Raw genomic sequence first — 57,671 nt, 5'->3', positions numbered from 1 at the left:
GTCGACGAGGGGGAAATCGGAGTAGCCGTGGATGTTGATCCGATACCCGCCCGTGATGTCCCCGAGCAGGAGGTGGCTGTTGCCGAAGAAGCCGACCTGGTTGATCCCGTCGATGAGCAGCTTCGTCGTGACGAACCCCTGGTAGTCGGCGAGGTGCGGCTGCGTGGCGCTCTGGAACTGCTTCAGGTTGAGCGCGGTCCAGTAGGGGTTCGACGTGTAGAGCCCGACCATGAGCTGCGCGAGCTGCTGGGCCATTCGAACGGCGTTCGCGGGCGTCGCGCCGGGCTGCTTGTGCAGGATCCCCATTCCGTAGAGGATGTCGACGCAGCTCGACAGCCAGCGGCTCGCGCTGTTCACCACGTTCTGCGCCGCGGCCCAGGGGTAAAACGCCTGGTTGAGGTCCGGGGGGCACTCGAACGGCGTGAGCGACGGCGACTGCAGGAACTCGACGATCGCGCGCTCTTCGAGCTTCTTGCCCGCGTACGTCTGCGGAAAGAGCTGCGTGCTCACCTTGCCGAGCAGGCGCGGGGCCATGGGATCGTCGACCCACCCCGGCACGGTCGGCACGAGATACCCGGGAGATTTCGGCCACCCGTAGACCTCGCGCCCCGTCGTCATCGAGAGCGGGTTGTCGACGAAGACGTACGGCGTGAGGTAGATCCAGTCCTTGAAGACGAGCTTCGCCCCCTGCTCCTCGTACCACGCGAGCGGGATCGTGAAATTGACCTCGTGCTGCGCGATCCAGCCGAGGTTCGCCGCGTCGATCGACATCTTGCCGTAATGCACGAGCTGCAAGTACACGTACGGCAGGAACACCCGGAACTTGCCGACCTCGGCCGGGGCGATGTTGTTGATGTACTGGTCGACGAACCGCTGCACCCGCTCCATGTCGGCGAGGAGCGGGAAGACCCGCATCGTCACCCCCTTGAAATAAAAGGGCGGGATGAGCTGCATCGCGGGGTACAGGCCCCGCGCCATGTTGAAGGGCGGTTTTTGCATGGTCCGTCTCCGAGATGTTGTCGTATTGCCCGGGCCGCCCGTCAAGCCCGCTCGATGACCCAGCGGGGCAGCGCCTCGATGAACCGCTTGTCCTTGGAGTCCGGCAGCGCGCCGAACAGCAGGGAAAACTCGTGCGAGGCTGCGCCCGCGAGCCCCTGCGCGACCTCGCGCGCGTACTCGATGCACCCGTAGTGATCCATCCGCTCGCGCACCCAGGTGATCTCCTCGCGGGTCCGCTCGGCCCGCGGCAGCGCGAGCAGACGGCCGAGGCGCTCCCGCTCCTCCGCCGTCCCCGCCTCGAAGAGGCGAATCAGCATCATCGTCCGTTTGCCCTCGTGGATGTCGCCCCCGAGCTCCTTGCCGTAATCATTCTCGTCGCCGGTCAAATTCAGGAGGTCGTCCTGGATCTGGAAGGCCGCGCCGAGGAAGAAGCCGAACCGGATGAACGAGTCGGGATCGACCGAGTCGAACGTGGCGATCATCGCGCCGACCCGGATCGGGTGGATCATCCCGAGCCAGCACGTCTTCTTGAGGACCATTTCGAGATAATCGGCCTCGCGCACCAGCGTCGAGTTCTCATGGCGCCAGCCGAGCTCCATGGCCTGCCCCTCGGCCGTCTCCGAGGCCATCCGCTCGGTCTCTTCGAGGATGCGCAGCGCGAGGCGCGGGCCGAGGGTCCGAAAATTCACGAGCAGCGGGCGGAGGCCGAGGAGCCCGAGCATGTCGCCGACGTTGATGGCGATCGGGACGCCGTGCGTCGCGTGCAGCGTGGGTTTGCCGCGGCGGCGCTCGCTCTCGTCCTCGATGTCGTCGTGGACGAGCATCGCATTGTGCAAGAGCTCGATGGACGCGGCCGTGTCGAGCGCGTCCTCGGGCGGGCAGCCGAAGGCGCGGGCGGTGGCGATGCAGAGGCTCGGCCGGAAGCCACGGCCGCCGCGCTGCGGATAATCCGCCACGAGGTCGTAAAGCCAGCGCCGCGGCTCGCGCGCCGGGATGTATTGAAAGAGCCGCGAGCGCGCGGCCGCACCGTATTCTTGCAAGACGGCGGGGACGATCTCGGCGAGCATGGCGTCCTCGGCCCTCGTCAGGCCTTCAAGGTGACGGTCACGCGACCGACGGGCGAGCGGCTCGCCTCGTCGATCACCACGCCGCTGTAGGTGCCGGCGGGCTGATCGGGCGGGATTTGCAGCGTGATCCCGATGGCGCCGTCGTTCGAGAAGCGGACGCCTTCGAGCGGGGGCGCGCCCTGCGCGTCGAGCGCGCTGAGCGCCGGCGCGACGAGCTTTTTTCCGGCCGTGCCGGGCCCGAGGTGCAGGCGGACCTCCGCGGCGCGGCCGAGGTGCACGTCGAAGCGCAATGCAATGCCCGCCTCCCGCTCGGGAGCCTCCAGCGACGGACGCGCGGCGGGTGTCGGGGCGGCGGGGCCCGGACCGCGATTCGCCCACGGCGGGGCGGGGGGAGGCTCGTAGCGCTCGCGCGGCGGCGGCGGCGCATACGCGCCCTGCGGAGGCGGCTCGTAGCGCTCGCGCGGCGGCGGCTCGTATCGGCCAAACGGGGCAGGGGGCTCGGGCCTCCCGTACGGCGGCGGCGGTTCGTATCGGCCCTGCGGTGCATAGGCGCGTGGATCGTAGCCGCCGTAGGGGTGCGCATACGGCGATTGCGGCGCGCGTCCCTGGGGGGAAAAGCCCATCGGCCCGGCGAAATCGAACATCATGCCGATGGCGTCCGACCAGTACCGCATCGCCCTGCGCGCCATGTCGCCATAGGAAACCGGCCCGGCCTCGGTCCACGCGCCGCCGAACCCCCGCGCCGCGTCCCTGCCGCGGCGCATGTATTCATCGTACACGCGATACGCCGTGGACACGCCCGTTTCGAGCGAGGGGTGGCCATTCGGCGCCGCCGCCGGGCCATTCGGCATCGGAGCGGGCTCCGGGCGGCGCTCCGGCGGGGAGCGGAAAATCAACGGCACGTCCCGGATGGGCTGCGTGCGCGCGGGTGGCTCGCGCCGCAGCCGGTCTTGTACGGGCGCGTCATGGGGCGGAGGGCGATCATGCGGATTCCATTGGCTCATGGGTGATCGTATCCGATGATTTCGTCGAGGGGAGGGGAATGGCTGATGGCGTGCGCGGCGAGCAGCCCCGACATCACGGCCGACTCGACGCAGCCCGTATCGAGCCCGGAGCGCGTCCAGTCGCCGGCGATGGTCAGGTTGTCGAAGGTCATGTCGAGCGGCGAGATGCGGTACTTGATGCTGCCCGGCAGCGAGAGGACGTACCGATCCGACGGGTTCACGTTCGCCGTCCAGTACTGCGAGTCGAACCGCGCGGCCCCCGCGCTCCGCGGCGCGCCGCCGCGGGCCTCCGCGGGGTCGACGAGCAGATCCCAGCGAAATTCGCCCGGCCTGCGGACGGCCGCGGGCCAGAGCCAGCCCACGTCCCAATCGAGGAACCGCACCACGTTGTCGCGCACATAGGCGCGCGCAATGCCCGGCAGATCCGGGCCCTCGGGCGCGACGTCCGGCAGGACGCTGCAAAAATACGCAATCGACCGGACCGGCTCCTCGAAGTTCTCCACGCGCTCGAGGTGCGTCATGTCCGCCCACGTGTCGAACGGCTCGACGAACCCCGACACGTTCACCGGCCCGGGCCGACCCCAGCCGAGCTCCCGCGCGTCCGCCCGGAGCCACACCTGGAACGCCTGCGTCGCGACGCTCTTCACGTTCTGCACCATCGCCCGCCACGACGGCGCCCGCTCGACGAGCTCCGGGGCGACGTGCGGAATGGCGCCGACGCTCACGCCGAGCACGACGAAATCGAAATCCTCGCCCACGCGTACTGTCTTTTCCTTCGCGCGGCGCGTCTCCCAGTGCGATTCGAACGCCCAGCCCTCGCGCTCCAGGCGCTCGCCGTCCACGAGCTGCCGGTGGTCGGCCGTCGAGGGCCAGCAGGGCAGCCCCTTCACGTCGACGAGCGGTGCGTACTCGCCGCCGCCCACGATCTCGGCCTGTACGTCGAATTCGAGCGCCGTGACGTGCGCCGGCCCCGCCTCGGGCGGCGAAAGTTTCACATTGCGCAGGCGGTGGAAAAACTCGAAATGTGCGCCCCGCTGCTTCAGGACCTCGTAGATCGGGGCGAACACGATGTCGCCCATGCCGGCCTGCATGCGGAAAAACAAGGAGCCGCGGTACGTGAAGAACATCCGCAGCGCGCCGCGGAGCGCGACGCCCGCCGCGAGGGCCGGACGCCGCACGTCGCCGTCCTCGTACGCGAACGCAAGATCGTAAAGCGCGCGGACGAACCCGGAGTCGAGCGAGCGCTCGGACGCGCCATTGCGGCGAAGCCAATCCGACCATTCGTACTCGTTGATCGCGTCGAACCCGTCCGGGTGAAACGCGAGCCCATAACGAAGCGATCCGCGCACGATGCAGAGGATGAGCTCGACGACCTCCCACACACGCCGAAGGCCCATGTCCCCGCCGACGAGCGCGTCGAGCTCCCGCCGCACGACCGCCCCGATCGCGTCGAGGAGCCGGAGCAGCGTCGCCTGCACGCTGTCCCGCGGCGAGAGCGCGAACAGCGATTGCAGCGCCGTGCGCAGGAGGTCCACGGCCTCGAACACGGCCGCCGTCGTGGCGAGCTGCCCGTACCGCAGGATCCGCTCGATCATCCCGAGCACGTCGCCCGGCGACGCCCCGGCGCGGCGCGCCCCGTCCGGGCCCGACCACGCGGCCGCGGCGCGCCCCGCGTTCGCCGAACGCAAGAGCTCGGGGACGAGCGCGAGCGCCTTCTCGAGGTATCCCGCGACGCTGAATGGATTGCGCTCCTCCAGCGGACCGCCGGGCATGCCCTTGCCGGGCGGGAAATGGGCGACCCACGGCTCCCAGGCGCCGCTCGGCAGGCGATCCGTCACGCCGACGACGGGCGCGGGCGCGAACGCGTCCTCGAACGTCGCGATGGGGCAGGCGCGGGTATCCCGCCGGAGCTCGCCATAACACGAGCGCATCAGGCGGAACGCATTCTCGTAAAACCCCATCCAGAGGTGCAGCCCGTGCTCCTCGATGCGGCCCGACGGCCCGCGGCCCGAGGCGCCTTTGCCGCCGAGCCGGAAGCCCATCTGATAGACCGTGACGTCGTAGAGCCCGCGATGCTCGGGCCGCGTCAGCTCGAAGGCCGCCGCCATCGACGCACAGCCGCCTCCAATGATTGCCACCCGAATGGGGCGTCCGGGAACGTGCATGTCCGTTCTGGAACATGCAGCAGTTCCGTCCGCCCTTCAAGGACGAACGGCATCAGAGCGGTGATCCAGCTACGTTTTTGGGCTTCCCGAGGATCTCCGCGCCGAACCTCACCTACCGTCACGTTATGAGTTTTCGTGCGTCTACGGCGGACGAGGCGCCCGGCTGCTTCTGGCGCCTGGGCAGCGTTATGACGAACTCGGTGTACTCTCCCTGCGCGGTGTGCACCTGCATCGAACCGCGGTGCCCCTGGACCACGGTGTCGAAGCAGATCGACAGCCCGAGCCCCGTGCCCTCGCCGGGCGGTTTCGTCGTGAAGAACGGATGGAAGACCTTTCCGAGGATCTCGTCCTGGATACCCGTCCCGTTGTCGCGGATACGCACCTCGACGTGGTTCGCGTCGCCGCGCGTGCGGATCCCGAGCGTCGGCGCGAAGCCGGGGCCGGCCGTCCGTTGCTTCTCCTGCATTGCATAGCAGGCGTTGTTGATCACGTTGATGAATACGCGGACCATGTCCTGGACCGCCATCTCCACCGGGCCGACCGAGGCGTCGCAGTCGTTCTCGATCTTCAGGTGGAACCCGGGCAGCTTGCCGCGATAGCCGTGGTAGGCGAGATCGAGCCCCTCGGCGAGGGCGGCGTTCAGATCGGCCGGCTCGTGTTTTCCGCCCCCGGCGCGTGAATGCAGGAGCATCCCGTTCACGATGTGGTTCGCCCGCACGCCGTGCTCGCCGATCTTCGCGACGTTCTGGCCCAAGAGGGAGAGCGTCTCCTGGATCTCCTCGATCGTGTCCGGCGGCGCCCCGCCGTCGAGCTGCGCGAGCCCCTCGTCGAGCTCCGTGACGAGCCCCGAGGAGAGCTCGGCGAAGTTGATGATGAAGTTCAGCGGGTTCTTCATCTCGTGCGCGATGCCGGCCGTCAGCGCGCCGAGGCTCGCGAGCTTCTCCTGCATCACGAGCTGCTGCTGCGTGTCGCGGAGCTGCTCGAGCGTGAGGCCGAGCTCGGCGTTTTTCGCCGAGAGCTCCCGCGTCCGCTCGTCGACCTTCTGCTCCAGCGTGCGGCTGTACTCTTCGAGCAGATCATTCGAAGCCCGCAGGCGCGTGGAGGTCTTTTCGAGGTCGGCGAAGAGCCGCGCGTTGTGGAGCGAGAGCGCGGCTTGCGAGAGCAAGAGGCGCAGGACGTCGAGCCTCGACGCGGTGAACGCGCCCGCGATGAGGTTGTTCTCGAGGTAGATGATGGCCGTCACGGCGCCGCGATCGATGAGCGGCGCGCAGAGCACGGACTTCGGCCGCGCCGACGCGATGTACGGATCGGCCGTGAAGCGGCCTTCCCGCGCCGCATCCCGGAGGACGACGCTCTCCCGCGTGCGGCTGACGTACTTTACTATGGCGGCCGCGATGCGCTTTTCTTGATCGAGCGGCGTCGCGTCGTGGCTGATGACGTCGGCTTGATCGATCGTGTGCTCGACCGCGACGACGAGCTGCCCCTCGCGCTCCAGGATCAAGAAGCCGCGCTGCGCGCCCGCGTTCTCCAGGAGGATCCGCATGAGCGTGGAGCTCAGCCGTTCGAGGACGATTTCGCCGGAGATCGCGCGGGCGGCCTTCATCACGGTCGCGAGATCGATCGATTCGCCGCCGCTGCCCGTCGTCGACTCCACGCCGAGGTTCACGGTCGAGGGGACCTGCGCCGTGCTCGGCGGCGGCGGCGCGGCCGATCCGAGCAGCTCTGCGTGCTCCTTGTTCAACGCCGCGACCTTGGCCGACGCGCCCCAGCGCACGTAGCCGTAGCGCGCCTCGCCCATGTACGTCGCGGCGATCTTCGTGCGCCCGAGCTCCAGGTAATGCTCGGCCGCGAGCTCGTAGGCGAGCGCCTCTTCCTGCACGAACCCGTTCTTCGTGGCGCCCTTGATGGCCCGCTCGAAGAGGTCCATCGCCTCGGCCGCGTGCCCGAGGAGCCGCGCGCGCTCCGCCTCGACGAGCTCGTACTTGTGCAGGTAGTTCGCGGGCGCCTGCTCGGCCCAGCGCTTCGCGAGCGCCTGGTTCTCGTCGACGCGAGCGAGCAGCGCGGCGCGTTTCTCCGGCGTCGCCACGCGCGCCGCGCGAAGCAGCGCGAGCGAGTGGTAGAGCGGGAGCTGCCCCGCCGTCATGTGCCCCGTGAGCGCGTTCAGGTAGGGCCTGGCGGCCTCGGCCTCCTCGATCGCGAGCGCCGTCTCGCCGAACAGATACGCGAGCATGCACTTCGAGATGTGCAAGAGGCCGAGCGCGTTCTCGCTCTTCACCTCGAGGAAGTGCTGGATCGCCGTCCGCTCGTCGAGGCTGTCGCCCACGAGCAGGACCGGATCCTTCGACTTGCCCATCAGGTTCAGCACGGTTTGCCGCACGATCCGCGCGAACGAGAGCCCATGCTCTTGCTTGACGCGCGACAGCACGTCGATGTGCTGGGCCACGTCGGCGACCACGACGTCGAGCGGCTCGCCGGCGTAGAAGATCGCCGAGGCGTAGATGGCCGCGGAGTAGCCGACGAACTCGTGATCGCCCACGTCGAGGCCGGTCGTGACCGCCTCGCGGAGGTAGTCGAAGGAGACACGCAGGTGCTCCTTCCAGATCTTGATGAAGCTGCCGACGAGCGTGTAGATCTTCGCGCGGTGTGCCCGGGCGTCGAAGCGATCGACGAGCCGGAGCGCGAGATCGCCGTAGAGGTTGCCGGCGTCCGGATCGCCGAACGCGCTGAGGACCACGCCGTACTCGGCGAAGGCGAACGGCGAGAGCGTCGAGTGCCCGTGCTCGACGCAGAGCTTCACCATCTCGCAGATGACCGGCACGAAGAGCATGGGCTTGCCGATGTAGACCGGCGCCGTGAGCGTCACGAGCAGCCGGAGCCGCGCGAGCTGGGCTTTGTCGACCATCTCCGGCAGATCCGCGAGCGACTCCACGGGCCTGTTGCCGATGAGCGCGGCCGTCTCGGCGTACCGCGCGAGCATGCCGTTCGTGTCGATGTCCTCGGGCAGCGGCGCGCCGAGCAGCGCGAGCGCCTGGAGGCCCACGCGGATCGTCGCGTCGAACTCGATGCGCGCCGTGTGGAAGAGCATCCGGAGCTCGTGGATGCGCACCTTGTCGAGCGCCGTCCGCGCGTGCTCCAGCGCGATCTGCGAGAGCTTCTGCGCGCGCTCGAAGTCGCCGGCCAGGTACGCGGCGCCCGTCGCCTCGATGTAGAGCTCGAACGCGAGCTCGTACCGATCCGAAAAACTCCCCGGCGGCAGGAGGCGGATGCCGGCGTCGAGGTAATGCAGCGCGGGCTCGTACGCGGCCGAGGCCTTCGCTTTTTTTCCTGCGAGCAGGTTCAGCCGCGCGACCTCGGCGCGCTCCTCCAGGCTCTCGATGCGCTCGCTGCCTTGATCGAGCTGGCTGATGACGTCGAAGAGGCGCTCTTCGAGCTGACCGGGCGGGGTGCGCTCGAGCAGGAGCCGGCCGATTTGCAGGTGGATCTCGGCGCGCCGGTGCTCCGCGATGAGCGAGTAGGCGGCCTGCTGCACGCGGTCGTGCAGGAACTTGTAATGCGCGTCGGGGATCCCGTCCGTGCCCTCGAGCACCGCGGGCTCGGCGAGCTGGTAGGCGTCGCCGATCGGCACCACGAGCCCCTCGCGCAGCGCGTCCCAGAGCCCCGTCGCCGTCTCGATCAGCGGGTGATCGTGCACCTTCGCGAGCGTCGCGAGCTCGAAGCGCGCGCCGATGCACGCGGCGAGCTCGATCACGCGCTGCGCCCGCTCGGGGAGCCGCTGGATCTTCGCGGCCATGAGCTCGACCACGTTGTCGGTCATGTCGCGGCGCCGGATCTCCTGGAGATCCCACCGCCACTGCGAGGCCTGCGGATCGAAGCGGAGCAGCCGCTCGTCGGCGAGCGAGCGCAGGAACTGGCCGAGGAAGAAGGGGTTTCCGCCCGTCTTTTCGAGCGCGATCTCCGCGAGCGCGAGCGTGCCCTCGCCGCTGCGCACGGCGTCGTCGACGAGGTTCTGCACGTGCTCGATCGAGAGCGGCGAGAGCGAGAGCTCGGTCACGGGGGCGCCGGCTTTCTCCAGCGCCTCCAGCGTCATGCGCAGCGGATGCCCCGAGCCGACCTCGTTGTCGCGATACGCGCCGATCACGAGCAGGTGCTTCATGTCGGGATCGGTCATGAGCAGGTGCAGGAGCTTCAGCGACGGCGAGTCGGCCCACTGCAGGTCGTCGAGGAAGATCACGAGCGGATGGCCGCCGACAGTCAGCGCGCGGACGAAGCTCTGGAACACGAAATGGAAGCGGTTCTGCGCTTCGTTCGCGGGCAGCGGCGAGATCGGCGGCTGGGCGCCGACGATGAGCTCGACCTCGGGCAGGACGTCGAGGATCACCTGACCGTTCGAGCCGAGCGCGGCCGAGAGCCGCTTCTGCCAGACCGCGAGTTGACCCTCGCTCTCGGTGAGGAATTGCCGCACGAGGTCGCGGAAGGCCTGGATCAGCGAGCTGTACGGGACGTCGCGGTTCAGCTGATCGAACTTGCCGGAGACGAAGTAGCCGCGCTTGGCGAGGATGGGCTCGTGGACCTCGTTGACGAGCGCGCTCTTGCCGACGCCCGAGTAGCCGGCGACGAGGACCATCTCGGCCTTGCCCTCGCTCACGCGGTCGAACGTGGAGAGGAGCTGTCCGATCTCCGCCTCGCGTCCGTAGAGCTTCTGCGGGATCTGGAGTTTGTCGGGTACGTCGCGCCGGCCGAGGGGGAAGCGCTCGATCGGGCGGCCCTCGTCGAGCGCCGCGACGCACGCTTCGAGGTCGGCCGCGAGCCCAAAGGCCGTCTGGTATCGATCCTCCGGGGACTTCGCGAGGAGCTTGCGCGTGATGTCGGAGACGGCCGCGGGGATGCCCGGCGCGCGCTCGTGGGGAGGCAAAGGCTCGCGCGCGATGTGCTGGTGCACGAGCTCCACCACGTCGGAGGACTCGAAGGGCACGTGGCCCGTCAAGAGCTCGTAGAACGTGACGCCGAGCGAATAGAGATCCGCGCGGTGATCGACGGCCCGGTTCGTCCGGCCCGTCTGCTCCGGCGACACGTAGCGCAGCGTGCCTTCGAGCACGTTGAGATCCCGCATCGGCGCGCTCTCGCGCGAGAGGGCCGTCGCGATGCCGAAGTCGATGAGCTTGATCTCGCGGGTCGCGGGGTGGATGACGATGTTGGACGGGTTCACGTCCTTGTGAATGATGTTGCGCCCGTGGACCTCGCCGAGGATGCGCGCGAGCTCGACCATGATCGGCAAGAGCTCCGCGATCGGCAGCCGCGCGCGGGCCCGGAACGCGCCGAGCGGCTCGGCCCCGAAATCCTCGAGCACGATCGTGAGGCGGCCGTCGTGGCGCAGAAGCTCGTGCGTGCGAATGACGCCGTCGAGCCGGAGGCCGCTCGTGATCTCGTATTCGCGGCGGAATCGCGCGAGCTCCTCGGGCCTCGGCCGATCCAGGCGCAGCATCTTGAGCACCACGGGGAGCCCGTCGTGCGTGCGGCGGCCCCGGTAGACGAGTGTCCGCGTGGTCTCGTGCAGCTTCGCCGTGATCTCGTAGCCGGGAAAGAGACTCATGGATCCCCAACGTAGGGGAGACGAGGCGCCGCCCCTTGTCAAGGAACCAGCAGCTTCACGCGGCTTCGGCGATCACCTCTTCCGGCGGCCCGAAGGCCGCCACGCGCCCCTTGTCGAGCACGAAGACGAGATCCGAAGCCTCGCGCGCCACGGGCAGATCGTGCGTCACGACGATCTGCGTGACGCCCGTCCCGGACACGCGCCGAAGCGTCCTGCCGACCTCGTGCTTCAGCGCCGGATCGAGCGCACTGGTGGGCTCGTCGTAGAGCAGGACCGAGGGCTCCATGGCGAGGGCGCGGGCGATCGCCACGCGTTGCTTCTGCCCGCCGGAGAGCGCCTCCGGGTACGCCCTCGCCTTGTCTTCGATGCCGAGCTCCGCGAGCAGATCCATGGCCCGCGCCTCCGCGCGCGCGCGCGCCTCGCCCCGCACGACGCGCGGCGCGAGCGTGCAGTTGTCGAGCACCGAGAGATGCGGGAAGAGCTCGAACGTCTGGAAGACGAGCCCGATTCTCCCGCCGAACGAGCCGTGCTTCGCGCCCGCGCCGAACGTCACGCCTCCGACGTCGATCGTCCCGCCGTCGAAGGGATCGAGCCCGGACAAACAGCGCAGGAGCGTCGTTTTCCCGGCGCCGCTGCGGCCGAGGACGCTGGCGATCTTGCCCGTCGGCACCTTCATGCAGAGCCCCGCGAGCGCGGGCGCGGCGGCGCCCGGGTGTCGCTTGACCAGATCGGTGACGCAGATCGACATCGTTCCCTCCTTCGATTTCAAGCGGATGCCGGCCTTCGGACCTTCGATCCGAGCCGCTCCTCCACGCTGCGCGACAGGCGCGCGAACGGGAGGCTCAAGCCGAGGTAAAAGAGCGCCACCACGAGGCCGAGGCCCAGGTGATCGCGCATCGCGCTGGCGAGGCTCGTGTACGTCTTCGTGAGCTCGGTCAACGTGACGACCGAGATGAGCGAGCTGTCCTTGAGCAGCGCGATGAAATCGTTCGTCGTCGGCGGCAAGGCCACGCGGATCGCCTGCGGCAGCGCCACGTGGCGCAGCGCCGCGAGCTTCGAAAGGCCGAGCGTCCGCGCCGCGTCCATCTGCCCCGCCGGCACGCTCCCGAGCCCCGCGCGGTAGTTCTCCGCCTCGGCCGCGGCATAGTTCAGCCCGAGCGCGATCACGCCCGCGACGAACGGCGAGAGCGTCAGGCCGAGCTCGGGCAGGCCGAAATACACCATCGTGAGCTGCACGAGCAGCGGCGTGCCGCGGAAGAGCTCGATGTAGCCCACCGCGAGCCACTGGAGCGGCTTCGGCCCGTAGACGCGCGCGAGCGCGAGCGCCATGCCGAGCGTGACGGCCACGGCCATCGCGAGCACCGAGACCACGAGCGAGAGCAGCGCGCCGCGCGCGAACAGGCCGATCGTGGCCGGATACCGCTCCGTCACGCGTGACCAGAAGGGCAGGGGTTTGCCGACGGCGGCGCGCCACGCGTCGTGCGCCTCGGCGACGGCCGTGGACGGGGGCTTCGGCCCGCCGAGCAGTTTCTCCGTCGGCTCGTTCCAGAGGCCCCAGCGCGCGTACAACGCGGCGAGCGTCCCGTCCTTCGCGAGCGCGTCGATCGCGCCGTTCACCGCGGCGAGCGTTTCCGTATCCCCCTTCGGCACGCCCACCGCATACGACGCCTCGCCGAACGATCCGTCGACGACCTCCAGCGCGGGATCGATCGCCCCGTAATAAAGCGTGATCGGATCGTCGAGCAGCACCGCGTCGGTCCGGCCGATCCGCAGATCGTCGTAGATGTCGTTTTGCCCGCCGTCGTACGTCTTCACCTCGGCGCCTTCGCGCTCCGAGAGTCGCGCGGCGAGCGATCCGGGCAAGGTGCCGACCTTGCGCCCGCGGAGCGCTACGAGCGTGCGCGGCGCGCCGACGTCGCCCTTGCGCACCGTGAGACGCATGGCGGCGACGTAATAGGGGCGCGACAGATCGGCGACGCGCTTCTTCTCCTCGGCGACCTCGATGCCGTTGATGACCACGTCGAAATCGCCGCGCGCGAGCAGCTCGAGCAGCCCGTCCCACGGCCCTTGCACGGGCCTCGCGCGCACGCCGAGCTTGTTCGCGAGCGCGGCGGCGAAGTCCACCTCGAAGCCGATGAGGTGGTTTGGATCCATCGGATCCTGGAAGACGTACGGCGCGCCTCCTTGCGAATCGTTCCCCCAGCGGATCTCCCCGCGCGCGCGTGCGTCGGCGACGGCGTTCCTCGCCGTCGCGGGCGTCGTCGCGGACTCCTCGGCGAGCGCCCTTGCGGGGGCTCCGAGCACGAGGAGCGGGAGCAGAAGAAGAAGCGTGACCGCGAGGCGACGCTTGCTCATCTTTTTCTTCGAGCACCTCCTACCGGGAAGGATCCCGAACGAGCGCGAAGGATGCGGGACGGGCGGGACGAACGCAAGACCTTCTGCCGGGATCATTGAGCAACGGACGGCACGACGAGTCGCTCGAGCGCCGCGCGGATCCCATCGGGGATCGGCGTGGGTTTTCGGTTCACGCGATCCACGAAGACGTGGACGAAATATCCCTCCGCGGCCACGAGCGCCTCGCCGCGCGGGAAGAGCCCGATCTCGTAGCGCACGCTGGAGCGGCCGAGCTTGCCCACGCGCAGCCCTGCGTCGATGTCCGTCGGGAACGACACGCCGCGCAGGTACCGGCAATGCGACTCCGCGGCCACGCCGATCACGTCGCCCCGCTCGATGTCGAGCCCGCCTTCGCCGATGAGCCAGCGATTGATGACGGTGTCGAAATACGAGTAATAAACGACGTTGTTGACGTGGCCGTAGATGTCGTTGTCCATCCACCGCGTCGGAATGACCAGGAAGTGAGGGTAGGCGTCGCGCGAGGCCGTTTCGCTCATGGCAAACCCATACACGAAACGGGAGCGGGGGCGGGCGCGCAGATCCATCGCGCGGAGACCTCGACCGCCATCGTGGTGATCCCGCGGAAAAACCTCGGCTTCGCGCGCTTTGTCCTTGAGCTCGAGCGGCCCCCGCCGTTAGTGTGACGTCAAAATGATCGGCGCCCTTGCACCTTCCTCCGGCATCGTCGATGCCGGCCGCGCGAGGCGGCGGGGAGGGGCACATGCGGGCATCGTGGTCATCGTGATCTCGGTCCTCGCGTTCGTCGGCGTCTTCCTCGGTGTCGAGGGAGGCTGCATTGCTGCGGTCCTCGCGCGCGGGCCGAACGGCGGGGGCAGGGCCGTGCCGCAGGCGTCGCGGTCCGCGTCGTCGGGCGGGCGTCGTTTCGAGGTCGCGCCGCTGGCCTCGCGCAAGCCGCATCGTCCTCGGCGCCCGCATGCGGTGCAGGAGCGGGGGGATCTCCCTTCGCAATCGTCGCTGTCGTCGACCCGCGCTCGGGCCTCGGACGCGAGTGGCCCGGCGCTCGACCCTCCGGCCGGCGCGCTTCCCTGGGCGCCTGCACGCATCGAAGGAGAGCGCCTCCGCGCCGAGGAGCGCCCCCAGGAGCTCCCGCGTCGACGCGAAGAAGCGGCCTGTTTTCTCGAGCGCCGCACACCACACCCCGCCCGCGCCCCGCCGCGCCGTCGCGGGGCTCGACCTGAGCCCTGAAGCGCCCGGTTTCCACCGTTGCATGACGCGCGACGAGCGCGGCGTGCGTCCCCCGGCCAGGTGCCGCGAGGGGCCATCGCCTCGTCGTGCACCGCTTTCATGGGCTCGGAGTGAACATTGCACGTGCTCGTCCAGATCGATGGTTTGACCGTCCGTTGTCCGGAGGACGAGGTGGAGCGGGTGCGCTCGCTCCTCCGCGCGGCCGGGGCGACCGGCGAGGTCCCCGGCAAGGTCCTCGTCCTCTTGTTTTCGTGGCATCGGGAGCGCCACCGGACGACGCCCCTCGCCACCGCGCTCGGGTGGCTCGGGGCCGAGATCGTCGAGACGACCTGAGGCTACCGCTTCGATTGTTGCCCCGGGGAGAACAGTGTGTCTCTCCCGCGTGCCCTGGTGCGAGCGAGGGCGGGGATGCATCCTTCCTCGGTCCCACGCTGAGGAGAAAAGTCGATGAACCACGAACGAGAAGAAGGCCTCACGCGTCGCCAGGCGATCGTCGCGGGTATCGCCGGAGCGGCGACGATCGCGGCGCTCCCGGGCGCCCTCGGCGGCGCGGCCGAGCCTTCGGCGGACGAGCCCCGAGCGCCGTCGGTCCCGGGGCGTTTGCCCGTGGTGTTTCTGCCGCACGGCGGGGGCCCGTGGCCGTTCGTTGACGTTGGGATGGGCAAGGCGGAGCACGACGAGCTCGCGGGGTACCTGCGCTCGATCCGCGCGCTGCCGAAGGCGCCGCCGAAGGCGCTCCTCGTGGTCTCGGCGCACTGGGAGGAGCCGGTGCCGACCGTGATGACGGCCGAAAGGCCGCCCATGTTTTACGATTACTACGGCTTCCCCCCGGCGTCGTACACGCTTCAATGGCCGGCGCCCGGCGCCCCGGCGCTCGCTTCGCGCGTGCGTGAGCTGCTCGGCGCGGCGGGCTTCGAGACGGCGGAGAACGCGAAGCGCGGCTTCGATCACGGCACGTTCGTGCCGCTCATGCTCACGTATCCGGACGCGGACGTGCCGACGATCCAGCTCTCGCTCAAGCTCGGCCTCGATCCGGCAACGCACCTCGCGATGGGCCGCGCGCTCGCGCCGCTGCGGGACGAGGGCGTGTTCCTCCTCGGCAGCGGCATGACGTATCACAACATGCGCGGCTTCCGGGATCCGGGCGCCGGCGCCGTTTCGGAGGCGTTCGACGCCTGGCTGCGCGAGACGATGGCGATGGACGCGAAGGAGCGGGATGCGCGGCTCGCCGCATGGCCGAGCGCGCCGTCCGCGCGCCTCGCGCACCCGCGGGAGGAGCACCTCTTGCCGCTGATGGTCGTCGCCGGGGCGGCGGGCGCCGATCGGGGAACGACGGCCTACAATGGATCGGTATGGGGGAAACGATTGTCCGCATACCACTTCGGCTGAGGTGACGCGGGCAGCTGCGGCGCATTTTTTCCAGCCTCGTGGTGAGGTGTGCGCGTAGGATGCGCGCCCATGAAGCGTCTCTTCGTCGGCATTTCTCTCGGTGGTCTCCTCCTCGTCGCGTGCAGCGACGGCTCCGAAAACACGAGCACGAACTCCACCTCCAGCTCGAGCTCCGGCTCCGGCGGCATCGGCGGCACGGGCGGCGCCGGTGGCGGTGACGGTGGCATGGGCGGCGTCGGCGGCGCCGGTGGCGTCGGAGGCATGGGCGGCGTTGGAGGAATGGGCGGCGTTGGAGGAATGGGCGGCGCGGGCGGCGCTGGAGGAATGGGCGGCGTCGGCGGCGCGGGTGGGGCCGGTGGCATGGGCGGCGCGGGCGGCGGCGCTCCCGCTTGCGTCATCGACGGCATGGTCAAACCCCCGGAGCAATGCGACGACGGCAACCTGATCGACGGCGACGGCTGCGATCAGGATTGCACGTTCTCATGCGTCGATCCCGCGCTCGATTGCCCCGCGGCTCCGCCCTGCCAGCAAAACGCGTGCATCGCGAACCATACCTGCGTCACCCTGCCCGACCCCGCGCAGAACGGCACCACGTGTGGCCCGAACGCGACCTGCAAGGCCGGCGTCTGCGCGGGCGCCGTCTGCGGCGACGGCATTCTCCAGGGCGGCGAGCAATGCGATTTCGGCGCGGCGAACGGCCCCAATGCGGGGTGCGAGGCGAACTGCACGTTCTCGTGCACCAAGGGGCCGGACTCCTGCCCCGACGCCGAGACCTGCAACGGCGTCGAGACGTGCACGACCGTGATGAACGGCGCGAACGTCGGGCAGAAGTGCATGCCCGGCGTGCAGGCCCTCGACTGCTCCGCGTGCGCCGCCGGCGTCTGCGCCTCCGGCATGTGCAAGGCGTCCACGTGCGGCGACGGCTGCGTCGATCCCACGAAGGGCGAACAATGCGAGCCGCCGGGCACCGTCCTCTGCGACGCGAACTGCAAGACCGCCCCCACGGCCATGTGCGGCAATGGCATCCGGGAGGCCGGCGAGGATTGCGACGACGGCAACCAGGTGAACCTCGACGGCTGCGACGGCGTCTGCAAGTTCGAGCAAGACCTGCGGTCGAACTATCTGAAGATCCAGTTCGGCACCGACGCCTTCTGCGGGCCGAATCGGTTTGGCCAGGCGATTGACGCGGGCGTGACCGGCTCCCAGGTCCAGACCTACATCGATCAGGGCGTCACGGCCGGGACGACGGGCTTCCTCGTCAAGATGTTCGGCCTCGGGAGCCTCGTCGGCGTCGACGATCCGTCGGTCGAGGTCGGCGTGGTGCGTGGGACGCCCGTGGCGGGCGCGAGCTACAGCGGAACGAACGATCTCGATTGGTGGTACAACACGAACACGGCGACGCTCGACGCGTCCCGCAACCCGCTCGACAAGCTCATCGGCAGCATCACCGGCGGCGTCCTGAATGCGGGGCCGGGCTCGATGAGCCTCCCCATCAACTTCTTCCCGAGCGGCACGACGCTCCTCCGCATGTCGAGCGCGAAGTTCCGCGCCACCCTCAACGCGGCCACGACGCCGCTCCTGTCGAATGGAACGCCCCCTGGCCACCTCGCCTCGGAGCACCTGAACCCCTCCTTGCAGAGCTTCGCGACCCTCGGGCAGAAGGACGCCACGTTCTCTGGCCTGCTCTGCGGCAACATCGGCACGCGGTCGCTCGCGCAGACGCCCGTTCCGCCCGAGCTCCTGCCCGGCGGCGTGTTCGCGTGCACGGAGGGCTACAGCGCCGCGAACACGTTCCTCGACATCCTCGTCTCCGGCTGCTCGATCAACGTGGGGTTCGTCGTTCCGGCCGTCTACCCGACGCAGCCCGACCAGGCCGATCCGGCCGCGCCCGTCGGCGGGGCCGGCGCGCCCTACAAGCTCACCGTGAATGCGCAGAAGGTCGTGACGGGTTGCACCGACAAGAACAATGCGACGGTGAACCTCTCCACCTGCATCGACGCGGCCGCGTATTCGAGTTTCTTCCGGTTCGCGATGGGCCGCGTCATCCTCAAGTGAGTCGACCTCCGCCGCGAGAGCGGGCGCGGCGGCGGCTGGCCCTCAGCCGCCGCTGCCGTACGGACGGGTGATGATCTCCAGATAGTGCCCGGCGGGATCGGGAAAATACACGCCGCGCCCGCCGTCATTGTGATTGATCTCCCCGGGACGTTGCTGAAAGGGATCGGCCCAGTACGGCAGCCCGCGTTCGCGGATTCGACCGAAAATCTCGTCGAACTCGGCCTCGCTGACGAGGAAGGCGTAGTGCTGGGGGCGGATCTCCTCGCGGCCATCCATGAAATCGAGCGTGACGTCGTTGTCGACGCGCACGGCGAGGAAATGCCCGAACGGCACCGGGGCGGACAGGCCCAGGATCTCCGCGAGGAACGTGGCGGAGACCTTCTTGTCCCGCGCTGCGACGATTGTGTGGTTGAGCTGTACGGCCATGCCGGCGTCCCCTTGTTTCGGTGGGTCCTAACGAGGTCTCCGAGCGCATCCCCGCCGAGCGATCCCATCGCAGGAGCCCGCTCGGCGGGAGCGTCGGATACGAGCAGCGTGCCATCATGGGCGCACGGGAGCAACGCCGCGGCCCCTCGCGCGGCTCACTTCTCGTTGAACACGTACTCGTGCTGGGCGTCGCGGATCGTCAAGGTCCGCTTCGCGCCGCCGCCGACCACGAATTCCATACCGATCATGCCCGGTACCGTCGTGACGAACGAGATCGTCCCGTCCGGATTCTTTTTCGACGCGACCTCGCTCTTCCACTCCCCGAAATCGAAGGTCGTCGCGGCGCCCGCGCGCGACACCTTGATGTCGCCGAGCGCCGCGCTCGTGTAATGGGCCGCGAGCTTCGCGGACTCCGCGGCGTCGGCCGGAGACGTGAGCAGCTTGCGCTCGGCGGCCATTTGATCGAAGAACATCTTGCCCATCGTCGCGATCTCCGTGTCCGCCTCGGGGCGACCGTCGAAGAGCACCTCGAGCAGCTTGCGCTGGAAGATCGAACGGATGAGCCAGCCCGGGTCGCCGTTCGTCAGCACCACGGCCCCGACGCCGTGCTCGGGCAGCCACATCATGTCGCTGTGGAACCCGATCATGTCGCCGCCGTGATGCACCACGGTCACGCCCCATTTCTTGTCGACCATCAGGCCCATGCCGTACGTCGCGTCCGGGCTGATGGAGACCTGGGGCGCGCGGCGCGCGAGGAGGATGTCTTTTTCGATGTACTGTTTCCCGTCCGGCAGCTTGCCCTCGGCGAGCTCCATCTGGACGTACTTGAGCACGTCGTTCACCGTGCTCCAGGCGCCGCCCGCGGGGCGCACCGGGATGACGGCGTCGTTCACCGTCCCGATCGCCTTCGCCGACTTGCCGTCGATGTCCTGGGCGTGCGCCACCGCGTAATTGCCCGTCTGCGCGCGCTTGAAATCGAACGTGGCCGCCTTCATGCCGAGCGGATCGAAGACGCGCGTGCGCATCGCCTCGTCGTAGGCCTTGCCGAGGTCGAGCTTCGGGAACGCCACGTGCCCGCCGAGGAAACCCGCCGCCGCCGCGAGCGGATTCGAATACTGGAAGAGCTCGCCGAATTTGCTCGTCGGCTGCATCGTCGCGAGCGTGGCGAGCGCGCCGTCGGGCGTCACGCCCTGGTACTGGAAGAGCCACTCGAGATCCTGCCGCGGCATCCCCGTGCAAGCGCAGATCAGGTGCTTCACGAGCACGCGGCTCGTCGTGTCCTGGTCGCCGAGCTTGAACGAAGGCAAGAGCGTCGTCGCCGGCGTCTCCCACGTGAGCTTCTTTTCCTCGACGAGCTTCGCGAGCATCAGCGTCGTCAGCGCTTTCGTATTCGACGCGATGATGTACCGCGTGTCCGCGTCGACCGCCGTCTTCTTGCCGAGCTCGCGCACGCCGAACCCGCCGGCGAACACCACCTTGCCGCCCTGCACGAGGCCGATCGAGACGCCCGGCACGCCGAGCTTTTGTTGCGCGGTCTCGACGAACTTCCCGAGCGCGGCGATACGCGCCGGATCGAGCGAATTCGCCTTCTTCCCCGCGAACGACTCGCGCGCTCGCCCCTTGGGGAGAAGGCGGCCATAAATCTGCGAGACCTGCGCGCCGCGCTTCTCGCCGACGGCGTCCGCCATGTCGTAGATCACGACGGTCCACGTGTCGTTCGCGAACCGCGCCATGGCGCCGACGCCGCGCTTCTCGTTGGGCGAGGTCTGGTAGTCGTAGATGCGAACGTGGGTCCAGCCGTCCTTGTCGGGGGCGTCGACCGTCGTCTTGAGCGGCCATTTCTTCTCGGCGCCATACGCGGCCCACGCGAGCGCGACGGCCGCGTCCGCGTCCTTCGCCTGCACGTCGATGAGCGCGATCCGGGAGCCCGCCTCGGGGGCTTCGAGGATCGTCGCCGGGCCCTTCACGGTCATCGTCCAGCCGTTCGGCGCGATGAACGTATTTCCTGCGACGGTGGTCTTCGGTGTATCCGCGGCGAGCCGTTCGCCCGCGACGGCCGGGGCCGCCGGGGCCTCGGGCGCGGCCGAGGCGGCGGGTGCGGCAGACGGAGCCTGCTCCACGGGCGGCGTCGGGGCCGCGGGCTCGGGCGCGGGCGAACATGCGGCGAGGAGGACGAGCGCGAAAGCGGGGAGGAACGAACGCATGGCGCGCAACCTACACGCGCGTCCCGGGCAGGGAAAGTTCTACTCCCCGCGCGCCCCGGGCAACGCGTATTCGAGCAAGATTGCGCCGCCGGCCTCCGTGAAGAACAGCGTCTTCAGATCGATCAGGTTTCGCGTGGGCTGTACTCCGCCCTCCGTCGTGACCCCGTAGGCGCGCACGAGCTCGACGCCGAGCCCCTCGACGAACGCGCCGACGGTGAAATCGTAGGCCACGGGCATCACGAGATAGTCGAACGCCTTGAAATACCGGAGCATGTCCTCCCCCGATTGCACGAACAGGTAATTGCCGCCCCGGCTGTTCGTGATCGCGTGGATCACCGACTGGTGGAAGTTCTCTCCGACTCCGAGCGCGGTCAAACCGATGCGCCGGCTCGCCTGTTCGTTCACGAGCCGCTCGAGCGAGGCGGTATCCGTCACGCCCGTGTTGAGCCCCGCGTCCGAGATGAGGATCACCCGGTGCTCGTAGCCCGGCAGGCGATCGACGTTTTCACGGACGAGCGTGAATCCATCCCGCAGGCCGGCTTCCAGGTTCGTCGATCCGCGCGTCTCGAGAGCTTTTACCTTTGTGATGAGCGCCTGCTTGTCGCGCACGTGCTCGGGCCGGACGAGGATCTCGCTGTTCGTGTCAAAGAGCACGATCGACAGGACATCCGCCTCGCCGAGCTCGTCGATCGTCCGGACGAGCGCGTCCTTGGCCCATTCGAGCCGCGATTTTTCGGTGCCGTCCGTGGCGCTCATCGAGCCGCTGACGTCGAGCACCACGGCGAGGTTCAGCGGATCGCGCCGGAACGCCGCCGCCGTCGTCGACGAGGTCATGCCGAGCTGCACGTAGAGCCGTCGCTTCTCGGCATCGACGGCCACGGCAGGATCGACGCAAACGAGGGTGCGGCACGGTTCGGCGGGGGTGAGGGGCAGGGAAAACTCGCGCAAGAACCCCTCGACCGTGAGCACGTCGGCCTTGGGCACGCTCGCACTCCGCACGAGCTTGCGAAAATACCCGAACCCCTGCGCCCCGCCGCCGGTGACGGCGAGCGCAGCCATGGGCGCCGCCGCCGCGCGGAAATTCCGTGACAGGGGCCAGGGGGAGGGGAGCGAATAGCCGCCGACGGGCGGGCGGGCTTGCTCCATGTTCGCCGAAAGGGCGCGCGTGAGATCCAGGACCTCCGCGACGTCCCGATCCGCGCGGAGACGCGGGTTCGCCAGGATCCGGGCATCCATGGTCTGGATTTCGGTGCGGAGCGCGGCAGCGACGGCCTTGCGAGGGGCGGCGCAATCGAGGACGATGCGAGCTTCCCAGGGGCGAACGGGCTCGCGGCAGGATCTCTCGTATCGGCCCAGGAAATCCACGAGGGTCTGCGCGGTCTGCGCCAGGAAAATCGTCTTTTCGATGCCGGGATCGGTCACGGTGAGGCCGGGGGCCCCGAGGGGCGGGACCTCGACGGAGCGGGTGCCGGATTCGGTGCGTGCATTGTCTGCACGTTCGTAACGAAACGAGACTTCGACGTGAGACGCGGCGAGCGCGGGGCGCGCAAAAAGGATCAGTGTCGCGAGGAACAAGAGGATTTGCATGGAGACCTCCTTCCCGGGCCAGGCCCGGGTGAGGGGAGGAGGCAAGATGGGCGCCCTCGCGAGACGCGCGTTCGAATCTTCCACCCTCCCATGGCAACATGCGGGCGCATGAGGTGTGTCATGACGCTTGACGGACGGGCGCGGAGGTTCAGACGTGCGGCGACGGAGGGAGCACGAAGCCGCGGCGCCCTCGCCGCGTTCGGCGCCTTTGCGGCGGCGCTGCTCCCCGCGTGCAGCAGCTCCGAGGTCGCCGTCGAGTGCAGCTCCGCCTCGCACGCGGACGGCCTGTTTCGTGGCCTCGTCGTCGGCGGGACGGTGCCGGAGGGGCCGTTCGTCGTGGCGGAGCACGAGCGCGAGCCGGGGAATCACGAGGTGGTCCTGGTCTCGCTCGCCGAGGACGAACCACGCACGTGCTCGCTGGGAAAGGCATTCTGGTACGACACGATCCGGCAAGGGAGCGTCTTCGGGGCCGGACCAAACGCGCCGCCTCTCGACGCGCGCCCGGCCCGCATCCTGACGCTCGAGGGAGAGATCGGGGCCAAGAGCGGGGATCTGCGTGTCTTCGACGCGTCTTGCACGGAGCGCGCGCGTGTCCCTTCCGTCGATGCGCCGGTGCGGTCGATCGTCGACGCCGATGGAAGGATCGAGGCCCATGTCGCGCGGACGACCGCGGGCCGGGTCGTGCGGATCGACCCCTGGGCCGGCGCCGTGCGTACGATCGCCGAGGGCGCGGGCTTCTGGACGTACACGAGGGACCGATTCTGGCTCGTCGAGGGCGGGCGCCTGGTCGTGCGGGATCGCGACGGAAACCGCCTGCAAACCGCGGGAATGGGCGTGACCGAGGTGGCCATCGCGCCGCTCGGCGACGAAGCGGCTTATGTCGATGAAAAAGGCCTCTGGGTGCTGAAAGCGGGCGACGACGAGCCCGCGGCCATCCACACGCCGGCCGTGCCGTGCAAACCCGAATATCCCTGGTCGCAGCGCTTGATGCTCGCGTATCGCGAGGACTGCGCGGCCGGCGTGCTCGCGGTGCAGGATCGGATGACGGGGCAAACACGCGTCTTTTCCTCCGGCGTGACGTCCGTGCGTGCCTATAGCGGCTTCGAGACCGCGTGGATTTTCTTCGAACGCGAGGCGCCGGGCCAGGCGCGCGAGTTATGGGCCGTGGAGGGATCCGGCGAGCCCGTGCTCGTGGGGACGAACCCGAGGCTCGATCTGCTCGTCTGGCCGCACAAGGCCGGTTTTTTCTTCGACCTGGATCACGACGGCGCGAAGGGCACGCTGGGTACATGGTCGCTCGAAGCCGGTTTTTCGCCGCACTTCGAAGGGTTTGTCGGGCTATGGCGTTCGGGGCAGGACGAGCTCGCGGCCCTCGCGGACGCGGACGCGGCAGGGAACGTCGGGACGCTCGTCCTGTTCGATTCCGGGACGCTCGCCGAGTCGCTCCGCGTCCCGCGTGTCCACCGCTCGACCCCGCGTCTTGCCCGTCAGGCCTCTGCCCTCGGGTATGTTCGCGACTGGGACGACGCGCTCGGGGCCGGCACGCTGGAGGCCTGGATTTCCGACAGGGACCAGCAGATCGAGGTCGATACGGGCGTCGCCGAATTCGGCGAGGTCTTCTGGCCCAAGCCCGGCATGGTCTACGCCGTGCACGCCCCCGAGCGCGCAGGCCTTTGGTCGGCCCATCTCGAGCTTTAGCAGGCGAGCAGAGGCGGAGGCGAGCTCCACCGGGTAAACCAGCGTCCGTCGTGGCGAGCGCCCTGTGCTCCCTGTAGCATCCCCCCGCGTGCCCCGTCACCTCGTCGCCGTCCTCGCCGTCGCGCTCGTGGCCACCTCCGCGCGCACGTCCACCGCAGCCACCGACATCCGGACCCGCGGCGTGCCTTGGATCCGCACGTTCGGCCTGGATGACGGTGTCCCGCAGAGCACCGTCAATGCCATCGCCTTCGATACCGCGGGCCGGCTGTGGATCGGCACGCAAGGCGGGGCCGCCTCCTACGACGGGCGCCGCTTCACGTCCCTGTCGCTGCCGCCCGAACAAGCGTCGAGCTGGGTGCAGGCGATCGCCGGAACGCGCGACGGGGCCGTCTGGCTCGGGATGTACACCGGCCACATCCTCCGTTATGCGGAGGGCAGCTTCACCCGCTTCGGGCCCGGGGAAGGCCTCACGACCGAGCGGGAGGTCGGCGCGCTCGTCGAAGCGCCTTCCGCGAATGGATTCGCGCTCTGGGCGGGGACGCTCAACGGGCTCTACCGGTTCGAGGGCGCGCGCTTTTCGCGGGTCGATTTCGGGCCGGGGATCGGGCATATCGACGTGCGCGCCCTTCATCCGGGGACGCTCCCGAGCGGCGAGCCGACGCTCTGGGTCGGCACGGGTCGGGGGCTCTTTCATTGCGAGGATCACCGCTGCGCGCCCTTCGAATCCTCCGGGGAAGGACCGCCGGACACGGTCATCAACGCGCTTTGGGAGACGAGCGACGAGGCGCGCCGTCGCGTGCTCTGGGCCGGCACGCGCAAGGGGCTCGTCCGGTATGCGGAAGGGCGCTGGCAGTTCGTCGCGCCTTCGGGCGTGGCGAGCCCGGCCCAGGGCATTCGCGCGCTCGCCGAAACCGTGAGCGGCTCCGGGAAACGGACGCTCTGGATCGGCACCGGCGGCGGGGGCCTCGCCCGCCTGGAGGACGGGGTGTGGACGACGCTGACCACGAAAAACACGAGCCTGCCGGACGATTACGTCGTTACGCTCCTGGCGAGCGGGGGAGCGAATGGCGGCCGCACGTTGTGGATCGGCACCGAGAGCGGGGGCCTGGGTCGCTTGCGGCACGACGGCTGGGTCGGCTTCACCGAGCGGAGCGCAGGCGTGCCCGGTGCCGTGCGCGGCGTCGCGGAGGTCACCACGCCGGGCGGCGCGCCCGAGATCTGGCTCGCCGTGCGAAACCAGCTCCTCCGGTCCTCGGAGCAGGGTTTTGCACCGGTCCTCTCCCCCGAGGAAGCCGCCGAGATGAGCCAGCGGCTCGCTTTCCTCCTGCCTTCGCGGCATCAACCGGGCGTGGTCTGGATAGGCGGCGCCGGCAAGGGGCTGCACCGCTGGGCCCATGGAAAGCTCTCCACCCTCACCCGGAAGAACTCCTCGCTCCCGTACGAGGTCGTTTACGCCGCCAGCGAGTCTGTGGACGGGCGTGCGCTCTGGGTCGGCACGACGGCCGGCGCCGCGCGCCTCGACGAACAGGGCAGGGGGCCGGTCTACAAGGAGGGCAAAAGCGGCCTCATCCACGACAATCTGCTCGCCGTTCTCGAGACCACGCGCCCCGGCGGGAAGACGACGGCCTGGTTCGGGACGACCAAAGGGTTGTCTCGGCTCGATGACGACGGCGTTTGGCGGACGTATACGACCACGAATTCGCCCCTCGGCACGGACCTCATCGTGACGCTCACCGAGCTCCGCGACGTGCGCGGGGCGCGGGTCCTCTGGGTGGGCACCGCGGGCGGCGGCGCCGCGCGATACGATCTCGACGCGGAGGCCTGGCTCCCGTCGCTGAACGAGAGGTCGAACCCGGCCCTGCCGGACAGCACCGTGCTTTTCGCGCGCGCGGACGCGCTCTGCCGCGTGTATCTCGGCACCAACCGGGGCATCGCGCGCCTCACCCCTCGCACGCCGACGCCCGAGGACCCCGCGGAGTTTTCCGTGTACGTGTTCACGCGCGAGGACGGGTTGCCGGGCGACGAGTGCAATGCGGGGACCGCCTCGGTCGACAGCCGCGGGCGCATCTGGGTGGGCATGAACGAGGGCGCGGCGGTCTTCGATCCGGCGGAAGAGGTCCCGGATCACGCGGGCGGGCCCCTCGTGTTCTCCTCCGCGCGGGCCGCGGACGGCGCGCTCGCGCTTTCGCCCGGCGCGGCGCTCGCCTGGGACCAGAATACGGTGTCGTTCGATTACGCGCTGCTCAGCTTCCTCCACGAGCGCAGCACGCAGTATCGCACCCAGATGGTCGGTTTCGACGCGGCGCCGAGCGCGTGGACCGCGGACGCGAAGGTGCGGTACACGAACCTCCCGGAAGGCGCGTACACGTTCCAGGTCTGGGGCCGTGATCACGCCGGCGTCGTCGCGGGGCCGGCGGCGATTGCATTCCAGGTGAGAGCCGCGCCCTGGCGGACGTGGTGGGCCTACCTCGGGTATGCCGTCGCGGCTTTGGGGCTCGTCTACGGCGGCGTGCGGCTCCGGGTCCGGGCGTTCGCGCGGCGGAACCGCGAGCTCCAGCGACAGGTGGAAGAGCGGACCGCGGAGCTTTCGGCGGCCAAAGAGGCGGCGGACGCGGCGAATCAGGCAAAATCGAGCTTCCTCACCAGCATGAGCCACGAGCTGCGCACGCCCCTCAATGGAATCCTCGGGTACGCGCAGCTGCTCGCCCAGTCGCCCGACCTCTCGCGGAAGGATCGCGCCGGGCTCGATATCGTAAAGCGATCGGGCGAGCACCTGCTCGCGCTCATCGACGACGTCCTCGACCTCGCGCGGATCGAGGCGGGCAAGATGGCGCTCGTCCCGTCGGAGGTCCATCTGCCGGCGCTCTTGCAGAGCGTCGCGGATCTGTGCCGGGTCCGCGCGGAGCAGAAGCGGCTCGCTTTTCATTACGTGATCGCCGGGGCGCTGCCCGAATGGGTCGAGGTCGATCCGAAACGACTGACGCAGGTCCTCCTCAACCTGCTCGGCAACGCCATCAAGTTCACCCGCAAGGGAAGCGTCACGCTCCGGGTCGAAATCCAGGGCAGCGGTGAATTCGTTTTTCGGGTGGAGGACACGGGCCCGGGGATCGCGGCCGCCGATGTCGCGCGGATCTTCGAGCCCTTCGAGCAGGCGAGCGATCGGCGGGCGCGCGCCGAGGGCGCCGGGCTCGGGCTCTCCATCAGCCGGCGGATCGTGGAGCAAATGGGCGGCCTGCTCGACGTGAAGAGCGCGCCCGGCGAAGGCAGCACGTTCTGGGTCTCGCTTCGTCTGCCCGTCCTCGCGCGAGGCATGCCGGCGATGGAGGAGCACCCCGCCGAGGTCCTCACCGGCTACGAAGGGGAGCGGCGTGTCGTGGTCGTCGTCGACGACAACGAAGGCAATCGTGCGTTCGTGCGTGACGCGCTCGAGCCTCTCGGGTTCGAGGTCCTCGAAGCCGAGGACGGCACGCGAGCCCTCGCCTCGATCGAGGCCCGAAAGCCGGACCTCGTGATCCTCGATCTCGCGCTGCCGGACCTCGCGGGCGACGAGATCGCGCGGCGCCTGCGTCGTCTCCCCCTCCTCGCCGGGTTGCCCCTCGTCGCCTCCTCCGCGAGCGTCGACGAAGCGGAGCAACGGCGCGCCAAGGACGCCGGCTGCGACGAGTTCCTCCCCAAACCCGTGCGACTCCCGGCGCTCTTCGACGTGCTCGCGCGGCGCCTCGACCTCACCTGGATTCGCGCGCCGCGCGTCGCTCGAGGTGCCGAGGAGGAGGTCGCGCCGCGGAGCGAGCCGCCGGCGGAGGACATGGCGCGCTTGCTCGATCTCGCCGACCGGGGGCGGATCCCGGAGCTCTTGCAAAAACTCGACGCAATGGAAGCGGAAGACGCACGGCTCTCGGCATGGGTGGCCGAGGTGCGGGCGCTGGCAGAGTCGTTCCAGCTCCGCGAGCTTTGCGCCGCGCTCACGCGACCCGGCGTGTAGGGCCGCTCGAAGCACGAAGGCCGAGCGGTCGTTGACGAGCTGGGCGAGGACGTGGACGAAGGCCCGACGCTCGACGAGGAGCTGGGCGAGGACGTCGACGAAGCCCCCGGCCTCGACGACGAGCTGGGCGAGGACGTGGACGAAGGCCCGACGCTCGACGACGAGCTGGGCGAGGACGTGGACGAAGGCCCCGCGCTCGACGACGAGCTCGGCGAGGACGTGGACGAAGGCCCCGCGCTCGACGACGAGCACGGCGAGGACGTGGACGAAGGCCCCGGCCTCGACGACGAGCTCGGCGAGGACGTCGACGGGTGGTGGGCCCTTTCGGTCGATCCTGGGCCCATTTGAAGTACTCGCGTTGGGATTACGGTTTGAACTGCGACGATTTCTCGCAGCCCTTCTTGTCTCCGAGCTTGCAGGCTTCGTCGAAGCCGAGCTTGGCGAGACGGTGACCCTCGTCCTTGTTGCTGAGGCCACGTCTCAAGAGGTCCTCGGCGAGGATGCCGAGATCGTAGCAGCTCGCGACGACGTGCCCCTCGCAGGCAGTGGCAAGCAGAACCAGCGCGCGCGCTTCGTTTTTTGCGACGCCGTAACCGAGCTTGTACCCAAAGCCGAGGAGGTGGCAGCCGAAGGGATTGCCCGCATCGCAGGCCTTTTCATACAGAGCCATCGCGCGCACGACGTCCTTTGCGACGCCCCTCCCGTTGGAGACCATATTGCCCAAGTAGTTGCAGCCAAAAGAATCGCCCGCATCGCAGGCCTTTTCATACAGAGCCACCGCGCGCGCTTCGTCCTTTGCGACGCCACGACCGTCCGCGTAGAGATTGCCGAGGCTGGTGCAACCCCCGAGATTGCCCCCATCACAGGCCTTTTCATACAGAGCCGCCGCGCGCGCTTCATCCTTGGCGACGCCACGACCGTCCGCGTAGAGATTGCCGACGACGGTGCAACTCGCGAGACTGCCCCCATCGCAGGCCTTGCCATACAGAGCTGCCGCGCGTGCGTCGTTCTTTTCGACGCCAGCGCCGTCGATGAGCGTGAGGCCCTTGGTGCAACTGCTCAGATGGCCTCCGTCGCACGCCTTGATGTAGAGCTCCAGGGCGCGGTTCGGATCCTTGGACACGCCTTTGCCGCTCTCGGCCATCTCCGCGAGCGCCGCGCAGCCCAACGCTTCGCCGCGATCGCAGGCATCGGTGTGAAGCTTGATGCATCCCCGCAGATCGCCGCCGTCGCAAGCTTTCTTGTACAGCGCCCTCACGCGCGCCTCGTCCTTGGGTGCGCCGCTGTCTTCTTCCATGAGGACCGCGAGGTCGAAGCAGGCCCGGGCATCCTTCCGCTCGCAGGCCGTGTGAAGGTTCGAAGCCTTGTCCGGTGCCGCCGTCGCGGCTGTCGCGGGCGAACCCCGTGAAGCGTCCGGTTTGCTCGGCGATGGCGCGAGGGTCTGCTGCGAACCGCAAGCGGCAAGCAGGACGCTGAGCACGAGCCCAGAGGAGCGCAAAGGCATACGGGTCATTGGAAGGGGCATCTGTCGTCGAATCCGGCTGACAACCGCAGCGTGAAAAGGCGGATGCCTGGGATGCTTGATGCGATGGGACGGCGCGTCAAGGGATAAGAAGGATGGGGCGCCCCCAAGTGGGCCCAGTTCAGAACCCGAGTGACGTAATGACCCCACCACCCGTCGACGAAGCCCCCGAGCCCGTCAACGGACATCGACCGTACCTTCCTCGGTGATCACGCAACGGACGGGCCATCGTTCGCTCGCCCGTCCCGGCGAGGGCCCCCGGCGTAGGGGGAGGGCTGTCCGTCGAGGTCGCGGTCATGCTGGAGGCAGCAGGCAGAGGCAACGGGAGCGGCGGCGGAGGCGACCCGCAGGCCACGAGACGCGATCTGCCCATACGCCAAGAAGCTGCTCGCAGCGGATGATGAATACCCACCGTTCGTCGAACGCGCACACGGGACCCGCTCCCCTTTCCAAGGAGGATCACCATGTCGGAGAACGCGATCGGCAAGTACACGGGCCATGGAATCGTCGATGCGTCGGCGCTCAAAGAGAAGCTCGTCGACGTCAAGCATGGCGAGCTGCCCAAGCTCAAGCGCTCGAAGCCGGGCTGCGCGACCGTGCTCGCCGACCTCGCCGCGGCGATGCCCGTCCACGGCGACGAGGCGCGCATCCATCCGGACTTCTATGCCGAGATCGTGGACGCCACGCAGCTCCTCCAGGCCATCCGCGCCCAGCGCCCCGAGGCCGACAAGCTCGCCGAGGTCCTCCGGGAGAGCGAAGCCTTCTATGAGGACAAACTCGAAGGCATGCTGAGCCGGCTTGGCAAGATGGTCGCCGACACCGCGAAGGACGAGAAGAAGCCCGGCCTGCTCGCGACGTTCGAATCGACCCTCCAATATCGCGCGCAATACGCGGACAAGAGCGTCGCCACCCGGCGCAAGAACCAGGAAACCGCAGCCGCGTCGGCCGCAAAGACCTCGATCGAAGGGTAGTGCCCCCGCGCCGACCCCGCCTTCCTCCCGCCCCTCCCACAAGCCGCACCAACGACGCGCGCACGGACACCCGATCACGTCCGGCCCCCGCGAAGCCCCTTCGCGCCAAACCGTGCGGTGATACGCCATCCGTGGTATGGTCGCGACCATGAGCTTACTTCACCCATCGTCAACTTCACGCATCCGGCAGTTAGGACGCCTCGCCGTCCTGCCGCTCCTCATCCTCGCCGGCTCCTGCTACCAGGACTCGGACGGCTGCAACCTGAACTTCGACCAATGCCACAGCGACGGGGAGTGCGGGCCCGGGTTCATCTGCAGCTCGGGGGGCGCATTCTCGCTCGGCCTCGCGTGTGTCGCCACGATCGAGTGCCAAACGAGCGCGGACTGCCCCTCCGGCTCGACCTGCGACCAGCGCCCCGCAATGCCCGCCGACAACCCCTTCGGCGGCGATTTCCCGGGGAAGAAAGCCTGTAGCTGCGGCGCATTCTGCGGCGGCGTCGGAGGCTTCGGCGGCACCGGAGGAAGCGGCGGCACCGGAGGAAGCGGCGGCGCGGGCGGCAGCGGAGGCGAAGGCGGCATCGGCGGCGCCGGCGGCAGCGGAGGCGCAGGCGGAAGCGGCGGCGTGGGCGGCGTCGGCGGCGCAGGCGGCGTCGGTGGAATGGGAGGTGGGGCATGAAGCGCGTCCTCTTCGTGATGCTGGGGCTCGCAATGCTGAGCCTGGGCTGTCAGAACACGGTCGAGGACGTCTGCGAGGACATCCGCGAATGCAACGACGTGGTCGCAGACGCTTGCCTGACCGACGGCAGCAAGCTCCAATCCACCGCGGAGTCACGCGGCTGTGACGACGAATTCGAGACCTACATCGATTGCGTGGCAGACGCGAGGTGCTCCTGGAGAGACGTTTGCCAGGCGCCCCGCTCCGCCCTGGAGTCGTGCGCCGGCACGTTCCCGTAGCCAGCATCGCATCGGGGGCCGTCGCGCCGGGGCGCTGCCCCGGGCCCCGCGGGGGCTGTCCGCCCCTCGACCCGGACCAGGGCCAGCCCTGGACCATTTGGGGAAGAACTGCGCGATGCGCAGTTCTTCCCACAGGCCGGTGGTACCGCGGTGCCGGTTGAACCGTCAGCGCTGCTGTCTTGGCTGGCAGGATCGCTCGCGGTCTTGACCTGGCCCGTTCGATGAACTGCGCATTGCGCAGTTCATCGACCCCGAGTCCAGCGCTTGCGCTGGTCCGGGTCCAGGGGCGGATAGCCCCTGGTGGGGCCTGGGGCAACGCCCCAGCGAGGCGTCTCAGAACGCGGCGTCGAGCACGACCTCGCCGGAGACGCCGACTTGGTAGGCCGAGGCGCGCCGCTCGAAGAAGTTCGTGACCTCTTGGACGTCCTGGAGGTCCATGAAGGAGAATGGGTTCTGCGTCCTGAAGCGTTTTGGGAGATCGAGTGTCGCGAGGCGTTGATCGGCGCAGAATTCGAGGTAGCGGCGGACGTCGCGGGTCGACATGCCGGCGATGCCTTCGCCGAGCAGGTCCTCGGCGAATTGCATTTCGCATGCGATGGCCTCGTCGAGCATGTCGGCTACGGCGCTGGAGAGTGTGGCGTCGAAGAGCTCGGGCTCCTCGCGCCGCACGGTCTTCACGACTTCGAAGGCGAAGGCCATGTGTGCGCTCTCGTCGCGGAAGACCCAGTTGGTTCCCGCTGCGAGGCCGTGGAGCAGGCCGCGGGAGCGAAGGAAATACACGTAGGCGAATGCGCCGAAGAAGAAGAGGCCCTCGATGCAGGCGGCGAAGCAGATGAGGTTCAACAGGAAGGCGCGCCGCTCGGCGCGCGAATCGAGTTGGTCGAGTGACCGCGTGGTGTCGAGCCATTTCATGCAGAAGGCGGCCTTCTTCCGGATCGAGGGGATGTTCTCGACGGCGGCGAATGCGCGGTGGCGGTCTTCCGGGTCGGGGACGTACGTGTCGAGGAGCGTCAGATAGAATTGCACGTGGAGCGCTTCCTCGTAGAGCTGCCTCGACAAGTACATCCGGGCCTCGGGCGCGTTGATGTGCTTGTACAGGTTCAGGACCACGTTGTTTGCGACGATGGAGTCGCCGGTCGCGAAGAAGGCGACGAGGCGCTGCACGAGGTGTCGCTCGGCGTCGCTCATCTTCTTTTTGAGGTCGCCGACGTCGGTCGAAAAATCGACCTCCTCGACGGTCCATGTGTTCTTGATGGCCGCGCGGTACATCTCGAAGAATTTCGGGTATGTCATCGGCCGGAGCGTCAGGCAGAGGCCTGGATCGAGCAGGCGGGTGGGGCGGGTGGCGGCGCTCATTGGCATGCCTCGCAGCTCTCGGGGTTTTCGAGCGAGCACGCCACGGCTGCGTCGTCTGTCGTTGTGGCGCGGGGGGGCGGCGGCGTCCATCCCGGCGTGCGGCCGGGATCGCCTTCTCGGCTCGATGTCGATTGGGGCTCCTCGACCGTGGCCTTTGCGATGCGCGTCGCGGGGCGGGATCGCAGGTAATAGGTCGTCTTCAGGCCCTTCTTCCAGGCGTAGAAATACATCGACGAGAGCTGCCCGATGTTGGGGCTCTCCATGAAGAGGTTGAGGGACTGGCTCTGATCGAGGAAGGCTCCGCGATCGGCCGCCATGTCGATGAGCGAGCGCATCGGGATCTCCCACGCTGTGCGGTAGACGGCGCGCAGCTCCTCCGGCAGCTCGTCGATCCTCTGCACGGAGCCTTCCGAGAGCTTGAGGCGCGAACGCATCGACTCGGTCCACAGACCGAGGGTTTTGAGCTCGCGGGCGAGGTATCGGTTCACCTGGAGGAAGTCGCCGGAGAGCGTTTCTCGCTTGAAGAGGTTGCTCACCTGCGGCTCGATGCACTCGTAGCAGCCGGCGATGGAGGCGATCGTCGCGGTCGGCGCAATGGCGCAGAGCAGCGAGTTGCGCATTCCATGCGTGGCGATCCGGGCGCGAAGCAGCTCCCAGCGCGCAGCGTCGTCGGGCGTCACGCCCCACGCGTCGAACTGGAGCTCTCCACGCGCGGCGCGTGTCTCTTCGAATGCCGGGTGACGCCCTTTCTCCTCGGCGAGCTCGACGGACGCCGCGAGCGCATGGTAATAGACCTCCTCGGAGATTCGCTTCGAAAGCGCGCGGGCCTCGGGCGCGTCGAATGCGAGATGCATCTGAAAGAAGACATCCTGAAGCCCCATCAGACCGAGGCCGATCGGTCGCCAGCGCAGGTTCGACGCCCGCGTGGAGGCGATGGGGTAGTAGTTGAGGTCGATGACGCGGTCGAGCTGCCGGACCGCGGTCCTCACGGTATGCCCGAGCTTGTCGAAATCGAATGTGATGATGTGGTCGTCGGTGACCCGCGTGTGCCTGGCGAGGTTGATCGAGCCGAGGTTGCAAACGGCGGTCTCCTCCGTCGACGTCACCTCGAGGATCTCCGTGCAGAGGTTCGAGAGGTGCACGACGCGCCCGGGGAGGGCGGTCTGGTTGCAGGCGCGGTTCGACTTGTCCTTGAACGTCATCCAGCCGTTGCCGGTTTGCGCGAGTGTGCGCATCATCCGCGCATAAAGGTGACGCGCTTTGATGGTCCTGAGCGCCAGTCCTGCCCGTTCGGCTTCCTCGTATCGACGCTCGAAGGCTTCGCCGTAGAGATCGGGGAGATCCGGCACCCTCTTCGGGTCGAAGAGGCTCCAGGATGCGTCGGCCTCGACGCGCTTCATGAACAGGTCCGGGACCCAGTTGGCGATGTTCAAGTTGTGCGTGCGGCTCGCGTCGTCGCCGGTGTTGTCACGCAGCTCGAGGAACTCCTCGACGTCCGCGTGCCACGGTTCGAGATACACGCAGCACGCGCCCTTGCGCTTGCCGCCCTGGTTGACGGCTGCGACGGAGGCGTCGAGCGTCTTCAGCCAGGGCACGATCCCATTGGAATGGCCGTTCGTGCTCTCGATGAGCGAGCCGCGCGAGCGGACGCGGGTGTAGGCGAGCCCGATGCCGCCCGAGAACTTCGACAGCATCGCGACGTCCGTGTAGCTCCGATAGATGTTCTCGAGGTGATCCTCGGGGGAGTCGAGGAGGAAGCAGCTCGAGAGCTGCTCGTGGCGCGTCCCTGCATTGAAGAGCGTCGGCGAGCTCGGCAGGTATTCGAGCGACGAGAAGAGGTGATAGAGCCCGAGCGCGTCCTGCACCGTCTCCGACAGGGCGCACGCGATGCGCATGAAGAACTGCTGCGGCGTCTCGAGGACGAGGCGCGACGTCGGGTGCTTGAGCAGATACCGGTCGTACAGCGTCCGGAGGCCGAAGTATTCGAACTCGCGATCCCGCTCCGGGACGAGCGCGTCGTTGAGCTTGCGGGCGTTGCCGGCGACGAACGTTTGCAGGCGATCGTTGACGAGCCCGAGGCGATGCCCCGCGGCGACGGACTGCGAGAAGGCGTGGATCTCCTGATTGCGAACTTCCTTCTCGACGTACGTCGAGAGGAGCCGGGCCGCGAGACGCGCGTATTGGGGCTCTTCGACGATGAGGCCTGCCGCCGTCTGGATCGAGAGCTGGTCGAGCTCGCGGGTCGTCGCGCCGTCGTAAAGGCCGCTGATGGTCTTGGTCGCGATGCGCAGCGCATCGACGTCCGAAAGTCCCGTGCAGCATCGGCCCACGGCGCGCACGATCTTGTTGACGTCGACCGGCTCGCTCGATCCATTGCGCTTTTTTACGCGCATGGTCGTCGGCGCATAGGTCTCACCCGCCGTCGAGCTCGTCGTCCGCGTGGTCGCCCGCAACGGCGCCGCGCCGCTGCCGTTCGGGGTCGTCTCGTTCTGCATCAGGCTGCCTCCTCTTCGGTCCCGTATCCGAGCGGGACCAGACCGCTCGGGTTGAAACCCGCGGGAGAGAAAGCCTGCCGATGCGCGCGCGCCGCGCTGGACCCATAGGGAGCCCTCGGACCGACCTTCGCCCCCGCGGGCGACTGGAACACCAGCGCGAGGGACAGGTCGAGACCGGGACGAGCGCACGAAGGTGCGCCGCTCGGACCTTCCCGCCTTCCCACGAGGCTCCCAGGTCGAACCGACTCCGGATGTCTCCCGGGGTCGGGTGCGGGCAGGTCTTCGGACTCACGAGCGCTTCGGCGATTGCCGGATTTCTACTTTTCGCCGCTTCCCAGGTCCCGAAGGTCCCAGTGCATGAGGCGAATTTCGTTCTCGATGACCGCTGCGGGGCAGTCCCGGACTCTCACCGGGTTCCCTTTTTAAGGCCGGGCCGAAGCCCGACCACCAGCACGGGACGCACCCTATGGTCGTGTCGGGGAGGATGTCAACGGAGATGTTCCGGCGACGTGGAACGTCTGAACTTGCAACCGTTTTTCGACGACGCAGCCCCCGGCTTGCGCGTGGTCGCGGGGGGAGGTGGGAACGGCCTGCTGGAAGGGATCGAGCGCGAGGGGCTCTAGAGCGCCTTCGGCGCGAGCACGCGGCAGAGCTTGGCGACCTCGTCCCTTCGCTCGACCTTCGCCGCCTTGATGTTGCAGTGCAGCCAGTCCTTGCCGATCGGATAGGCGTACTCCGCCACGTAGAAGCTCTGGACGGCGGTCTTGTAGGAGCCCTCGCGCGCGGCGGAGCCATCGGGGTTTTTCTGGTCCTTGTCGACCTTGACGTCCTGGGCGTCGGGGGGCGCGAGGTCGCCCATTTGCCCGACGGGCGTCACGGCGACGAGCATCCCATCGAGCTTGCTCTTGCCCTTCGGGACGACCCAGAACCCCGACGCCGACGCATCCGTGATCGACATGTTCCCGGGGATCGCGACCTCGCACTTCGCCTCGGGCACCTGCACCCGGACGAGGGCTTCCTCGCCTTTGCCGCAGCCTGCGAGGGCGGCGGCGACGACAACCATGGACGCGATGGTATGAATCGAGCTTTTCATGGGGAGCAACGGTTCCTTCCCTGATCGTGAGTGACGCGGCGCCTCGTAGCAGACCTCCACGAGCAAGGGAACAGGAATTTGACGCCCTGGGCGTTCCGGCACCGCCCCGAGCCTCTACGGCTCCCCGTCCCAGTAATCGACCGAGGTCTCCTTGCGCTGCACGACGCGGAATGCCCCGGCTTTCGCATCGGCCTTCGCGAGGTACTTGCCCGAATCGGGGTACTCGCAGATCTCGGGGTACTCCATCGTGCTGATCGACAGGTATTTGAGCGGCGCGCTCGATGTATTGAGAATCTGGTGCGGGTATTCGGGGCCCGGCGGGATGAAGACCACGTCGCCGGCCGCGATCGGCAAATGCTCACCGGCCACGCGCAGCGTGCCTTCGCCTTCGAGGACGATGAACATCTCCTCCTGCGCGTAGTGGTAATGGTAGGGGCAGCCGCGGCCGCCCGGGGGCATGACGTCGATCGAAGCGCCGAGCTTTTTCGCGGCCGTGCCCTCGGCGAGGCCCGCAAACGAGGTGTCGTACAGCGGCGCGCGCTGGAAACGCTCGAGGTTTGCCGTGTTGAAGTTGCGGATCAGGCGTTGCCTCAGGTCCGTGGCTTTGTCGCTCATGGGAGCGCGAGGCTAGCACGGCCCGATGCATCACCAATAAGCAAAAGCCCCGCGGAAGAGCCCCCGCAGCCCCTCCTCGTCGATCGCGCACGGCGCATTCGACACGAGCCGCGCCTGCACGATCGTCCCCGCCGCGAGCGCGTCGACGTCCGCTTCCCCGTATCCCACGCCGGAGAGCCCGTTTGGCACGCCGGCCGCGCGCATCATCCCGCCGAGGTGCGTCGCGAGCACCTCGCCCGCGTCCTCCGGGCCCGCGCCGCGCACGTCCGCGCCGAGCCGCGCCGCAGCCTCCAGGTGCCGCGCGGGGTTCGTCCTGGCGAGCGCGCGGAAGACGGCCGGCGCATTCACCACGACCGACACCCCGTGCGGCACGAGCGGCTCGCCCTCGGGATACCCCGGCATCGTGAACGAGCGGCACAGGCCCGAGACGGCATACGACATCGCATGCGGCAAATGCACGCCCGCATTGCCGAACGCGATGCCCGCGAGCGTCGCCGCCCACGCCATTCCTTCGCGCGCCTCCTCATCGTCCGCGTCTTCGACGGCGCGCAAGAGATACCGCCCCGCGAGCTCGAGCGCGCTCTTGCAGCCCATGTCGCTCCACGGGTTCGCCCCCTGGCTCATCGGGCGCTTGCTCGCCTCGGGCGCCCGCGGGCGCGTCGAATAAGGCCGCGCCGTGAACGATTCGAGCGCGTGCGTCACGACGTCGAACCCGCTCGCCGCGACCACGCTCTTCGGCATCGTCCGCGTGGCCGAAGGGTCCACGATCGCCCGGGTCGGGCGGAGTTTTCGGGAGGCGATGCCCGTCTTCGCCTTGCGGCCCGTGTCGTCGAAGACGGCGATCCCCGTGCATTCGGCGCCCGTGCCCGTGGTCGTCGGGCAAGCGATGTGCGGGGGCAGGGGACCCGGGACCTCGCGGCCCTCGCCGATCGGGCGATTCACGTACGCATAGAAATCGGCCGGGTAGGTCGCATAAAGCAGCGCGGCCTTGCACGTGTCGATGACCGATCCGCCGCCGACCGATACGTACCCGTCGAACCGGCCCTCCGCGGCGAACCGCGCGGCCTCGGCGAACGAGTGATCCGTGGGCTCGATGTGCACCGCGTCGTAAACGACGACGTCCACGCCCGCGCGCCCGAGCGAGCGCCGCGCCTCCTCGACGGGCGAGAGCTGCGCGAGCCGCGCGTCCGTGAAGAGCGCGACGCGACGCAGCCCGAGCGAAGCGGCCTCTTCGCCGACCTCCGCGAGCGAGCCCGGGCCGAACGTGACGGCCGACGCGTCCATCGAGAACGCCGCGTCGCCGCCTTCGATCAGCGCATACCCGAGGCAATACCCCATCGACCTAGACCCATTTCTCGCGGCGGTACCATTCGAGCGCGAGGCGCACGCCCTCCTGGAGGCGCACCTTCGAGCGCCAGCCCGTCGCCTCGCGGAGCGCGCCGCTCTTGCACGTCCAGGCCTCCTGCGCGCCCATCTTCGCCTTTTGCCGGTTGAAGAGGCGCGGCTTCTTGTCGAACCGCGTCGCGATCTCGCCACCGAACGCCGCCACGTCGACGAGCATCTCCGGCAGATCCACGGTGAGCACGCGCCGGCCGCTCGCTTCGACGATCGCCCCCTGGAACTGCTCCCAGGTCACGGGCTCGTTGTCGCACACGAAAAACGCGCGGCCCTTCGCGCCGTCGTGCGTGGCCGAGGCGAGCGTCGCCGCGACGAGGTCGTCGACGTAGATGCCCGAGAACCAGCGCTTCTTGTTGCCGAAGAAGACGTTTCGGCCGCGCTCGACCTCGCGGAAGAGGTTGAAGTAATCGACGTCGCCCGGGCCGTACACGCCGCCGGGGCGCAGGATCGTCCAGGGGATCACGTCGCCCGCGCGCTCGACGATGCGTTCGGCTTCGAGCTTGCTTTGCCCGTAGAACTCGATGGGGCGCGGCTCGTCCGTCTCGACGTGGGGGCGCGTGGCGCTCGAAGGGCCGAAGCTCGCGAGGGAGCTGACGAGGACGAAGCGGCGGACCTCGGGGTGCTCCTTGCGCAGCGCTTCGAGCAGGTTCTCCGTGGGCATGACGTTCGCGCGCTGGAAGTCGGCGTATTCGACGCCCTTCGTCGCGCCCGCGACGTGCAGCACGTAGTCCGGCTTTTCCTCGGCGATGAGGCGATCGAGGCCTTTGCTGTCGTCGTAGTCGATCTCGACGGAGCGCCCGCGCTTCGCCGGGGGCGAGCCGCGCCGCCGCAAGGAGACGACGTCCACGCCGCGCCCCACGAGCGCGCTCTGCAAGCGGCCGCCGATGAAGCCACTCGCGCCCGTGAGGAGGACTTTTCCGGTTGAAATTCCGAGCTCTTCCACGTCGCCGCTTTGCCTCAACTGGCGCGGGGCGGCAAGAGCCGATCAGAGGGGCGCGAGCGTCTGCAGGATCCGCCAGGCTTCCTCGCAAGCCTCGGCCGTGTGGCAGCGCGCCGTGAAGGAGAGGTGACCGACGCTGCCGCCTCCCCAGCCCGGGAGGCAAAAGGGTGGGCAGACGGCCTGCTTCTCGTCGAAAGCCACCAGGAAGCCTTGCTTGTACCCTTCGCCCGTCGCGAGCAGGGTCGCATCCATCCACGCGGAGGATGCGTTGTAGCCGCCGATTCGAACGGGCGTCGTGGACCCGCCGAGCGCGACAGGAGATTGTTGGAGCGCGAAGGACGCCTCGAAATCGTCCCGATGGAGCGTGACGGTCGCGCCCGGGCCACAATCGAGGCCGTTTCGGCCCGTGACCTCGACGTCGGGCGGCGCGAAGAACGTGAAGAGCCGCGCAAGATCGCGCCGGACCCAGGTCTCGGGCACCGCGGCCGGCGGGCGCTCGACGCAGCGGCCCTTCCGGCACATCGCCGAAGGTTGAGCGCTGCAGACCTCGTAGCTCGAAACGCACCGCCCTTCGAGCCACTCGCGCGCGAAACGATCCGCCTCGTCGGTCGAGGCATGTCGATTCTCGAGCCGGAAGCAGCCGTCGAGGTCGTACCATTGCTCGCCGCGCAGCGTGGCGCGGCAGTCGTTGTCGTGTGTGCAGGTGGAGACGCGATCCATCGCGATCGCGTACTGCCCCGCGAGCTCCTTGCAGTACGCCGGAGACCCGAACGGCGCCTCGGCCTTCTTCCGCGCCTTCGCCTCGGCCGCGGCCTCCGCCTCGGCCCGCGCCGCGAGCGCGCGCGCATCGTACGCAGCTTTCCCGATCCCGATCGCAGCCCCGAACGCGGCCGAAAGCAAGGCGAACGGCGCCATCCTCCGCGAGCGCTGCCGCGAAAACGCCGCGCCGAGCACGCCGGACACCGCGGGCAAACCCACGAACGCGATTCGTACGATCTCCAAGGATCGATCCGTCGACGTCGCCGGCACCAGCGTCCACGGCGCGCCGCCCTCGCGATACCCGCCGGCGCCCGATGCGTCCTCCGCGCGCACGAGCTTCCCCGAGGCGACGACCCGATCGCCGTGCGCGACCGATCGCATGCGGAGAGGCCCGGCCGGAATGGGATCCCGATCCCCGCAAGCCACGTGAATGCGCGCCGCCACATCCTCGGGGGGGCCGTCCATCGCGCCGTCACGCGCCTCGCGTGATCCCGCGACGACCTGCGTTTTCCCGCGCAGATCGACCGTGCCCTCCCGCATCACGAGCCGGAGGCGCGGCGCGCGCGCATTCGCCTCGCAAAACCGCCCCGCAGCCGTCGCCGCCGCCGCGGGTGCGCCGTCCTCGAAGCGCGCCCCGGGCTCCCCGACGACCTCGAGCACGCCTTCGAGCGTGACGTTTGCCCCAGGCTCGATCCCCGTGAGCCCGGTCCGCCCCGCACCGAGCGCGCGCCGCGCCGCCCGCGCCTCGCGCCGCGCCGAAAACGCCGTCCCGAGCGCCCGGGCGCACATGGCCACGACGAACGCAGCCGTCCCGGCGAGGGCACCGGCGAGGGCCGCCGTCTCGGGACGCTCGAACGGGCTCATGAGAGCTCAGGATAACGCGAACCGCGGCCTTTTGGGCCGAGATCATTCGCTCAGCGGCAGCGGATCCTTCGCCCCGCGGTGGCCGATGAACCGCCGTTGGTGGGTCGATGAACCGCCGTTGGTTGGGCGATGAACCGCCGTTGGTTGAGCGATGAACCGCCGTTGGGTGGGTCGATGAACCGCCGTTGGGTGGGCCGATGAACCGCCGTTGGTGGGTCGATGAACCGCCGATGGTTGGCCGATGGTTCGCCCCGCGGTGGCCAACGAAGCGGGTCGGCCATGCACCCCGTGCGGAGACGCAGCCGACCCGCTCGAAGGATGCTCAGGCGCGCTTTTCGAGGTACGCCGCGACGCTCGGGAGCGCGCGGAAGCGGTCGTGGAGCGCGCGGAGCCTCGGGAAGTCCGCGAGCGTCTCGGGCTTCATGGCCATGTGGTTGTCGAGCGCGTCGAACGCAAGCACGTCGGCGTACGTCGGCGACTCGCCGCCGCCGAACCAGGTACAGCTCCCGAGCAGCCCCTCGACGAGGCGCAGCGTCGCCGGCAGCTCGGCCCAGTACTTGTCGATCACGGCCTGCTCGGTCTTCATGAACGCGGCAAACTGCACGGGCGCGAACTTGCCCCGCCAGTCGTTGAGGGTCTCGGCCGCGACGTCCGTGGTCGTCTTCTCGGCCTCGTCCTTGCCCGAGAGGTCGAAGACGCGCGCGAGGTGACGGATGATGGCCATGCTCTGCGCGATCTGGCGCTCGCCCGACTCGGTGTGCTCGACGAGCACGGGGAGCTGGCCGAGGGGCGTCTTCGGCTTGAGCTCGGGCCAGTTCGTGACAGGCGTGTTGGTGAAGGCAACGTTCGCCGTGGCAAACAGGAGCCGGATGGGCTCGGCGCGGCCACGGAGCGGGAAGTAGAGGAGCTCGTAGGAAGTGGACATGGCCGACCTTCTACCAGGAAGGGTCGAGCCCGAGAAGCCCCGCAAGTCCCAAGGCCGAGGAGGCGCCCAGAGGCGTGCGCCGCCCCCCGATTTCCCCGTGCGAACCCCCACGAACTCCTCTACCGTGCGCCGCTCGGAGGACCCGAATGAGCGACGAGGATACGGACGATTTCGAGGACGAGGACAACGGCGACGAGGAGGGCGGCGACGAGGAGGAGAGCCCGCACGAGGTGCTGTTCGACGAGGAGACGGAGGGCGTCCTCGTCGCGGGCAAGCGCATCTCGTCAGGCGGCATGACGCGCAAGCAACTCGGCGAGCTCGCGCAGCACGTCGAGGCGATCGCCGAGAAGACGGGGCAAGCGCTGACGGTGGTGCCGGCGGGCGACAATACGGACACAGGGCCCGCGCCAGACGACACCATCTACACGAAAGTGCACATCGGCTTCGAAGGCGGGCGCGGAGGGACGTACGGGCCGGATACGATCGCGCGCGACATGGCGCTGCGCGCGCTCGAAAAGGCGAAGGCGATCCCGGCCGACGTGTGGGCGGCCATCGGCGAGAAGCTCGAAGGGGAAGAGCGAAAAGAGTGGGACGAGGCTCCCGTGTCGATGTACTTCACGTGCGTAGGACCTCTCGCGCACGCGACGCTCGCATTCGGCGTGCTCGGGACCCAGGACGGCGAAGGTCCCGGCAAGTACATGCGCGGCGTGGACATGGAGCAGATGCCCCACACGGAGGGCGTCTGGGGCCAGAAGGTCGCGTCCGCGCAGTACGAGGGCCCGGAGAGCGAAGAGGTCGATCTCGGCGAAGCCGCGCACGCCGAACGCGCGGGCGAGCTCGGCATCCCAGACGCGCGATACGTCATCATGGCCCAGTACGATTGACGCGATGGCGCCTCGCTGGGGCTTTGCCCCAGGCCCCAGCAGGGGTTGTCCACCCCTGCACCCGGACCAGCGCAAGCGCTGGACTCGTGGTCGATGAACTGCGCGATGCGCAGTTCATCGAACGGGCCGATTCAAGACCACGAGCGACCCCGCCAGCCAAGACGGCAGCGCTGACGGTTCAGCTGGCAAGGCGGTCCCACCGGCCTGTGGGAAAAACTGCGCATCGCGCAGTTTTTCCCCAAAGGGTCCAGGGCTGGCCCTGGAAAGAAGGGGCGAACAGCTTTAAAAACTTTCCCCGCATCGACTGCGCTTCGCGCAGTCGATGCCCAGAGGTCCAGGGCTGGCCCTGGTTCGGGTCGAGGGGCGAATAGCCCCCGCGGGGTCCGGGGCAGCGCCCCGGCGTGGCGGCCTTCCGTTAGCGCCCCTGGAATCGGCCTGCGCGCCGCTCGACGAAGGATCGCATGCCCTCGGCTGCGTCTTCTGTGCCCATGAGGGCGCGGGCTCGCTCTTCGAGGCGCGTTGCTTCCACGTCGGGGCCCTCGGTCATCGCTGCGCGGGCGGATGCGAGTGTGGCGCGGACTGCGATGGGGGCCTGCGCTGCGACTCGCTCGCAGATCCATGTGGCTCGATCGAGGAGATCGGCCGCGGGGACGACCTCCTGGACGAGCCCGATTCGATAGGCCTCTTTTGCGTCGAATACGTCGCCTGTGAGCAGCCAGCGCATTGCGTTGCCGTGACCGGCGAGTGCTGGGAATCGGAGTGTGGCGCCGCCGAACGGGAAGATGCCGCGCTGCACTTCGAGCTGCGAGAAACGTGTATCCTCGGCGGCGACGCGGATGTCGGCGGCGAGTGCGAGCTCGATTCCGATCGTGAAGCAATATCCCTGCGTGGCGACGACCATCGGCTTCGTGAGACGCCGCGGCCCGATGGCGAGCGGGTCCACGCTTCCTTTGGGGTAGAGCGCGCGCCCCGTTGCGACGGCGGGGCCGACCTCTGCGAGATCGAGCCCGCCCGTGAAATGGGCACCGTGGGCGAAGAGGAGCCCGCACCTGAGCCCGTCGTCCTCCTCGTAGGCCGTGTACGCCTGGGCGAGCTCGTCGAGCATCGCAAGATCGAATGCGTTGCGCTTCTCCGGTCTGTTCAGGCCGATGCGGACGACGTGACCGAGACGTTCCACCGTGACGCGTGCCATGGGCGGACGTTACCACGCCCGGGCCAGGCATGTCCTCATCGGATCCAGAAAAGAGTGCGGTTCCAGGATCGCGCCGCCCTGGGATTCCTCGTGCCCGACCGTTCGCATGAAAAAGATGTAATGAGGTAGCAATTCCGTATTTTTTGCTAGGCTACGTCTCCCATGTTCATCTCATTTTCGCTCCGCGGAGCGATTTGCCGGTATTGGGGAATGGCTGTTGTCGCCCTTCCCTTGGGAATCGTGGCATGTGGTTCGGACGATCCGCTCTCGTTCGACCCGGTCAACATCGACGACGACGAGGCGCCCCTCTGCGCAGAGGTGCCGGTCACGGAGAAGGTAGAGGGAGAGTTACGGGGCCTCCCCAAGCGGGATGTCCCTGTCGACGCGACACGCGAGCCGAGGAAGGTGCGAATGACACCGCCCCAGGAGCATTGGCAGATGCAGGTCGGCGTCCTCGCGCTCTCGCCCGATTGGCAAGACATGCTCGCGATCGAGCACGTCCTCGCGCCGATGGGCATTCCGTACGCGAAGACCACCGCGCCGAAGCTCGCGCTCCAGCACGACATCGCGATGTTCTTCCCTGACGCGTACGAGGAGTCCTTCCACACGACCGACATCGAGGCGATGGCGAATTTCATCGGCAAAGGGGGCGTCCTCGTCTGGCGCGACTCCGATGTCACCTTCCTGCGCGACCTCGCGGGGGTGCCGGCGTCGACGTTCGGGCTGCACCATTCTTCCGTGCGGCTCACGAAGGAAGGAGAGGCGGCCTTTCCTTCGCTGGATCAACCCGAGGAACGGGAGCTGCCGCTCGGGGGCGGGCCGGAGGAGTTCCTCAATACATGGACGCTCGAGGTCGATCCGGCGGCCGAGGGCGTCGTGGTGCTGGCGACGTTCGAGGACGGCACCCCGGCGATCGTGCGAAGGAACGTGGGCCCGGCGGTGATCTACACGATGGGCGTGGATTTCCGGGACGTCGTGATTCGCAACCAGCTCGGTTACCCGCTCGACGGCGCCGCCCGTGGCTACATCAACGTCTTCGAGCCCGCGACGGACGCGTGGCTCCTCATGATGCGCGACATCTACGACGCGCACGCGCGCTTCGGCGTACGGCTGCATACGGCCCCGAACGGGCTGTCCGGGGCCCTGCTCATTTCGCACGATCTCGACTGGGGGCCGAGCTACGACCGCTCCGCCGTGTACGCGGCGCGCGAGGCGGCGCTCGGCGCATCCACGACGTATTTCGCCCACACGAAGTACGTGGACGACGTGCAGGATCTAGCGTTCTTCACACGCGATCGCGGCTGCCAGCTCGCGGACTTCCTCCGCCTCGGGCACGCCGTCGGCTCTCACTCGGTCGCGCATTCCAAGATGCTCGAGCTGTTCGAGGTGGGCGACGGCACCGAGGAGTATCCGACGTATGCCCCGTACAATTCGTCGCCCTACGAGACCCAGTGGGGGACCCTGTACGGCGAGGTCCGGGTCTCGAAATCCCTCATCGACGGCTCCCTCGACGCGGCCGGGGTCTCGCACGAAACCGTGAGCTTCCGGGCCGGGGAGCTTTCCTACCATGCCGACTCCCCTTTGGCGCTCGACCGTGTGGGATATCGCACCGATTCGACGCAGGCGGTGGGCGTGGTGCTCACGAACTTTCCTTATCGGCTCATGACCTCCTGGCCGGCCATCCAGGATACGGATGTCTTCGAGCTTCCCGTCACGCTGGAAGACGAGCTGCCGCCGCGCCTCGACCTGCGCGTCGAGCAAGCGCTGGGCATCATCACCAAGAACGCGCGGAACGGCGCGCCGACGTCGTTCCTGATCCACCCGAACGTGACGGACTACAAGCTGGCCGCCGAGGAGCAAGTCCTCGCGGCCCTGCCCAAAGGCGTGGCGGCGATGAGCGTCGATGCCTTCTCCCGGTTCTGGAGGGCGCGCGACGCGGTCACGTTCACGCTCATCGATTACAACGTCCTCGAGGGCACGCTCACCATTTCGCTCCGCCCCGAGGAGGCGATCGAGGGGCTCACGTTGCGCGTGGCCGAGGTGCTCGAAGCCGTCTCGGAGCCGGCGGGCGCCGTGCTGTCGCCCCCGGAAGACGGAGGGAGGCTCCTCGTCCTGCCGGACCTGCCGGCGGGGGAGGAGGTCCACATCGTGCTGCACTACTAGCCTCTCGAGGCGCAGCGCTTGCGTCGGCCGTGCGCCGCCCTCGATCACCTGGCGGCGCTGTCGTCCCGGCACATGCGGCGTCACCCTTCATGCAAACCTTTCAAGGGACGGACCTGCCAGGGCCTTCCGAGAATCAGCCTGAGGTCCTTTCGTAAATCTGCCCGATCTCCAAAGACTTTTTGCTTGTTCGTCAGGGCGGCCCGTGCGCGCCGGACCCCCACGCGCGCCGTCCGCCCCCGCCGCTCGCGCCCTCGTCCGGCTGCGGTCCGCGTGACGCAGGGCTGAGGTCCAGACTCCTCAGCTACCCCACCTCGTGAAGGCCGAAGCGTGGTTCTCACCTCGCCCGAGCGTGGGACCCGGGGCGGCATGACGATTGCAATCAGGTCGGCGCTACCACGAGAGGTTTGGACTCATGGCGCGTGTCCTGCTCATCGACGACGATCACGACCGGACGGAGATCATCGCCCGCGGATTGCGAGCGGAGGGGCTCGAGGTGGTGCACGCCGGCACCCGTCGCGAGGCATTTGTCGCGCTCGACGGCCCGGGCCACTTCGATTGCGCGCTCGTCGTGCTGGCCCTGCCGACTGGCGACCGGCTGGAGCTCGCCAAGGAGCTCCACGCCAGGTTCCCCGGGTTGCACGTGGGCCTGGCACGAGGGCACAGGCTCTCGGTGCGTCCCAACGAACACACGAGCGAGCGCACCCTGCGTTTCGAGCCAGTCCCCGAGGACGGCCGCAAGCTCGCCCGGGCCCTGCGCTCGCGGCTCATCGCCGCCTGACCCCGCCGGCGGGCCATCCGCCTGGCACGTGTGCCGGGCACGTGCTGGCACACGTGCCAGCGCCGTGCGTCAGGCCACGATCATGCGGACGAGCTGCGCAAAGGCGAAGATCACGGCCACGAACGTCCCCACGAGGCCCCAGAACATGAGCCGGGGGTGCCGGTCCACGCCGCGCGCCGCCTCGCGCAGGAACCGCTTGGCCAGGGTGCCGGAGCAAGCCACGTGGATCCGGCCCTCGAGGGCGTGCCGCAAGAGCTCGATCATCCGCCCCGCGGAGGCATAGCGCTTCGCAGGATCCTTGGCGAGCCCATCGACGGCGAAGTGCACGAGCTCGAGCGGCAGCCCTTCCTGCGTCCGGTGGCAGTGTCGCTTCACGTCCCGGATGCTGATCTCGTGCTCCATGACGCCGGTCAGGATGTCGCCGAGCGTCTGCCGGCCCGCCAGGTAGTGGCGCAGCGTGATGAGCTCGTGGAAGACGACGCACGCGCTGTAGAGGTCGCTCCGCGTATCGAGCTGGTCCACCTCGCCGCGCGCCTGCTCGGGCGACATGTACGCGGGGGTGCCGACGAGCGAGCCCACGTGCGTCAGGAACATCCGCCCGCGGTCGGTCTCGTCGCCCAGCGTCCCGTCTGCGCCCCGGGCGAGATCCCGCTCGGCGTCGATGGGCTTGGCGATGCCCCAGTCCATCAGCACGACCTCGCCGTACCGCCCGACCATCACGTTCGCAGGCTTGACGTCCCGGTGCACGACGCCGTTCGCGTGGGCGTAGGCGAGCGCCGAAAGGACGTCGATGAAGATCTCGACCCGGCGCTCGAAGCTGTACTTGCGGTGGTAGTCGGGATCGCCCTCCGCGAGCTTGCGGATGATCGTCTCGAGCGTCTCGCCCTCGACATATTTCATCACGAAGAAGTAACGGCCGAGCTCGTCGACGCCGACGTCGTGAATGGGCACGATGTTCGGGTGCTCGAGGCGGCCGACGGTGCGGATCTCATCCACGAAGCGGGCGAGCATCACCGGATCGCTCGCCTCGGGCAGCAGGCGTTTGACCGCGACCTTGCGGGCGATGTCCTGATCGTGCACGAGCACGACCTCCCCCATGCCGCCCGCTCCGAGCGTCTTGATCGGCTCGTACCGCGACTTGGACTCGGCCACGAGCCGCACCTCGGCGCCCTCGCCTTCGACGCGCGGGAGCACGGTGGAGCGTAGGACCGACGAAGGCGGCGGCAACGAGGAGAGAGGCCTCCTCGGCGCCATCGCGGTCTTGGCCTGAGCGAACCCGTGGTCCCCAGGCGCGAGCAAGGTCTCCGCGTTCATCGTTTCGAGCAGGGTCATCAGGGTGCCGTAGCGTAACCACGGGGGCGCGCGCCGCCAGCCGTTCGTCTGTCCGGACGGGTATCTTTTCGGCAGCAAGCTTGACAGGGAGCAGCCGGCTCCGCTCTCCTCCGAAGCATGCAGCGATTCGAGGGAAAGGTGGCGCTCCTCACGGGGGCTGCGTCAGGGCTCGGAGCGGCGGCGGCGCGGAGGCTGCACGCGGAGGGCGCGGTCGTGGTGATCACGGATCTCGCGAAGGAACGAGGCGAGGCGCTCGCCGCGGAGCTCGGGGCACGGGCGGAGTTCCAGGCGCTCGACGTGACGCAGGAAGCAGCGTGGATCGAGGTGCTCGACGCAGTGGTGGCGAAGCACGGTCGGCTCGACGTGCTCGTGAACAACGCGGGGGTAGGCGTCGTGGGCGACGTGGAGTCGACGACGCTCGAGCAATGGCGGTTCGTGCACGCGGTGAACACGGAGGGCACATTCCTCGGCTGCAAACACGCGATCCGGGTGATGAAGGAGCGCGGAGGCGGGGCGATCGTGAACGTGTCGAGCGTGGCGGGCATGATCGGCGCGCCAAACCTCGCAGCCTATTGCTCGAGCAAGGGCGGCGTGCGCACATTCACGAAGTCGGCGGCAATGCATTGCGCACGGAAGGGCTACGGGATCCGGGTGAACTCGGTGCACCCGTCATTCATCGACACGCCGATGGTCGACGGGATGGTCGAGAAGTCCGAGGATCCGGCGCGGGCGAAGGCAAACCTCGCGAAGTCCATTCCGCTAGGGAGGCTCGGCGAGCCCGCGGACGTGGCAGCGGCAGTCGCGTACCTCGCGTCCGACGACGCGAAATTCGTGACGGGCACAGAGCTACTCGTCGACGGCGGGATGCTCGCGATCTGACGCCGCGCCGGGGCGCTGCCCCGGGCCCCGCGGGGGCTGTTCGCCCCTCGACCCGAACCAGGGCCAGCCCTGGACCTTTGGTGGAAGAACTGCGCGATGCGCAGTTCTTCCAACGGGCCGTTGGTAGCGCGTTGCCGGCTGAACCATCCGCGCTGCCGTCTTGGCTGGCAGGATCGCCCGTGGTCTTGACCCGGCCGTTCGATGAACTGCGCATCGCGCAGTTCATCGACCCCGAGTCCAGCGCTTGCGCTGGTCCGGGTCCAGGGGCGGACAGCCCCTGGTGGGGCCTGGGGCAACGCCCCAGCGAAGCGCCCCCGGATGAGACCCATGCTCAGGGCAAGGGACAGGGGAGGGCGGTTCAGCGGGGGCGACGGAGCTCGCGGCGGAGATTGTCGATCCAGGCGCGGGCTTCGTTTTCCGTATCGTCGTAGCGGACGGGGAAGGTGTTTGCGCCGCCGAGGAGGCGGGCGGCGCGGAAGACCATGGTGCCGAGGACGCGAACGTGAAAGCTCGCGCCGACGAAGGAGCACCCGAGGATGGGTATGGCTGGGACCTTGACCTTGGGCGCGTCAATGACGACGCGGCGGGCTTCGGAGGTCACGTCCGCGACGTGGCGGACGTGGACGATCAGGAAGAGGTGCGGCTTGCCTTCGGAAAACCGATGCTGGACATCGAAGAGCCGCTGCATGACGTCGCCCGTGACGTGGCCGACGAGGTGGCCGATGACGAGATCGGGCTCCTCGGTGAGGATGCGGCTTCCGTCGAGGGAGGGGGGCATTTTACCGGAAAGGTATCGGTGAGGAACGCCGGAGGGCAAGCGGATGGCGATTCAGCCGGCGGAGCGAGGGGCCCGGCGGAGCTCGTCGAACCAGGCGAGGGCGGCGGGTTCGCTGTCGAAGAAGCGCACTTCGAAGGGGGAGCCGTGGTTCAGCATGCGGGCGGCGCGGAAGACCATGGCGCCGAGGATCCGGGCGTGAAAACGCGCGCCGACGAGGGCGGCGCCGAAGATGGGTACACGCGCGTCGTTTCCATTGCGCCCTTCAGAAGCGAGCCGGCGCGCCTCGGGCGTGATGTTTTCCAGGTGCTCGACATTCGCAAGCAAGAAGACGCCCGGCTTGCCTATGGAGAAACGGTGATGGATGTCGAGGATGCGCCGCATGTCCTCCACGGTGACGTGCCCGATGAAGTGGCCGATGACGAGATCGGGGTCGTGGGTGACGACATAGCTATCGCTGCTGGAGGGAGGAGGCATTGCGGGGGAAACGTTATCGGAGAGAGGAAGGGGACGGCAAGGGGGAGGAAGAACGCGCGATGGTATGCGTTTCGCGTTACATCTACTGGCACTTGTTCGGGCCGTTGAAGCAGTTGTTGCTGGCGCACTCATTGTTGTTCGTGCAGGTCTCGCCGTTGTCGAGCTTGCACACGCCCATGCCGTCGCAGCTCTTGTTGCCGTTGCACGCATTCGCGGGGTAGTTGTCCTCCGAGAACTGCACGACTTCGACACAATTGCCGACGCTACCGACCTTGTTGCACTGGTAGCACGTGCCCGAGCACGAGCTCTCGCAGCACACGCCGTCGACGCAGTTCTCCGACAGGCACTCGCCACTGTTGCCGCAGTTGACGCCCAGCTCCTTCTTGCACACGCCGCCGCCGTCGCAGCTATTGTTCGTGCCGGTGCACGACGGCGAGTCATCCTGCCCCGTGGGCACGTTCGTGCACGTCCCGAGGCTGCCTGCCACGTTGCAAGCCTGGCACCCGTTCGTGCAGGCATTGTTGCAGCAGATCCCATCGGCGCAGATGTTCCCCGCGCATTCGCCGTTCGCGCCGCAGTTCTTGCCGTTCGACTTCTTGCACTGGCCGTTGCCGTTGCAGATGTCGCCGCCATTCACGTTGCAAGTGAAGCCGATCGCCTCGTTCGGATACGAAGGATTGCCCTGCGCCGTGCACTGATCCTTCGTGCACGGGTTCCCATCCGGGCTGATGTCCCCCGTATCGGGCCGGACCACGAAGTTGCCCGCGCCGTCGCAGACCTGGACCTTGCAGTCCATCGCCGTCTGCCCGCTCGGCGTGACCGTGCCATCGGTCTTGTACGAAAACCCGCAGACGCCGCTGTTGCAGGTGCGCGTCTTGCAGAAATCGTCCGTGCCGGGGCACTCGCTCGCCGTGTTGCACCCGACGCATTGCCCCATCCCGTTGCACACGCTCGCGCCGCCGCAATTCGTGTTCACGGGGACGCTCGTGTACTGCGGCGTGCCGTTGAGGCAGACGTCGACCGTGCAGGGGTTGTTGTCGTTCGGCTTATCGCTGTCGTCGTTGATGTCGATGACGCCGCCGTCGACCCCGTTGCACACCGCCCGCTTGCAGTCGGCCGTCGTCTGCGAGGCCGCGCCTGCGGTGGTCTCGGTGCCGAGGCTCTGCACGACGCACTTGTTGTCGACGCAGGCCCGCTTCCCGCAATCCGTCTCGATGATGCCGGTGCAGTGCTCCGGCAGAATGCATTCGACGCACGCCCCGGTGCCATTGCAGACCGCGGGCTTGCCCGGCTCGCAGAACGTGCCCGAGGCGATGTTCGGGTTCGACGGGACCCCGAGCGTGCAGACGTCGTCCGTGCAGGGATTCCCGTCGTCGGGCACGTCCGTGTCGTCGGGGACGTCCGTGCCCTTGCCGCTCACGCAGAGCTTCTGCTTGCAATCCCCCGGGATCGGCGTGGCCCCCGGGTTGGGCAGGCCGTCGAGGTTCGTGAAGACGCACGTGCTCGTGGCGAAATCGCAGAAATCATCGGTGCAGGAGTTGCCGTCGTCGCACGGGTTTTGCGCGTCGCACGAGATCAAGCAGACGCCCATCGCACACGTGCCGCTCTCGTTGCCTCGCTGGCAATTGTCGCCGTCGGGCGCGGCCACGTTGCTCGGCGTGCTGCCGGTACAGGCGTCGGCCGTGCAGGGCTCGTTGTCGTCGGGGAAGTCGTCGTCGTCCTCGACGATGACTTCCTTGCCGGCCGCGCAATCGATCCGCCGGCAATCGCCGACGGTCTGGGCCGGGCTCGTCCCGTCGGGGGTCGGCGTGTGGACACAGATCTTGTCGTCGCTGCACGTATCGGTGGTGCAGGCGTTCTGGTCGTCGCAGTTCGCCGCCGCCTCGCAGGGCACCTTGGCGGCGGGCACGCCCTCCGCGCTGTAGGGATGGTCCCCGTCGAGGATCTGCACACAGCTCGCCGCCGTGACGAGCATTCCGATCCAAAAAAGCTTCCCGGCTCGCATCAGAATGCCCCTTCGACGCCCAGATACCCGGCCCCCGGCCCTGCCAACCCCCGCACCCGCACCGCCCCGACATTCTCCGCGGACGCCTTCGGCGCAAGCACGAACAGCGTCACGCCCGTCGCCAGCACGACGCCCCCCACGATGAACGTCGCCGTGCTCGCATTGCCGAGCGCCCAGAAGCGCTCCACCGTCTCCATGCCTTTCGCGCCGCACGCGAAGTTCTCGTCACACGCCGCATCGACCTCGCGCTTCTCGGCCACCGCGAGCCCGCCGAGCACACTCCCGGCGAGGAGCGCCGCGCCGCCCACGCCCATCGCCGCAATTCCCCCGATCGCCCACGGATGCATTCCCGGCTTCGGCGGCGCGACCGGCTTCGGCGGCGGCAAAGGTTGCTCGGGGAGCGGCTTTCGCTCGTCCACGGCTTCCTGCGTCGCGCCCGGCGTGAGCTCGAGGATCTTTCGGTCCCCCTTCTCCAGCCGCACCCTCCGCTCCTGCGCCGGGCGCCCCGGGACCTCCACGCGAAATGCATACGCCCCAGGCTCGAGCATTACCGAGGCGCCCAGCGTCTTCAGGTCGAGCGTCGCATCCCCCCGTGTCACGACGAGCCCTGCGGGCACCTCGCCCACCCACACGAGCTTGAGCCGAGGCACCTCCGCGTCGAGCTTCTTTCGTTGCTCCTCCGCGATCCGCGCGCGCTCGGCGTGCCGCTCGCGCAGCGGGCTCTTCATCGCCGCGAAGAGGCCGAGGTACGTCGTGTAATGCTCGAGCGCCGCCGCGATCTTTCCCCGCGTCGCTTCGCATTCGGCGAGCGCATAAAGCGTCCCCGGCGTCGGATCGATCCCCTGGCTCTCCGCGAGCGCGGCGCACGCCTCGGCGTGACGGCCGGCCTCCTGGTGCGCGATGGCCTGCTTGAAAAGGATCTCCGCCTGGAGCTTCTTCACCTGCTCCTCGGCGACCCGCGCCCGATCGGTGTGTTTTTCACGCAGCGGGCTCTTCATCGCCGCGTAGAGATCGAGGTACTCCTTGTAATGAGCGATCGCCTGATCGAGCTTCTGGATCTTCACCTCGCATTCGGCGAGGGCGTGGAGCGTGCCGGGCTTCGGATCGAGCACGTGGCTCTGTTCGAGCAGCGGGCACGCGTCGGCATCACGCCCGGCCGAGACCTCCGCGACGGCGGCGTCGAAGAGCTTTCCCGCGGCCGCTTGCTGCGCCGGCGTGGGCGCAGCGGACGCCACGCCTTCCAGGAGCCCGAGGCCCGCGCAGACGAGCCCCACGAAGAACCATCGTGCCTTCCGCATGTCGTGCCTACCTTTACCGCATGGTTCGTGCGTCACGGAGCGAGCCGGACGCTGAAGAGGTCGGCGCCGCCACTGCTCGTGACGGTTACGAGCGGGGCGCCGAACACGATCTGCTGCTCGAAGCTGCCGCCCACGATCACGTCGCCTTTGCCGTCGACGGCGGCGGCCCAGGCCGTTTGGGATCCTGTCCCACCAAACGTCCTCGTCCAGAGCGGAGCCCAGTCGAATTCGGCGAGCTTCACGACGAATGAATCGTTGCCATCGCTTGTCGTGATCGTGCCGGAGCCGAAATTGATCGATCCGTTGAAGTACCCGGTTACGACCACGTTCCCCGCGCCGTCCACCGCGATCCCGGTGCCCTGCGAGGGTTGGGTGATCCCGAAGCGCTTGCTGCGCACGTGGTTCCCGTTCGATCCGGCGAACTCGGCCAGGTACACGTCGATCCCTCCTACGGCCGACATCGTGCCACCGCCGAAATCGAGCGAGCCCGTGAAGTGTCCGGTGACGAGGACATTGCCGTTCGGCGCGGCGGCGATGCTTCCAGGGAGCTGGTTTCCAGACGAACCGAATACCTTGCTCCACACGTGAGCGCCGGTCTCCCCCTTGTACATCGCGACCACGAGATCATAATCGCCGCCGCCCGGCAGGCTGCCTCCGCCGAGATCCGCACCGCTGTACGTCTCGCCCACGACGGCGACGTCGCCGTTCTCCATGACCGTGAGGCGCCGTCCTCGTTGAATGCTCTGGTTGACGAAGATCCGGCTCCAGCGATGGGTCCCCGCGGAATCGTAGCTCGCCACGAACAGGTCTTGTCCGCTGGGGGCCACGGTATCGCCCCCGAGGCTCACGTTCTCATCGGTGACCCACCCCGTGACGTACAGGTTCCCTGCCGCGTCGGTGTCCACGTCGTGCGCGGCTTGCCTGTTCGCCGCGCCGAAGCTCTTGCTCCAGATGTGCGCGCCCATGGCGTCGAACGTGGCCATGAAGATATCGTTGCTCGGGATGGACTGTAGCTCGCTCCCACCGAAATGGATCATCCCGTCGAATTCGCCGACCACCGTGACATCCCCCGCCGGGCTCACGGCCACGCCGCGGGCGACAGCAAATCCCTCGCAGGGATATTTCTTCTCCCATTGCATCGCGCCATCCGGGCCGATCTTCGCAACGTAAACGCTGCCAGGGCCCGAGCTTTCCAAGAATTCCACGGTCCCCGCGACGACGTACCCGCCGTCGGGTGTGACCGCCACGTCGGAGAGCACGTCGGTCATCGGGGAGACAGAGCTGCCCGGCGGCGTGAACGCGGCCTTGGGCGTGCCCGTACATGCGCTTACGGCCGATCCATCACAATCCTCGTCTCCAGGCAGGGTGCAATCTTCAGCCGCCGGAACGACCTCATCCTCGCAAGGGCCGAACTCCGAGCCGTCGTCCGCGCAAACCTGCACACCGGTTTTGCAGTCGCCGAAGCCCTCCGTGCCAGCGGGCCCCGAATAACACACCCGCATCTCGCCCGGAGTACACGGCTCACTCGTCCCGCCGGCCCCACCCGTGGAGCTCGACGACGCACCTCCGGCCCCTCCCGCACCCCCCGCCTGCCCCCCGCCGCCCACGGGTTCCTCTGCGTGATACGGGTTGTCCCCTCCGAGGACCTGCACACAGCTCGCCGCCGTGAGCAGCGCCGCGACACCGAGCGGCTTCCACGCTCTCATCCTAGCACCTCAATCCCGACTCCACGTCGACCCGGGTTTCGGCGCCTTCCCCGTCGGCGCCGCGCCTCCCTTCGAGGTCTGCGACGCCGCCGCGGGCTTGCTCGCCGGCGCCTTCGCGGCCGCGCTCACCACAGGCGCGGCGCTCGCCGTCGCGGTCGGCATGGGCTCGGGCGTCGTCGTCTCCACCGGCGCCGCCGGCACGATTTCGGGCGCGGCGGTCGCCACGACAGGCGGAGACGACGGCGCGGCGGCGGCCGGCTCTTTCGGCTTGCCCTCCTCGCGCGACGAGAGCGCGAGGAATGCAACCACACCCGCGAGCAAACATGCGAGCCCCGCGCCCGCGGCGATGAGCTTCGTCGGCGGCGATCGTCGCGCCGGGACCGCGGTCATCCCGCTGCCGAGCGGCGTCATGACCGGGCCCATGGGCGTCCCGGCTTGCCCCGCGGGCGTCGCGGCGCCGAGCTCCGCGCCGCTCGGCAGCGGCGCGCGCCTCGGCGCCATCGGCGTCGTCGCCTGCGTGTCGAGCGTGGAGATCGGCACATCGTAGGGCTGCGACGTGAACGACGGCCGCGAGATCGCTCCTGGCGGCAGGATCCCCGAACCCGTGAGCCCCGCCATCGGCACCCCGAGCGCCTCGGCGAGCGTTTTCACGGCGCTCGTGGCCGAAGGAAACCTCTCGGCGGGCGCCTTCGCCGTGGCCCGCGCGAACCAGCCGTCGAACGCGGGCGGCAGGCTCGCGCCGAGCCGGCCGGCGCGCGCCGTCGCCGGCTCCCGGGGCCCGAGCGCCGCCTGTGCGGCGAACGCGAAGACGTTTCCGCCGCCTCGCGACTCCTCGAACCAGTAGGCTTTGCCCACGAGGAGCGTGAACGCGATCATGCCGAGCGCGAAGATGTCGGTCGCCGGCGAGACCGACGATTCCATCATGAACTGCTCGGGCGCCATGTAGAGCGGGGTGCCGAGCGATTGCGTCGCGCCCGCGGCCGTGGACCCGGCGGCCACGATCTTGGCGATCCCGAAATCGAGCACTTTTATGCGCGGGGGGCCGTCTTCGCGCTCGCAGAGGAACAGGTTGTCCGGCTTGAGATCGCGATGGACGATGTGGGCGCGGTGCGTCTTGTCGAGCGCGAGCGAGGTCTGATGCAGGTAGGCGACCACCTCGGCCGGCGGCAAGGGGCCCGTGCGTCGGAGCCGTTTGCCGAGCTCCTCGCCGCGCAAGAGCTCCATGACCAGGAAGGGCATTCCGGTCGCGTCGTCGATGCCCGCGTCGAAGACGTCGACGATGTAATCGCTCTCGATCTCCGCGGCGACGCGCGCCTCTTGCCGGAAGCGCCCGCGCAGGTCCTCGCTCTGCACGAAGTTCGCGTGCATCACCTTGAGCGCGCGGCGGCGGTTCGTCTCGAGGTGGACGACCTCGTACACGGCCCCCATGCCCCCTGCGGCGATGCGATGCTCGACGCGGTAACGCCCGGCGAAAATGGATCCGGCTGCCAGATCAGAGGACACGATCCGCTCCCTCGACAATTCCCGCCGCTCGCATGTTTGCGTGCAAACGGTTTCCCGTGGCAGTAGACGGCCAGTTGCGAGCGAAGTCAAGCGTTCGGGGGAGGAGCGGGCGCGGTCGGCGGACGCTGAAGCGCGCTTCGCGCGACCGCTGGGGCCGGTCCGGTCGACCGTTCCAGCCGCACGACGCCTGCGCGGTGGCTCCTTCGGGAATGCGCTTCCGAAGCGGCTCCGGTGCCTCGCCTGCGCGCTCGCGTGCACGATGCGAGCTTCGCCTGAGGCGTCCTATCTGTTTCCTGAAGCGGGTCGAGTGGTCGGCCCGTGGAATCGATTCGGCCGCGCGACCGCTGGGAGGGCTCCCGGGAGCGTCGGGAGCGGGGCCGATCGGGTCAGCCTTCCGTCGGGGCGGGCGCGGCTTGCCGGGGGCCGCGGCTCATGAAGTCGATGAGGACGCGGAAGATGGGGCCGAGCTCGGGATTGTACTTCATCTGCTCCTTGAGCTGGCCATTGACTTTGCGCAAAAGCTCCCAGGCCTCGGCGTCGAAGAGCAGATTGGCCTGCTTGAGGGTCGTCAGGACGACTTCGAGATCGATGATGACCTGATCGATTGCATCGGCGCGCTCGCAGGCCGCGAGGAGCGCGTCGGCCGTGACGCCCTTGGGGAGCGTGAGCTTGTCGCCGGCCTTGTTGATCGCATCCGCCGTATGGGTCCCGACGAGGCCGATCCCGCGGGGCGCCTTGGGCAATCGCTTCACCTCGTCGGCGGAGAGCGTGCCGGCATTCGAGGGCGGCTTGAGGCTGTCGGGGATGCTGACGGAGACGGAGCCGTGCTTGATTTCGGCCATGTTCGAGTTCCTTTGCGTGGATCGGGTGCTGGGCGCGGACGGTACGGGAGGGGTAGGGCGGGGGCAAGAAATGTGGTGGAGGGCGCGGGGGGCGAAGGGGCGGAAAGGGGGAGGGCGGGGGCAAGAATGTGGCGGACGCTGGTCACGGCATTCTATTTCTGCTGCGTCATGCCTTCGTC

The 57,671-nt window shown here is 68.5% G+C and carries 43 protein-coding genes and 1 riboswitch (2 of these 44 only partly in view); of the genes, 13 read left to right on the top strand and 30 right to left on the bottom strand.

Annotated features, from left to right (window positions below; all coding sequences use genetic code 11):
* From QHF85_RS09020 to QHF85_RS08985, 8 genes are all read right to left on the bottom strand, one after another.
* A protein-coding gene (locus QHF85_RS09020) for a hypothetical protein (RefSeq protein WP_281326687.1) crosses the window boundary here: on the bottom strand, positions 1-999 show its 5' portion. It extends 1,845 nt beyond the left edge of the window; 999 of the gene's 2,844 nt are visible here — the first part of the coding sequence; its start codon is at positions 997-999; its stop codon lies beyond the left edge, outside the window.
* Positions 1,000-1,040: 41 nt separating this feature from the next.
* A complete protein-coding gene (locus QHF85_RS09015; RefSeq protein ID WP_281326686.1) occupies positions 1,041-2,066 on the bottom strand; it encodes a polyprenyl synthetase family protein in 1,026 nt (341 codons plus the stop codon).
* Positions 2,067-2,083: 17 nt separating this feature from the next.
* On the bottom strand, positions 2,084-3,070 hold the full coding sequence (locus QHF85_RS09010) for a hypothetical protein (protein WP_281326685.1): 987 nt from the start codon (positions 3,068-3,070) through the stop codon (positions 2,084-2,086).
* Positions 3,067-5,208: an FAD-dependent oxidoreductase gene (locus QHF85_RS09005; RefSeq protein ID WP_281326684.1), complete on the bottom strand. Its 2,142-nt coding sequence runs from the start codon at positions 5,206-5,208 to the stop codon at positions 3,067-3,069. The genes QHF85_RS09010 and QHF85_RS09005 overlap by 4 nt, the downstream gene beginning before the upstream one ends.
* Positions 5,209-5,353: 145 nt before the next feature.
* Positions 5,354-10,825 carry an ATP-binding sensor histidine kinase gene (locus QHF85_RS09000; RefSeq protein ID WP_281326683.1) on the bottom strand — a complete coding sequence of 1,824 codons (5,472 nt, stop codon included), beginning with the start codon at positions 10,823-10,825 and terminating at the stop codon, positions 5,354-5,356.
* A 55-nt stretch (positions 10,826-10,880) separates the two neighbouring features.
* On the bottom strand, positions 10,881-11,573 hold the full coding sequence (locus QHF85_RS08995) for an ATP-binding cassette domain-containing protein (RefSeq protein WP_281326682.1): 693 nt from the start codon (positions 11,571-11,573) through the stop codon (positions 10,881-10,883).
* A gap of 17 nt (positions 11,574-11,590) precedes the next feature.
* The gene (locus tag QHF85_RS08990) at positions 11,591-13,180 is read right to left on the bottom strand and encodes an ABC transporter substrate-binding protein/permease (protein ID WP_281326681.1); all 1,590 of its coding nucleotides are present in this window, start codon (positions 13,178-13,180) and stop codon (positions 11,591-11,593) included.
* 92 nt (positions 13,181-13,272) lie between these two features.
* Positions 13,273-13,716, bottom strand: coding sequence for a thioesterase family protein (locus QHF85_RS08985; RefSeq protein ID WP_281326680.1), 444 nt, complete (start codon positions 13,714-13,716; stop codon positions 13,273-13,275).
* 826 nt (positions 13,717-14,542) lie between these two features.
* On the opposite strand from QHF85_RS08985, the gene QHF85_RS08980 reads away from it, so the two are divergent.
* The 3 genes from QHF85_RS08980 to QHF85_RS08970 all read left to right on the top strand — a co-directional run bounded on the left by QHF85_RS08980 (position 14,543) and on the right by QHF85_RS08970 (position 17,869).
* Positions 14,543-14,758 carry a hypothetical protein gene (locus QHF85_RS08980; protein ID WP_281326679.1) on the top strand — a complete coding sequence of 72 codons (216 nt, stop codon included), beginning with the start codon at positions 14,543-14,545 and terminating at the stop codon, positions 14,756-14,758.
* Positions 14,759-14,872: 114 nt separating this feature from the next.
* The gene (locus QHF85_RS08975; protein ID WP_281326678.1) at positions 14,873-15,814 is read left to right on the top strand and encodes a class III extradiol ring-cleavage dioxygenase; all 942 of its coding nucleotides are present in this window, start codon (positions 14,873-14,875) and stop codon (positions 15,812-15,814) included.
* A gap of 69 nt (positions 15,815-15,883) precedes the next feature.
* Positions 15,884-17,869: a DUF4215 domain-containing protein gene (locus QHF85_RS08970; RefSeq protein ID WP_281326677.1), complete on the top strand. Its 1,986-nt coding sequence runs from the start codon at positions 15,884-15,886 to the stop codon at positions 17,867-17,869.
* A gap of 42 nt (positions 17,870-17,911) precedes the next feature.
* On the opposite strand, the gene QHF85_RS08965 is transcribed toward QHF85_RS08970, so the two are convergent.
* The 3 genes from QHF85_RS08965 to QHF85_RS08955 all read right to left on the bottom strand — a co-directional run bounded on the left by QHF85_RS08965 (position 17,912) and on the right by QHF85_RS08955 (position 22,086).
* Entirely contained in the window at positions 17,912-18,295 is a 384-nt protein-coding gene (locus QHF85_RS08965) for a VOC family protein (RefSeq protein WP_281326676.1), read from the bottom strand.
* A gap of 155 nt (positions 18,296-18,450) precedes the next feature.
* Entirely contained in the window at positions 18,451-20,499 is a 2,049-nt protein-coding gene (locus QHF85_RS08960) for a serine hydrolase domain-containing protein (protein ID WP_281326675.1), read from the bottom strand.
* 39 nt (positions 20,500-20,538) lie between these two features.
* Positions 20,539-22,086 carry a VWA domain-containing protein gene (locus QHF85_RS08955; RefSeq protein ID WP_281326674.1) on the bottom strand — a complete coding sequence of 516 codons (1,548 nt, stop codon included), beginning with the start codon at positions 22,084-22,086 and terminating at the stop codon, positions 20,539-20,541.
* Between the two features lie 120 nt (positions 22,087-22,206).
* Between QHF85_RS08955 and QHF85_RS08950 the strand changes: the two genes are divergently transcribed.
* From QHF85_RS08950 to QHF85_RS08940, 3 genes are all read left to right on the top strand, one after another.
* Positions 22,207-23,784: a hypothetical protein gene (locus tag QHF85_RS08950; RefSeq protein ID WP_281326673.1), complete on the top strand. Its 1,578-nt coding sequence runs from the start codon at positions 22,207-22,209 to the stop codon at positions 23,782-23,784.
* 88 nt (positions 23,785-23,872) lie between these two features.
* Positions 23,873-27,766 (top strand): hybrid sensor histidine kinase/response regulator, encoded by a 3,894-nt coding sequence (locus tag QHF85_RS08945; RefSeq protein WP_281326672.1) that lies wholly within the window; start codon positions 23,873-23,875, stop codon positions 27,764-27,766.
* 51 nt (positions 27,767-27,817) lie between these two features.
* A complete protein-coding gene (locus QHF85_RS08940; protein WP_281326671.1) occupies positions 27,818-28,114 on the top strand; it encodes a hypothetical protein in 297 nt (98 codons plus the stop codon).
* A 16-nt stretch (positions 28,115-28,130) separates the two neighbouring features.
* Here QHF85_RS08940 and QHF85_RS08935 read toward each other — a convergent pair whose 3' ends face one another.
* Positions 28,131-29,438, bottom strand: a complete 1,308-nt coding sequence (locus QHF85_RS08935; protein ID WP_281326670.1) for an SEL1-like repeat protein — start codon at positions 29,436-29,438, stop codon at positions 28,131-28,133.
* Positions 29,439-29,752: 314 nt separating this feature from the next.
* Between QHF85_RS08935 and QHF85_RS08930 the strand changes: the two genes are divergently transcribed.
* The 3 genes from QHF85_RS08930 to QHF85_RS08920 all read left to right on the top strand — a co-directional run bounded on the left by QHF85_RS08930 (position 29,753) and on the right by QHF85_RS08920 (position 31,213).
* Positions 29,753-30,259 (top strand): hypothetical protein, encoded by a 507-nt coding sequence (locus tag QHF85_RS08930; RefSeq protein WP_281326669.1) that lies wholly within the window; start codon positions 29,753-29,755, stop codon positions 30,257-30,259.
* A gap of 148 nt (positions 30,260-30,407) precedes the next feature.
* Positions 30,408-30,935: a hypothetical protein gene (locus QHF85_RS08925; RefSeq protein ID WP_281326668.1), complete on the top strand. Its 528-nt coding sequence runs from the start codon at positions 30,408-30,410 to the stop codon at positions 30,933-30,935.
* Positions 30,932-31,213 carry a hypothetical protein gene (locus tag QHF85_RS08920; RefSeq protein ID WP_281326667.1) on the top strand — a complete coding sequence of 94 codons (282 nt, stop codon included), beginning with the start codon at positions 30,932-30,934 and terminating at the stop codon, positions 31,211-31,213. Before QHF85_RS08925 ends, QHF85_RS08920 begins: the two co-directional genes overlap by 4 nt.
* Before the next feature lie 333 nt (positions 31,214-31,546).
* On the opposite strand, the gene QHF85_RS08915 is transcribed toward QHF85_RS08920, so the two are convergent.
* The 8 genes from QHF85_RS08915 to QHF85_RS08880 all read right to left on the bottom strand — a co-directional run bounded on the left by QHF85_RS08915 (position 31,547) and on the right by QHF85_RS08880 (position 41,658).
* Positions 31,547-32,569: a ribonucleotide-diphosphate reductase subunit beta gene (locus QHF85_RS08915; protein ID WP_281326666.1), complete on the bottom strand. Its 1,023-nt coding sequence runs from the start codon at positions 32,567-32,569 to the stop codon at positions 31,547-31,549.
* Positions 32,566-34,962, bottom strand: a complete 2,397-nt coding sequence (locus tag QHF85_RS08910) for a ribonucleoside-diphosphate reductase subunit alpha (RefSeq protein WP_348652724.1) — start codon at positions 34,960-34,962, stop codon at positions 32,566-32,568. Before QHF85_RS08910 ends, QHF85_RS08915 begins: the two co-directional genes overlap by 4 nt.
* Positions 34,963-35,319: 357 nt before the next feature.
* Positions 35,320-35,531, bottom strand: a riboswitch (cobalamin riboswitch).
* Between the two features lie 152 nt (positions 35,532-35,683).
* Complete coding sequence (locus QHF85_RS08905; RefSeq protein ID WP_281326664.1) at positions 35,684-36,157, bottom strand: hypothetical protein; 474 nt, start codon at positions 36,155-36,157, stop codon at positions 35,684-35,686.
* A 114-nt stretch (positions 36,158-36,271) separates the two neighbouring features.
* Complete coding sequence (locus QHF85_RS08900; RefSeq protein WP_281326663.1) at positions 36,272-36,772, bottom strand: cupin domain-containing protein; 501 nt, start codon at positions 36,770-36,772, stop codon at positions 36,272-36,274.
* 30 nt (positions 36,773-36,802) lie between these two features.
* Positions 36,803-38,110, bottom strand: coding sequence for a hydroxyacid-oxoacid transhydrogenase (locus QHF85_RS08895; protein WP_281326662.1), 1,308 nt, complete (start codon positions 38,108-38,110; stop codon positions 36,803-36,805).
* A gap of 4 nt (positions 38,111-38,114) precedes the next feature.
* Positions 38,115-39,113: an NAD(P)-dependent oxidoreductase gene (locus tag QHF85_RS08890; protein WP_281326661.1), complete on the bottom strand. Its 999-nt coding sequence runs from the start codon at positions 39,111-39,113 to the stop codon at positions 38,115-38,117.
* Positions 39,114-39,155: 42 nt separating this feature from the next.
* On the bottom strand, positions 39,156-40,733 hold the full coding sequence (locus tag QHF85_RS08885; protein ID WP_281326660.1) for a hypothetical protein: 1,578 nt from the start codon (positions 40,731-40,733) through the stop codon (positions 39,156-39,158).
* Positions 40,734-41,055: 322 nt separating this feature from the next.
* Positions 41,056-41,658: a glutathione S-transferase gene (locus tag QHF85_RS08880; RefSeq protein WP_281326659.1), complete on the bottom strand. Its 603-nt coding sequence runs from the start codon at positions 41,656-41,658 to the stop codon at positions 41,056-41,058.
* Positions 41,659-41,804: 146 nt separating this feature from the next.
* On the opposite strand from QHF85_RS08880, the gene QHF85_RS08875 reads away from it, so the two are divergent.
* Positions 41,805-42,542, top strand: coding sequence for a hypothetical protein (locus tag QHF85_RS08875; protein WP_281326658.1), 738 nt, complete (start codon positions 41,805-41,807; stop codon positions 42,540-42,542).
* Between the two features lie 415 nt (positions 42,543-42,957).
* On the opposite strand, the gene QHF85_RS08870 is transcribed toward QHF85_RS08875, so the two are convergent.
* Positions 42,958-43,734 carry a crotonase/enoyl-CoA hydratase family protein gene (locus QHF85_RS08870; protein ID WP_281326657.1) on the bottom strand — a complete coding sequence of 259 codons (777 nt, stop codon included), beginning with the start codon at positions 43,732-43,734 and terminating at the stop codon, positions 42,958-42,960.
* Between the two features lie 240 nt (positions 43,735-43,974).
* Here QHF85_RS08870 and QHF85_RS08865 point away from each other — a divergent pair, with 240 nt between their 5' ends.
* Together QHF85_RS08865 and QHF85_RS08860 are read left to right on the top strand one after the other, a co-directional pair.
* Complete coding sequence (locus QHF85_RS08865; RefSeq protein ID WP_281326656.1) at positions 43,975-45,897, top strand: hypothetical protein; 1,923 nt, start codon at positions 43,975-43,977, stop codon at positions 45,895-45,897.
* A 412-nt stretch (positions 45,898-46,309) separates the two neighbouring features.
* Positions 46,310-46,675, top strand: a complete 366-nt coding sequence (locus QHF85_RS08860) for a hypothetical protein (protein WP_281326655.1) — start codon at positions 46,310-46,312, stop codon at positions 46,673-46,675.
* A gap of 69 nt (positions 46,676-46,744) precedes the next feature.
* On the opposite strand, the gene QHF85_RS08855 is transcribed toward QHF85_RS08860, so the two are convergent.
* Positions 46,745-48,007, bottom strand: coding sequence for a serine/threonine-protein kinase (locus QHF85_RS08855; RefSeq protein ID WP_281326654.1), 1,263 nt, complete (start codon positions 48,005-48,007; stop codon positions 46,745-46,747).
* A gap of 117 nt (positions 48,008-48,124) precedes the next feature.
* On the opposite strand from QHF85_RS08855, the gene QHF85_RS08850 reads away from it, so the two are divergent.
* Positions 48,125-48,886 carry a glucose 1-dehydrogenase gene (locus QHF85_RS08850; RefSeq protein WP_281326653.1) on the top strand — a complete coding sequence of 254 codons (762 nt, stop codon included), beginning with the start codon at positions 48,125-48,127 and terminating at the stop codon, positions 48,884-48,886.
* Between the two features lie 358 nt (positions 48,887-49,244).
* Here the strand turns inward: QHF85_RS08850 and QHF85_RS08845 are convergent, their stop codons facing one another.
* From QHF85_RS08845 to QHF85_RS08810, 8 genes are all read right to left on the bottom strand, one after another.
* Entirely contained in the window at positions 49,245-49,664 is a 420-nt protein-coding gene (locus QHF85_RS08845; protein ID WP_281326652.1) for a hypothetical protein, read from the bottom strand.
* A 51-nt stretch (positions 49,665-49,715) separates the two neighbouring features.
* Positions 49,716-50,138, bottom strand: coding sequence for an STAS/SEC14 domain-containing protein (locus QHF85_RS08840; protein WP_281326651.1), 423 nt, complete (start codon positions 50,136-50,138; stop codon positions 49,716-49,718).
* A gap of 82 nt (positions 50,139-50,220) precedes the next feature.
* A complete protein-coding gene (locus QHF85_RS08835; protein WP_281326650.1) occupies positions 50,221-52,143 on the bottom strand; it encodes a hypothetical protein in 1,923 nt (640 codons plus the stop codon).
* Positions 52,143-53,441, bottom strand: a complete 1,299-nt coding sequence (locus QHF85_RS08830) for a hypothetical protein (RefSeq protein ID WP_281326649.1) — start codon at positions 53,439-53,441, stop codon at positions 52,143-52,145. The genes QHF85_RS08835 and QHF85_RS08830 overlap by 1 nt, the downstream gene beginning before the upstream one ends.
* A gap of 32 nt (positions 53,442-53,473) precedes the next feature.
* Positions 53,474-55,147, bottom strand: a complete 1,674-nt coding sequence (locus QHF85_RS08825; RefSeq protein ID WP_281326648.1) for a hypothetical protein — start codon at positions 55,145-55,147, stop codon at positions 53,474-53,476.
* A 9-nt stretch (positions 55,148-55,156) separates the two neighbouring features.
* Positions 55,157-56,650, bottom strand: a complete 1,494-nt coding sequence (locus QHF85_RS08820; RefSeq protein ID WP_281326647.1) for a serine/threonine-protein kinase — start codon at positions 56,648-56,650, stop codon at positions 55,157-55,159.
* A gap of 386 nt (positions 56,651-57,036) precedes the next feature.
* Positions 57,037-57,492 carry a hypothetical protein gene (locus tag QHF85_RS08815; RefSeq protein ID WP_281326646.1) on the bottom strand — a complete coding sequence of 152 codons (456 nt, stop codon included), beginning with the start codon at positions 57,490-57,492 and terminating at the stop codon, positions 57,037-57,039.
* Positions 57,493-57,644: 152 nt separating this feature from the next.
* Positions 57,645-57,671, bottom strand: the end of a protein-coding gene (locus QHF85_RS08810) for a hypothetical protein (RefSeq protein WP_281326645.1). It continues 195 nt past the right edge of the window; only the last 27 of its 222 coding nucleotides appear in the window; the start codon falls outside the window, past its right edge; the stop codon is at positions 57,645-57,647.

The organism is Polyangium sp. 6x1, from assembly GCF_029946515.1.
In the GTDB taxonomy this organism is placed as follows: Bacteria; Myxococcota_A; Polyangia; order Polyangiales; family Polyangiaceae; genus Polyangium.
The sequence above is the reverse complement of the archived record's forward strand: the minus strand, read 5'-3'. Positions and strand labels throughout refer to the sequence as shown.

Coding starts and splice junctions, on each gene's coding strand:
- QHF85_RS08830 (WP_281326649.1), bottom strand. CDS start 53,441: ATGCGGAAGGCACGATGGTTCTTCGTGGGGCTCGTCTGCGCGGGCCTC.
- QHF85_RS08815 (WP_281326646.1), bottom strand. CDS start 57,492: ATGGCCGAAATCAAGCACGGCTCCGTCTCCGTCAGCATCCCCGACAGC.
- QHF85_RS08900 (WP_281326663.1), bottom strand. CDS start 36,772: ATGAGCGACAAAGCCACGGACCTGAGGCAACGCCTGATCCGCAACTTC.
- QHF85_RS08895 (WP_281326662.1), bottom strand. CDS start 38,110: ATGGGGTATTGCCTCGGGTATGCGCTGATCGAAGGCGGCGACGCGGCG.
- QHF85_RS08970 (WP_281326677.1), top strand. CDS start 15,884: ATGAAGCGTCTCTTCGTCGGCATTTCTCTCGGTGGTCTCCTCCTCGTC.
- QHF85_RS08850 (WP_281326653.1), top strand. CDS start 48,125: ATGCAGCGATTCGAGGGAAAGGTGGCGCTCCTCACGGGGGCTGCGTCA.
- QHF85_RS08855 (WP_281326654.1), bottom strand. CDS start 48,007: ATGACCCTGCTCGAAACGATGAACGCGGAGACCTTGCTCGCGCCTGGG.
- QHF85_RS09015 (WP_281326686.1), bottom strand. CDS start 2,066: ATGCTCGCCGAGATCGTCCCCGCCGTCTTGCAAGAATACGGTGCGGCC.
- QHF85_RS08870 (WP_281326657.1), bottom strand. CDS start 43,734: ATGGCACGCGTCACGGTGGAACGTCTCGGTCACGTCGTCCGCATCGGC.
- QHF85_RS08950 (WP_281326673.1), top strand. CDS start 22,207: ATGACGCTTGACGGACGGGCGCGGAGGTTCAGACGTGCGGCGACGGAG.
- QHF85_RS08925 (WP_281326668.1), top strand. CDS start 30,408: ATGAGCTTACTTCACCCATCGTCAACTTCACGCATCCGGCAGTTAGGA.
- QHF85_RS08955 (WP_281326674.1), bottom strand. CDS start 22,086: ATGCAAATCCTCTTGTTCCTCGCGACACTGATCCTTTTTGCGCGCCCC.
- QHF85_RS08905 (WP_281326664.1), bottom strand. CDS start 36,157: ATGAAAAGCTCGATTCATACCATCGCGTCCATGGTTGTCGTCGCCGCC.
- QHF85_RS08990 (WP_281326681.1), bottom strand. CDS start 13,180: ATGAGCAAGCGTCGCCTCGCGGTCACGCTTCTTCTTCTGCTCCCGCTC.
- QHF85_RS08985 (WP_281326680.1), bottom strand. CDS start 13,716: ATGAGCGAAACGGCCTCGCGCGACGCCTACCCTCACTTCCTGGTCATT.
- QHF85_RS09010 (WP_281326685.1), bottom strand. CDS start 3,070: ATGAGCCAATGGAATCCGCATGATCGCCCTCCGCCCCATGACGCGCCC.
- QHF85_RS08860 (WP_281326655.1), top strand. CDS start 46,310: ATGGCGCGTGTCCTGCTCATCGACGACGATCACGACCGGACGGAGATC.
- QHF85_RS08960 (WP_281326675.1), bottom strand. CDS start 20,499: ATGCGTTCGTTCCTCCCCGCTTTCGCGCTCGTCCTCCTCGCCGCATGT.
- QHF85_RS08965 (WP_281326676.1), bottom strand. CDS start 18,295: ATGGCCGTACAGCTCAACCACACAATCGTCGCAGCGCGGGACAAGAAG.
- QHF85_RS08840 (WP_281326651.1), bottom strand. CDS start 50,138: ATGCCTCCTCCCTCCAGCAGCGATAGCTATGTCGTCACCCACGACCCC.
- QHF85_RS08880 (WP_281326659.1), bottom strand. CDS start 41,658: ATGTCCACTTCCTACGAGCTCCTCTACTTCCCGCTCCGTGGCCGCGCC.
- QHF85_RS08835 (WP_281326650.1), bottom strand. CDS start 52,143: ATGCGAGCCGGGAAGCTTTTTTGGATCGGAATGCTCGTCACGGCGGCG.
- QHF85_RS08825 (WP_281326648.1), bottom strand. CDS start 55,147: ATGAGAGCGTGGAAGCCGCTCGGTGTCGCGGCGCTGCTCACGGCGGCG.
- QHF85_RS08885 (WP_281326660.1), bottom strand. CDS start 40,733: ATGAGCCCGTTCGAGCGTCCCGAGACGGCGGCCCTCGCCGGTGCCCTC.
- QHF85_RS08910 (WP_348652724.1), bottom strand. CDS start 34,962: ATGCGCGTAAAAAAGCGCAATGGATCGAGCGAGCCGGTCGACGTCAAC.
- QHF85_RS08915 (WP_281326666.1), bottom strand. CDS start 32,569: ATGAGCGCCGCCACCCGCCCCACCCGCCTGCTCGATCCAGGCCTCTGC.
- QHF85_RS08930 (WP_281326669.1), top strand. CDS start 29,753: ATGTCGGAGAACGCGATCGGCAAGTACACGGGCCATGGAATCGTCGAT.
- QHF85_RS08875 (WP_281326658.1), top strand. CDS start 41,805: ATGAGCGACGAGGATACGGACGATTTCGAGGACGAGGACAACGGCGAC.
- QHF85_RS09000 (WP_281326683.1), bottom strand. CDS start 10,825: ATGAGTCTCTTTCCCGGCTACGAGATCACGGCGAAGCTGCACGAGACC.
- QHF85_RS08975 (WP_281326678.1), top strand. CDS start 14,873: ATGAACCACGAACGAGAAGAAGGCCTCACGCGTCGCCAGGCGATCGTC.
- QHF85_RS08995 (WP_281326682.1), bottom strand. CDS start 11,573: ATGTCGATCTGCGTCACCGATCTGGTCAAGCGACACCCGGGCGCCGCC.
- QHF85_RS08920 (WP_281326667.1), top strand. CDS start 30,932: ATGAAGCGCGTCCTCTTCGTGATGCTGGGGCTCGCAATGCTGAGCCTG.
- QHF85_RS08845 (WP_281326652.1), bottom strand. CDS start 49,664: ATGCCCCCCTCCCTCGACGGAAGCCGCATCCTCACCGAGGAGCCCGAT.